This is a genomic window from Micromonospora sp. NPDC050200 (assembly GCF_040656135.1).
In the GTDB taxonomy this organism is placed as follows: Bacteria; Actinomycetota; Actinomycetes; order Mycobacteriales; family Micromonosporaceae; genus Micromonospora.
In genome coordinates this window covers 1-51,540 of the sequence record NZ_JBFALG010000003.1, presented here as the reverse complement: position 1 = coordinate 51,540, position 51,540 = coordinate 1, and the positions used below count along the sequence as shown (strand labels likewise).

42 protein-coding genes are annotated in these 51,540 nt (G+C 73.6%); 23 read left to right on the top strand and 19 right to left on the bottom strand.

Annotation, left to right across the window (positions count from 1 at the left end; translation table 11 throughout):
• On the bottom strand, nucleotides 1–742 hold a 742-nt coding region (locus tag AB0I41_RS03270; RefSeq protein ID WP_357101300.1), incomplete at its 3' end, for an ice-binding family protein.
• A 976-nt stretch (nucleotides 743–1,718) separates the two neighbouring features.
• Between AB0I41_RS03270 and AB0I41_RS03265 the strand changes: the two genes are divergently transcribed.
• A complete protein-coding gene (locus AB0I41_RS03265; protein ID WP_357101627.1) occupies nucleotides 1,719–2,681 on the top strand; it encodes an L-threonylcarbamoyladenylate synthase in 963 nt (320 codons plus the stop codon).
• A gap of 169 nt (nucleotides 2,682–2,850) precedes the next feature.
• On the opposite strand, the gene AB0I41_RS03260 is transcribed toward AB0I41_RS03265, so the two are convergent.
• Entirely contained in the window at nucleotides 2,851–7,380 is a 4,530-nt protein-coding gene (locus AB0I41_RS03260) for an HAD-IC family P-type ATPase (RefSeq protein ID WP_357101298.1), read from the bottom strand.
• Nucleotides 7,381–7,596: 216 nt separating this feature from the next.
• Between AB0I41_RS03260 and AB0I41_RS03255 the strand changes: the two genes are divergently transcribed.
• From AB0I41_RS03255 to AB0I41_RS03235, 5 genes are all read left to right on the top strand, one after another.
• Nucleotides 7,597–7,857, top strand: coding sequence for a hypothetical protein (locus tag AB0I41_RS03255; RefSeq protein ID WP_357101296.1), 261 nt, complete (start codon nucleotides 7,597–7,599; stop codon nucleotides 7,855–7,857).
• Between the two features lie 89 nt (nucleotides 7,858–7,946).
• Nucleotides 7,947–9,326, top strand: a complete 1,380-nt coding sequence (locus AB0I41_RS03250) for an MFS transporter (protein WP_357101294.1) — start codon at nucleotides 7,947–7,949, stop codon at nucleotides 9,324–9,326.
• A 231-nt stretch (nucleotides 9,327–9,557) separates the two neighbouring features.
• A complete protein-coding gene (locus AB0I41_RS03245) occupies nucleotides 9,558–10,340 on the top strand; it encodes an NAD(P)H-binding protein (protein WP_357101292.1) in 783 nt (260 codons plus the stop codon).
• A 37-nt stretch (nucleotides 10,341–10,377) separates the two neighbouring features.
• Nucleotides 10,378–10,572 carry a hypothetical protein gene (locus AB0I41_RS03240; RefSeq protein ID WP_357101290.1) on the top strand — a complete coding sequence of 65 codons (195 nt, stop codon included), beginning with the start codon at nucleotides 10,378–10,380 and terminating at the stop codon, nucleotides 10,570–10,572.
• 189 nt (nucleotides 10,573–10,761) lie between these two features.
• Nucleotides 10,762–11,310 carry a YbaK/EbsC family protein gene (locus AB0I41_RS03235; protein WP_357101625.1) on the top strand — a complete coding sequence of 183 codons (549 nt, stop codon included), beginning with the start codon at nucleotides 10,762–10,764 and terminating at the stop codon, nucleotides 11,308–11,310.
• Between the two features lie 56 nt (nucleotides 11,311–11,366).
• Here AB0I41_RS03235 and AB0I41_RS03230 read toward each other — a convergent pair whose 3' ends face one another.
• The 4 genes from AB0I41_RS03230 to AB0I41_RS03215 all read right to left on the bottom strand — a co-directional run bounded on the left by AB0I41_RS03230 (nucleotide 11,367) and on the right by AB0I41_RS03215 (nucleotide 14,792).
• Nucleotides 11,367–11,999, bottom strand: coding sequence for a DsbA family oxidoreductase (locus AB0I41_RS03230; protein WP_357101623.1), 633 nt, complete (start codon nucleotides 11,997–11,999; stop codon nucleotides 11,367–11,369).
• A gap of 20 nt (nucleotides 12,000–12,019) precedes the next feature.
• Complete coding sequence (locus AB0I41_RS03225) at nucleotides 12,020–12,445, bottom strand: SufE family protein (RefSeq protein ID WP_357101288.1); 426 nt, start codon at nucleotides 12,443–12,445, stop codon at nucleotides 12,020–12,022.
• A gap of 101 nt (nucleotides 12,446–12,546) precedes the next feature.
• On the bottom strand, nucleotides 12,547–12,966 hold the full coding sequence (locus tag AB0I41_RS03220; protein ID WP_357101286.1) for a CBS domain-containing protein: 420 nt from the start codon (nucleotides 12,964–12,966) through the stop codon (nucleotides 12,547–12,549).
• A 56-nt stretch (nucleotides 12,967–13,022) separates the two neighbouring features.
• Nucleotides 13,023–14,792, bottom strand: coding sequence for a proline--tRNA ligase (locus tag AB0I41_RS03215; RefSeq protein WP_357101284.1), 1,770 nt, complete (start codon nucleotides 14,790–14,792; stop codon nucleotides 13,023–13,025).
• Nucleotides 14,793–14,949: 157 nt separating this feature from the next.
• On the opposite strand from AB0I41_RS03215, the gene AB0I41_RS03210 reads away from it, so the two are divergent.
• Entirely contained in the window at nucleotides 14,950–15,945 is a 996-nt protein-coding gene (locus AB0I41_RS03210) for a hypothetical protein (RefSeq protein WP_357101282.1), read from the top strand.
• Between the two features lie 15 nt (nucleotides 15,946–15,960).
• Here the strand turns inward: AB0I41_RS03210 and AB0I41_RS03205 are convergent, their stop codons facing one another.
• Nucleotides 15,961–16,506, bottom strand: a complete 546-nt coding sequence (locus AB0I41_RS03205; RefSeq protein ID WP_357101280.1) for an HIT family protein — start codon at nucleotides 16,504–16,506, stop codon at nucleotides 15,961–15,963.
• A gap of 46 nt (nucleotides 16,507–16,552) precedes the next feature.
• The gene (locus AB0I41_RS03200) at nucleotides 16,553–17,032 is read right to left on the bottom strand and encodes a GNAT family N-acetyltransferase (protein ID WP_357101278.1); all 480 of its coding nucleotides are present in this window, start codon (nucleotides 17,030–17,032) and stop codon (nucleotides 16,553–16,555) included.
• Between the two features lie 417 nt (nucleotides 17,033–17,449).
• Between AB0I41_RS03200 and AB0I41_RS03195 the strand changes: the two genes are divergently transcribed.
• Nucleotides 17,450–18,742 carry a hypothetical protein gene (locus tag AB0I41_RS03195; RefSeq protein ID WP_357101276.1) on the top strand — a complete coding sequence of 431 codons (1,293 nt, stop codon included), beginning with the start codon at nucleotides 17,450–17,452 and terminating at the stop codon, nucleotides 18,740–18,742.
• Between the two features lie 759 nt (nucleotides 18,743–19,501).
• Here the strand turns inward: AB0I41_RS03195 and AB0I41_RS03190 are convergent.
• From AB0I41_RS03190 to AB0I41_RS03180, 3 genes are read right to left on the bottom strand one after another with little or no spacing between them, the layout of a single operon-like run.
• The gene (locus AB0I41_RS03190) at nucleotides 19,502–21,262 is read right to left on the bottom strand and encodes an FtsX-like permease family protein (protein WP_357101274.1); all 1,761 of its coding nucleotides are present in this window, start codon (nucleotides 21,260–21,262) and stop codon (nucleotides 19,502–19,504) included.
• A 1-nt stretch (nucleotide 21,263) separates the two neighbouring features.
• Complete coding sequence (locus AB0I41_RS03185) at nucleotides 21,264–21,998, bottom strand: ABC transporter ATP-binding protein (protein WP_357101272.1); 735 nt, start codon at nucleotides 21,996–21,998, stop codon at nucleotides 21,264–21,266.
• Nucleotides 21,995–22,534 carry a PadR family transcriptional regulator gene (locus AB0I41_RS03180; protein ID WP_357101270.1) on the bottom strand — a complete coding sequence of 180 codons (540 nt, stop codon included), beginning with the start codon at nucleotides 22,532–22,534 and terminating at the stop codon, nucleotides 21,995–21,997. Before AB0I41_RS03180 ends, AB0I41_RS03185 begins: the two co-directional genes overlap by 4 nt.
• 327 nt (nucleotides 22,535–22,861) lie before the next feature.
• Here AB0I41_RS03180 and AB0I41_RS03175 point away from each other — a divergent pair, with 327 nt between their 5' ends.
• From AB0I41_RS03175 to AB0I41_RS03155, 5 genes are all read left to right on the top strand, one after another.
• Entirely contained in the window at nucleotides 22,862–23,137 is a 276-nt protein-coding gene (locus AB0I41_RS03175) for a hypothetical protein (RefSeq protein WP_357101620.1), read from the top strand.
• 94 nt (nucleotides 23,138–23,231) lie between these two features.
• Nucleotides 23,232–23,999 carry an SGNH/GDSL hydrolase family protein gene (locus tag AB0I41_RS03170; protein WP_357101268.1) on the top strand — a complete coding sequence of 256 codons (768 nt, stop codon included), beginning with the start codon at nucleotides 23,232–23,234 and terminating at the stop codon, nucleotides 23,997–23,999.
• A 2-nt stretch (nucleotides 24,000–24,001) separates the two neighbouring features.
• Nucleotides 24,002–24,448 (top strand): hypothetical protein, encoded by a 447-nt coding sequence (locus AB0I41_RS03165; protein ID WP_357101266.1) that lies wholly within the window; start codon nucleotides 24,002–24,004, stop codon nucleotides 24,446–24,448.
• A gap of 135 nt (nucleotides 24,449–24,583) precedes the next feature.
• Nucleotides 24,584–25,486 carry a sulfurtransferase gene (locus tag AB0I41_RS03160; RefSeq protein WP_357101264.1) on the top strand — a complete coding sequence of 301 codons (903 nt, stop codon included), beginning with the start codon at nucleotides 24,584–24,586 and terminating at the stop codon, nucleotides 25,484–25,486.
• Nucleotides 25,487–25,662: 176 nt separating this feature from the next.
• Entirely contained in the window at nucleotides 25,663–27,300 is a 1,638-nt protein-coding gene (locus AB0I41_RS03155) for a hypothetical protein (RefSeq protein WP_357101262.1), read from the top strand.
• A 52-nt stretch (nucleotides 27,301–27,352) separates the two neighbouring features.
• On the opposite strand, the gene AB0I41_RS03150 is transcribed toward AB0I41_RS03155, so the two are convergent.
• On the bottom strand, nucleotides 27,353–28,648 hold the full coding sequence (locus AB0I41_RS03150) for an MFS transporter (RefSeq protein WP_357101260.1): 1,296 nt from the start codon (nucleotides 28,646–28,648) through the stop codon (nucleotides 27,353–27,355).
• A gap of 115 nt (nucleotides 28,649–28,763) precedes the next feature.
• On the opposite strand from AB0I41_RS03150, the gene AB0I41_RS03145 reads away from it, so the two are divergent.
• The 4 genes from AB0I41_RS03145 to AB0I41_RS03130 all read left to right on the top strand — a co-directional run bounded on the left by AB0I41_RS03145 (nucleotide 28,764) and on the right by AB0I41_RS03130 (nucleotide 35,689).
• A complete protein-coding gene (locus tag AB0I41_RS03145) occupies nucleotides 28,764–30,551 on the top strand; it encodes an HSP90 family protein (RefSeq protein ID WP_357101258.1) in 1,788 nt (595 codons plus the stop codon).
• A gap of 7 nt (nucleotides 30,552–30,558) precedes the next feature.
• Entirely contained in the window at nucleotides 30,559–33,396 is a 2,838-nt protein-coding gene (locus AB0I41_RS03140) for a hypothetical protein (protein WP_357101256.1), read from the top strand.
• A gap of 113 nt (nucleotides 33,397–33,509) precedes the next feature.
• A complete protein-coding gene (locus tag AB0I41_RS03135) occupies nucleotides 33,510–34,136 on the top strand; it encodes a TetR/AcrR family transcriptional regulator (RefSeq protein WP_357101254.1) in 627 nt (208 codons plus the stop codon).
• Nucleotides 34,137–34,321: 185 nt separating this feature from the next.
• The gene (locus AB0I41_RS03130) at nucleotides 34,322–35,689 is read left to right on the top strand and encodes a biotin carboxylase N-terminal domain-containing protein (protein ID WP_357101252.1); all 1,368 of its coding nucleotides are present in this window, start codon (nucleotides 34,322–34,324) and stop codon (nucleotides 35,687–35,689) included.
• A 96-nt stretch (nucleotides 35,690–35,785) separates the two neighbouring features.
• Here the strand turns inward: AB0I41_RS03130 and AB0I41_RS03125 are convergent, their stop codons facing one another.
• From AB0I41_RS03125 to AB0I41_RS03100, 6 genes are all read right to left on the bottom strand, one after another.
• Nucleotides 35,786–36,967 carry an ABC transporter permease gene (locus AB0I41_RS03125; protein WP_357101618.1) on the bottom strand — a complete coding sequence of 394 codons (1,182 nt, stop codon included), beginning with the start codon at nucleotides 36,965–36,967 and terminating at the stop codon, nucleotides 35,786–35,788.
• Nucleotides 36,968–37,035: 68 nt separating this feature from the next.
• The gene (locus AB0I41_RS03120) at nucleotides 37,036–37,731 is read right to left on the bottom strand and encodes an ABC transporter ATP-binding protein (protein ID WP_357101250.1); all 696 of its coding nucleotides are present in this window, start codon (nucleotides 37,729–37,731) and stop codon (nucleotides 37,036–37,038) included.
• Complete coding sequence (locus tag AB0I41_RS03115; RefSeq protein ID WP_357101248.1) at nucleotides 37,728–38,846, bottom strand: peptidoglycan-binding domain-containing protein; 1,119 nt, start codon at nucleotides 38,844–38,846, stop codon at nucleotides 37,728–37,730. Before AB0I41_RS03115 ends, AB0I41_RS03120 begins: the two co-directional genes overlap by 4 nt.
• Nucleotides 38,843–39,466 carry a hypothetical protein gene (locus AB0I41_RS03110; protein ID WP_357101246.1) on the bottom strand — a complete coding sequence of 208 codons (624 nt, stop codon included), beginning with the start codon at nucleotides 39,464–39,466 and terminating at the stop codon, nucleotides 38,843–38,845. Before AB0I41_RS03110 ends, AB0I41_RS03115 begins: the two co-directional genes overlap by 4 nt.
• Nucleotides 39,467–39,533: 67 nt before the next feature.
• Nucleotides 39,534–40,775: a hypothetical protein gene (locus AB0I41_RS03105; protein WP_357101244.1), complete on the bottom strand. Its 1,242-nt coding sequence runs from the start codon at nucleotides 40,773–40,775 to the stop codon at nucleotides 39,534–39,536.
• The gene (locus AB0I41_RS03100; protein WP_357101242.1) at nucleotides 40,772–41,311 is read right to left on the bottom strand and encodes a SigE family RNA polymerase sigma factor; all 540 of its coding nucleotides are present in this window, start codon (nucleotides 41,309–41,311) and stop codon (nucleotides 40,772–40,774) included. The genes AB0I41_RS03105 and AB0I41_RS03100 overlap by 4 nt, the downstream gene beginning before the upstream one ends.
• A gap of 189 nt (nucleotides 41,312–41,500) precedes the next feature.
• Between AB0I41_RS03100 and AB0I41_RS03095 the strand changes: the two genes are divergently transcribed.
• From AB0I41_RS03095 to AB0I41_RS03080, 4 genes are all read left to right on the top strand, one after another.
• Nucleotides 41,501–42,418, top strand: coding sequence for a hydroxymethylglutaryl-CoA lyase (locus AB0I41_RS03095; RefSeq protein WP_357101240.1), 918 nt, complete (start codon nucleotides 41,501–41,503; stop codon nucleotides 42,416–42,418).
• 306 nt (nucleotides 42,419–42,724) lie between these two features.
• Nucleotides 42,725–44,257 carry an acyl-CoA carboxylase subunit beta gene (locus AB0I41_RS03090; protein ID WP_357101238.1) on the top strand — a complete coding sequence of 511 codons (1,533 nt, stop codon included), beginning with the start codon at nucleotides 42,725–42,727 and terminating at the stop codon, nucleotides 44,255–44,257.
• An 87-nt stretch (nucleotides 44,258–44,344) separates the two neighbouring features.
• Nucleotides 44,345–45,499, top strand: a complete 1,155-nt coding sequence (locus AB0I41_RS03085) for an acyl-CoA dehydrogenase family protein (RefSeq protein ID WP_357101236.1) — start codon at nucleotides 44,345–44,347, stop codon at nucleotides 45,497–45,499.
• Nucleotides 45,500–45,614: 115 nt separating this feature from the next.
• Nucleotides 45,615–48,281: a helix-turn-helix domain-containing protein gene (locus tag AB0I41_RS03080; RefSeq protein ID WP_357101234.1), complete on the top strand. Its 2,667-nt coding sequence runs from the start codon at nucleotides 45,615–45,617 to the stop codon at nucleotides 48,279–48,281.
• A gap of 254 nt (nucleotides 48,282–48,535) precedes the next feature.
• Here AB0I41_RS03080 and AB0I41_RS03075 read toward each other — a convergent pair whose 3' ends face one another.
• Entirely contained in the window at nucleotides 48,536–49,045 is a 510-nt protein-coding gene (locus AB0I41_RS03075) for a MarR family transcriptional regulator (RefSeq protein WP_357101232.1), read from the bottom strand.
• Nucleotides 49,046–49,147: 102 nt separating this feature from the next.
• Here AB0I41_RS03075 and AB0I41_RS03070 point away from each other — a divergent pair, with 102 nt between their 5' ends.
• Both AB0I41_RS03070 and AB0I41_RS03065 read left to right on the top strand, forming a co-directional pair.
• Complete coding sequence (locus tag AB0I41_RS03070; protein WP_357101230.1) at nucleotides 49,148–49,726, top strand: YceI family protein; 579 nt, start codon at nucleotides 49,148–49,150, stop codon at nucleotides 49,724–49,726.
• 250 nt (nucleotides 49,727–49,976) lie between these two features.
• Nucleotides 49,977–51,455 carry a glutamate--cysteine ligase gene (locus AB0I41_RS03065; RefSeq protein ID WP_357101228.1) on the top strand — a complete coding sequence of 493 codons (1,479 nt, stop codon included), beginning with the start codon at nucleotides 49,977–49,979 and terminating at the stop codon, nucleotides 51,453–51,455.
• The last annotated feature ends 85 nt before the right edge of the window (nucleotides 51,456–51,540 follow it).

Here is a 51,540-nt window from a genome sequence, read left to right as displayed (position 1 = left end):
CGGGACTGCCGGGCGCACCGGGACTACCTGGGGCACCGGGACTACCGGGCGGGCCAGACGGCCCAGGCGGACCAGACGGGCCAGCGCACACAGGTGCGGTGATGACGTTGGTGTCGAGGGTGACGGCGGCGGTTCGAGCCAGCGCGCGGCCCTGGAGAGTCGCGCCCGTGGCCATCGTGATCGACGCCTGAGCCATGATGGTGCCCACGAAGGTGGTACCCGTGCCGATCGTCGCTGAGCTGCCGATCTTCCAGAACACGTTGCAGGGCGAAGCGCCGTTGATGAGGACGACGCTGCTGTTCGACGCCGTCGTCAGCGCGGAGTCAATCTGGAAGATGAACACGGCCTGGGGGTTGCCCTGGGCGTTGAGCGTCAGCGGCCCGGTCAGCTGCGCTGCCCCGATCCGGTAGACCCCGGGGTTGAGGGTGTTGCCGCCGAGTTCTGCGGGGAGGTTGGTGAACGGGGTCCGGCCGGCGGCGTCATTGAAGGCCGTGGTCAGGTCGCTCTGGGCCTGTAGGGCGACCGCGTCGCCGAGGTGGATCTCACCGCCGATGGTTGCCGTCTCGAAGCCCGCCGCAGTGTTCCCTGGGTACCTCCCGAGGCTCTGGCCCAAGAAGCTTGGGCCGGTGTTGGTGGGCTCGGCCCCGGCCAGTACGGAGAAGTTGCCGGCCGTCCCGAGGCCCACCGGCGCCTCCTGCGCGTTGGCCGCGGTCGAGTTGAAGACCAGTAAGGCGGCGGCCACGGCGGCAGCCGCGGAAGCCGCGAGCGCCGGCGGGACTGCCCGCCTAAGGCGATGAACGGGTTTGACTGTCACAGAACACCCTCCGTGGGTACTACTCGCAGGAGGCGTCTCGCGAGTCGCGTCCTGCCCAAACTGGCATAGATAGCGCATCTTGGCGCGCTAGCTACCAAATCACGCTAGCTTCGCCTAAGCATCGAAAACGGGACAATCCGCCGGGTTTCACAATTGGGGCTGGACTGCGGCAGCACCGCGCGAGCCGTCCAGTAGTGGGCCCTCGGTCTGCCGCCAGCAGCGGTCAACGCCTGCGCTGCTACCAGGGGCAACAGCCCTATCCACATCAGACGGTCATTAGGCATTCGACGAAGACCGGACCCCAGGCCGTCGACAGACCGTCGAAGGTGGACCAACAGTGAGTAACAGCCGCCATCGATGCCATGGGTCTTCCCAGGCCAGAGGATGAGTCGACACCCTTTGCTCCGACTGGAGTCAAGATCAACGCGCACAGATCCGGCACAACTGAGGGCCAAAAGACATGCGAAACGTGAAGAGACGCCGAGAATCGCGGCCCAGGTCAGAGGGCCGATCCGTCTACTTTCGGCGGATCTCTCGCCGTCTCGCGGCTTAGGGGTTCAAGTCCCCTGGGCTCCACCAGCACTTCCATCGGTTGATCTCGGTCGCGAGTACAGCCATTCGTACAGCCAAGCCTCGACGGTCGCGGAGCTGCGCGCCGACCTGACCGGGGCGCTCGGGTCCGTCGCGGAGATCAGCCGGATCTTCGACGGCGTGCCGGGGGTGGAGTTCCGGGGTGGGGCGTGCCGCGCTGAGGCCGGCCCGCCCGGGTGAGCCGCCCAGCCCAGCCCAGCCCGGTGGGCAGTCGTCCGGCCCTGCGGACTGGGCGGCGTTCCGCGCGGCCGGCCAGAAGACCGGTACGCCGGCAGGCTAGCGTCGGGGCGTGAGCACCGGATCCCCACGCGTCCTGCCCGCCGACAGCGGTATCGCCGAGGCCGCCGCCGTCCTGCGCGACGGAGGGCTGGTGGCCTTCCCGACCGAGACCGTCTACGGCCTCGGCGCGAACGCCCTGGACGCCCGGGCCGCCGCCCGGATCTTCGAGGCCAAGGCCCGGCCCAGCTTTGACCCGCTGATCACCCACCTGGCCGACGCCGCCGACCTGGAGAAGCTGGTCGGGCCGGTGCCCCCGGCGGTGGCCGCGCTGGCCGACCGGTTCTGGCCGGGGCCGCTCACCCTGATCGTGGACCGGCCCGCCGAGATCCCGCCGATCGTCACCTCGGGGCTGGACACCATGGCCGTCCGGGTGCCGGACGAGCCGTCCGCCCGGGCGCTGATCCGGGCCGCCGGGGTGCCGGTGGCGGCCCCGAGCGCGAACCGGTTCGGGCAGCTCAGCCCGACCCGGGCCGAGCACGTGGTCAAGGGGCTCGGCGCGGCGGTGGACGTGGTGCTCGACGGCGGGCCGACCCGGTGCGGGATCGAGTCGACGATCGTCGACGCGCGCGGCGCGCGGCCGGTGGTGCTGCGGCTCGGCGCGCTCGCCCTGGAGGAGCTGGTCGAGGCGGTCGGGCCGGTGAGCGTACGGGCGGGCAGTTCCGGGCAGCCGGTGGCGCCGGGGACGCTGGCCGCGCACTACGCGCCGCGTACTCCGTTGCGGTTGGTGGCGGGGGCGCAGCCGGCGCCCGGCGACGGCGGCCGGCGCGGTTTCCTGGCCTTCCGGGAGCGGCCGGCCGACGGGTACGCGGCGGTCGAGGTGCTCTCGCCCGCCGGGGACGTGACGGAGGCCGCCGCCCGGCTCTTCGACGCCCTGCACCGTCTCGACGCGGCCGGGGTGACCGAGATTCTGGCCGAGTCGGCGCCCGACGCCGGGGTGGGTCGCGCGATCAACGACCGGCTGCGCCGCGCCGCCGCCACCTGGGACGCGGCCGGCTGAGGGCCGGATGCGCGGCCCGGCGGACCGGGGGTACCGATTCAGTCATCAACCCCCGGAAAGCGAGGGCGCGGTTGCCGATGAACGTCACGTCCGGCGGTTCCGTATCCAACGCGTCCCACGTCAACCCCGGGCCGTACCCGGGAGGGGCGCGGCCATGCGCCCCGTCGTCCTAGCGACCGGACGTCTCCTCCGCCACGGACCCGTCCCCGTCGCCCGTCGGCCCGGCGCCGGGCGAGCCCTCCCCGGTCGAGGCGTCCCCGGCAGGCCCCCCGTCGCCGACAGAGCTGTCGCCGACCGGGGGGAACCGCTCGACCAGGCGGGTCAGGGCGCCGTTGGCGAAGGTGGCGCCGAGCGCGGAGCCGGCCGCGATGCCCCACCCGACCGGCCCGAGCGGGGTGCAGCCGAAGAACTGGCTCACCCCGGGCGTCTGCACCACCGCGCCGAGCACACCGAGGGAGACCGCGGTGGAGGCGAGCACCATCGGGCTGGTGCCGCCGGCCAGCACCGTCTGCCCGAGCTGGGTGCCGACCAGCGACACCAGCGCCACGGTGCCGGCCCGCCTGGGCTGGGCGCCGGTGTACCGGGCCAGCGTCCAACCGGCGGTCGCGCCGAGGGTGGTGGCCGCGGCGCGCAGGCTGATCTCCCGGGTCATCGTCTCGCCGAGCGAGGTGTCCGGCCCCTCCCGCAGCAGCCCGTCGGCGTGGTCGTGGCCGGGCGGCCGGACCGCGATGGCCAGCGCCGGCGCCAGGTCGGTGAGCAGGTTGACCAGGAGCAGCTGCCGCCCGGTGAGCGCGGACCGGCCGGTCGCCGCGGCGGTCAGCACGCTGAACGCGATCTCCCCGAGGTTGCCGCCGACCAGGATGCTCAGCGCGTGGCGTACCGACGACCACATCGCCCGCCCCTCGACCAGGGTGGCGATGATGGTCTCCAGTCGGTCGTCGGTGACCACCAGATCGGCGGCGGCCCGCGCGGCCGGGGTGCCCCGCTGGCCGAGGGCGATGCCCACGTCGGCCAGCCGGATCGCCGGCGCGTCGTTGGCCCCGTCGCCGGTCATCGCCACGGTACGCCCGCACTTCTGTAACGCCTGGATGATCCGCACCTTGTGCGTCGGGGTGCAGCGGGCGACCACGTCGGTGCGGGCCAGCCGCTCGCCGAGCGCGTCGTCGTCGAGCTGGTCGAGCTCGGCGGCGGTCACCACCCGCTGCGCGTCATGGTCGGCGCTGATGATCGAGGCGATCGCCTCGGCGGTGGCCGGGTGGTCGCCGGTGATCATGATGGTGTGCACGCCGGCCTGCCGGATCCGGCGTACGGCCGGGGCGGCGCTCTCGCGTACCCCGTCGGCGAGGGCGAGGAAGCCGACGAAGACCAGCCCCCGCACCTCGTCGTCGGTGACGGTCGCGGCGCCGACCTGGCACTCGGCGACGGCGAGGATGCGGTGTCCCGCCCTGGCCCGGTCGGCGAGCATGGCGTGCAGCCGGGCCCGCCCCTCGTCGTCCAGCGGCTCGTCGCGTCCACCGGTACGCCGGGCGCTGCACCGGGGCAGCACCGTCTCCGGCGCACCCTTCACGCTGAGCAGCAGCCGGCCACCGGCCCGCCCGACGGTGGCGTGGTAGCCGCGGGACGGCTCGAAGGGCAGACCGCCGACCGCCTGCCAGCCGTCCGCGCCGGTCCGCTCGACCACCCCGGCGTCCCGGGCGCCGTACCGGACCGCCCGGTCGGTGTGCTGCGGCAGCTCGCCCGGGTTCTCGGCGGCGGGGGTGGCGCGCAGCGCGGCGGCGAGGGTCAGCCGCAGCCCCTCGTCGAGCCGGTCCACCGGGGCGTACCGGCCGTCGTCGCCGACCCCGGCCAGCTGCAGGCTCCCCTCGGTGAGGGTGCCGGTCTTGTCGAAGCAGAGCACGTCGACCCGGCCCAGCGCCTCGATGGTGCGCGGGTTGCGCACCAGCGCCCCGTGTTCGGCCAGCCGCCGGGCCGCGGCCAGCTGCGCGGCGCTGACCAGGAACGGCAGCCCCTCCGGCACGGACGCCACGGCCAGGTTCGCGGCGGTCGCCGCCGTCTCCACCAGCGGTACGCCCCGCAGCAGCCCCGCCCCGGCCACCGCGATCGCCGAACCCGCCGCCAGCGGGACCGCGGCGCTGGTCAGCTTGCCGAGCCGGGCCTCCACCCCGCTGACCGGCGGGGCCTGCCGGGCCAGTGCGAGGCTGCGGCCGGACTCGGTGTCGGCGCCGGTCGCCACCACCACGGCGGTGCCGTGCCCCGCGGCGACGGTGGTGCCCTCGTAGAGCATCGAGTGGCGGTCCGCCACGGCGGCGGCCACCAACGGCTCGGCGGTCTTGCCCACCGGCAGCGACTCCCCGGTCAGCGACGACTCGTCCGCCTCCAGCCCGTCAGCGGTGAGCACCCGGCAGTCGGCCGGCACCGCGTCGCCCGGCCCGAGCGTGACCACGTCGCCGGGCACCAGTTCCTCGGCGGCGAGCACCCGCGCGGCCCCGTCCCGCAGGACCCGGGCGGTGACCTCCGCGCGGGACAGCAGCTCGGCCAGGGACCGTTCGGTGTTGTGCTGGTGGACCGCCCCGATCAGCGCGGAACCGCCCACCACGCCGCCGACCAGGGCGGCGTCCACCAGCGACCCGAACGCGGCGGAGAGCACCGCGCCGGCGGCCAGCACCGGGGTGAGCGGGTTGGACAGCTCGTCGACGAAGGCGCGCAGCAGGCCACCGCCCGCCCCGGGTGCCGGGCCCGTGCCGTCGACGTGTCGGCGGCGCGCCTCGGCCTCGCCGAGCCCGCCCGGGCTGCTGTCGAGCTGCCGCAGCACGGTGTCCACCGGCATCAGGTGCCAGGCGGTGGTGGTCGCTGCGGGCGTTCCGTCCGGGTGGGGCAGCCGGTGCGCCCGCCACACCCCGTGGGCGAAGGCCACGGCCGCGGCCCCGTTCACGGCCGACAAGGTGCGGCCGGGGAGCTGTCGGGGGGCGGCGGTGAAGGCGCCCAGCGCGCCGAGGCCGGTGCCGGCCATGGCGAGCCGGATGCTCTGCCGGGTCATCCGGCGGGCCACTCCGACCGCCTCGATCATCAGCGCCGGGATCCGCAGGTCGGTGCCGACCAGCAGGTGGGCACCCCAGGGCGGCAGCGCCTCCGGGTCGGCGATGCCGAGGCCGCAGTCGGACGCGGCGAGCGCCGCCCGGTCCCCGGAGACCAGCATCACCACCGCGCCCTCGCGTTGCAGGGTGCGTACCGACTCGGCGAGGCGGTCCCCGCCGGGCAGGAGGGTGTCGGCGAAGCCGTACCGCTCCGGGTCGTCGCCGGCCACGACCAGCCGCAGACCGGCCTGCCGGGCGGCGGTGGGCAGCGCGTCGACGCCGGGCGCCGGCTCCGGCTCGACCCGGAGCACGGCGGCGAGGGTGTCGTGGTGGGCGAGGCCGAGGAGCAGGCCGCCGCCGTCGCGCAGGCGGCGGCTGTCCGGCGTGTCGCCGGGGTCGGCGACGTCGAGTCCGTCGAGCGGCCCGAGCCGCCACCCGTCCGCCTCCCGCGAGGCGTCCGGATCGGCCGGGTCGAAGAGTGCGAACGCCTGGCCGGCCACCTCGCCGGTCGCCGCGCCGGCCAGCGGGGCCAGGTCGGCGAGCACGCCCCGCGACGAGCCGAGCACGGTCGAGTCCAGCACCACCGTGTCGATCCGGTCGAGTTCCCGCAGCACGCTGCGGTCCATCGCGATCACGCCGCGCCGGGCGAGCATCCGGCCGAGCTGGGCGGCGTACCCCTCGCGGCCGCTGCCCGGGGCCTTCGGCAGCGAGGCCAGGGCGAGCGCGGCGGCGCGCTTGTGACCGACCACGGGCAGGGCGGCGGCGCCGGTCGCCACCCCGGCGGCCAGCGCCTTGGTGATGTACCGCTCGACGGGGCCGTCGGGCCTGGGCCGGGGCCGCTCGGTGGTGGGCGAGCGGGCGGCGGCCCGCTCCGGGTCGCCGGTCAGCCGTGGTTCGGCCTCGTTCCAGGTGGAGAGCTGCGCCCGCGCCTCGCCCCACTGCACGATCCGCTGCACGCTGTCCAGCACTATGCCGGTCCAACCGCCGGTGAGTCCCTGGACCACCGCCTCGGCCAGCGGGAAGAGCACCTCGGCGCGCGGGTCGGCGCGCAGCCCCCGGTCGGCCAGCGCGTGCAGTTTCGGGTGCAGGTCGATCGCACCCAGCAGGCCGGCCACCTCGGCGGGGACCGGGGTGTACGGCAGGATCCGGGTGGCCGCCGAGATGGTCAGGCCGAGCGCGTCGGAGGCGAGCGCGCCGAGCGTCCAGGGCGTCCGCGGCCCCTCCTCCGGCGGGTGCGGGGGCGCGATGTCCGGGTCCGGCTCGTACGGGCAGACCCGTTCGGTACGGGCCACCGTGGCGATCAGGTCGGGCAGCCGGGGCTTCGGCTCCTCGACGGCCACCACCACCCGGCCCGACGGCGCGTTGACCCGGGCCCAGGCCACCCCGGGCATCCGCTCCAGCGCCCTCTCGACCTGCCGGGCCAGCCGGTCACCGCCGTCCTGGCAGACGCCGTGCACCTCGATGTGGTGCCGTCCGTCGCGGGACCAGACCCGCCGCCGGGTCAGGCCGGCCGCGCGGGCCAGCCGCGCCGCGGCCGAGCCGACGGTACGGGACGCGCCGGCGACCAGCGGTGGCACCGGGACCGGCGGGAGCACGCGGCCGGCGAGCCGGCCCAGCGTCGTCATCGAGCGGTACGGCCGAGCCGCCGGCCCCGCTCCCCACCGTGCCCGCCGCTGCCGTACGCCATCTCGCCTCCCGCGCTCGTCGGCGGCCTGGCTTCCCGGCGAGCCGCCCGTTATGCCCTCGGGAAGCGGGAAGTTTCCGCCGGTGCGGGCGCATGGAGGCCGGTGACGGTGGAATCCGGGTGGACGTCGGAGGAGCCGGAATACGGGGAGGTCGGGATGAGCACGATCACGCGACACCTCAGCGGTGGTCAGGAGATGGTCCGCGCGTACGGCCGCCGGGTGCAGGTCCCGATGCTCGGCGAGGTGGCGGTCCCGCCGCCGGACAAGGTCGCCTACTACGCGGGGCTGGGGGTGCTGGCCGCCCTCCAGGTCATCGAGTGGCCGCTGGCCCTGGTGATCACCGCCGGTCACCTGCTGGCCGACCAGCACCTGTCCGGCCTGGCCAAGGGGCTCGGTGAGGCGCTGCAGTCGGCCTGACGAGACCGGGCTCACGGTTGACCTCAACCCGGGTTGAGGTCGCAGGCTGAGTCCATGTCGATCACATCGCCCCGGGACGGGGCGGGCCGGTGACGGCCACCGTCACGACGCCGGTCACTCCGGCCGCCCGCCTGTACGACCCGCGCCTGCGGGCGATGACGGTGGGCAGCGTTGCCCTGGTGTCCCTGCTCGCGTTCGAGGCGTTGGCGGTCGGCACCGCGATGCCCACGGTCGCCCGGGCCCTGGACGGCCTCGCCCTGTACGCGCTCGCCTTCGGCGGCACGTTCGCCGCCGGGGTGCTCGCGATGGTCCTCTCCGGCATCTGGTGCGATGCCCGGGGCCCCCGGGTGCCGATGTGGAGCGGGGTCGGGCTCTTCGTGGTCGGGCTGCTGCTGGCCGGCACCGCCACCGCGATGGGGCAGCTCGTCGTCGGCCGGGCGGTGCAGGGCTTCGGCTCCGGGCTGCTCTCGGTCGCGCTGTACGTGGTGGTCGGGCAGGCGTACCCGGAGGAGCTGCGGCGGCGGGTGTTCGCCGCGTTCGCCGCCGCGTGGGTCGTACCGTCGCTGGTCGGGCCGGCGGTGGCCGGGCTGATCGTGGAGCACCTGGGGTGGCGCTGGGTCTTCCTCATCGTGCCGGCGGTGGCGGTGCCGGCGGCGCTGCTGGTCCATTCCGGTCTGCGCACCCTGCCCGCGCCGGCCGCCGCCCGCCCGCCCGCCGGAGCGTTGGCGAGGATCGGTTGGGCAGCCGGGGCGGGGGTGAGCGCCGCACTGCTGCACCACGGGGGGCAGCAGCGCGGCCCGCTCGCCGTACCGCTGGTGGTGCTGGCGCTGGCCGGTCTGGCCTGCTGCGCGCCCCGGCTGCTGCCGGCGGGGTTCCTGCGCGCGGCGCGCGGGCTGCCGACGGTGATCGGCCTGCGCGGCCTGGCCTCGGCGGCGTTCACCGGCGCCGAGGTGGTGATCCCGCTGATGCTCTCCCGCGAGCGTGGTTTCACGCCCACCGCCGCGGGCCTGGTGCTCACCGTCGGCGCGGTCTCCTGGTCGGCCGGCTCCTGGTTGCAGGGGCGGCTGCCGGCGCCCCGCTCCTCGGCGACGTTGCCCCGGGCCGGGCTGGCCTGCATCACGGTGGGGACGGCCACGGTCGCGCTGGCGGTCGCGCCGGCCGTGCCGGTGGCGGTCGGGGTGGTGGGCTGGGCGGTCGCCGGCACCGGGATGGGCCTGCTCTTCCCGTCGCTGTCGGTGCTCACCCTGGAGCTGTCCGCCCCCGGCGAGCAGGGGCGCAACACCTCGTCGCTGCAACTGGGCGACTCGCTCTTCGCCGCCACGGTGCTGGCGCTCACCGGCACCGTGCTGGCGGCCGGCGCGGCACCGGGTTGGGCCGCCTACGCGGGGATGCTGGCGGTCGCGGCGGGCTGCGGTCTGCTCGGGTTGCTGCTCGCCGGGCGGGTGGTGCCCGCCGCCGTACCCCGCTGACCTGCCGCCGATCGCGCGGCCCGGGTGACCGGTCCGCGCTGGGGACGGTGGTCCCCCGGGGTGCGGTCCGCGCTCGTCGGGCGGCGGTCCGGCGATGCCGCGAATCGGCCCTGGCCGGTGGGTGGGGCCGGGAGGATGGGGAGGCGATGAACTTTCCGCGCCGGTATCTGCTCACCTGACGTCACGATCCGCCCGGCCGTCCCGTCGAGCCGTCGACCGGAGGGAGTCGAGATGAGGGTGCTGGTCACCGGTGCGGGTGGCATGCTCGGGCGGGCGGTGTTGCCCCGGCTGCGGGCGGACGGGTTCGCCGTGCGGGCGATGAGCCGGCGGCCCCGGCACGACCCGGCGGCGGAGTGGGTGGTCGCCGACGTGGGTACCGGGGCGGGGCTGGCCGAGGCGGTGGCCGGCGTGGACGCGGTGCTGCACCTGGCGTCGTTGCCGAACCGCCGGCGTACGTACCAGGTGGATGTGCTGGGGACCCGGCGGCTGGCCGTGGCCGCCGGTGAGGCCGGCGTCGCCCACCTGGTGTACGTCTCGATCGTCGGCGTCGACCGGGTGCCCTTCGCCTACTACCGGCACAAACTGGCGGCCGAGCAGGTGGTGAGTGGCGGTCCGGTGCCCTGGACCGTGCTGCGGGCCACCCAGTTCCCGCCGTTCCTCGACGCGCTGCTGCGTACGGCGAGCCGGCTCGGCCCGGTGATCGGCGACCCGGCGGTGCTCGCCCAGCCGGTCGACGAGCACGAGGTCGCCGGCCGGCTCAGCGAACGGCTCACCGCCGGCCCGCTGCGCGGCATCGAGGAGTACGGCGGCCCGCAGGTGCTCCGCTTCGACGAGGCGGTACGCGCCTGGCGGGCGGCCCGTCGGTCGCACCGTCCGTTGCTGCCGGTGCGGATCCCCGGCCGCCTCGGCAGGGCGTTGCGCGAGGGCGGGCTGACCACCACCGCCACCCCGACGGGCCGGCGGACCTGGGCGGACTACCTCGCTGACACGTACGGGGGAACCGGCCGGAGATGAAACCTCTCCCCATTCACGTTCGTCCTACCGTGACGCCATGTTCACGTTCATCGCCACCGTCATCCTCTACGTCTTCGGTTTCGTCTTCCTCTACGGCGTGATCCGGCTCGCCGTCCGGCACGGCATGGAGGACCTGGAGGCCCGCCGCCCGCAGGTGCAGCGGATCGCCCAGTCGGCCTCCGCCGACGACCGCGCCTTCCTGCGGGAGAACGCCTTCCTCGGCGGCAGTTGAGCCGCCTGCCGGAATCGGTCCCGTCCGGGCGGGCCCGGCCCCCGCACTCGATGAGGCGGGCGGGTCCGGGGCCCGCCGCGCCCGATCAGACGGACGGCTCCGGGCGTGGCGGGTCCGCTGGCTGGCGGATGTCGGCTGGCGGGTGCCGACGGGCGGATCAGGGCGGCGGGTGCGAGGATCGCAACCGTGATGGGGACGCTGAAGACCGAAACCGCCCGCACCCGACTCGACCTGCTGGCGCCGCCGGTTGCCGCCGCGCTGGAGCAGTGGCCCGTCGGGGCCCCGGTGGACGCCGACGACGTGCTGGTCGCGCCGATCGACGCGACGCTCGCCGACACCGCCGCCTTCTGCGAGGCGTACGAGGTGGGGCTGGACGTGTCGGCGAACTGCGTGGTGGTCGCCGGCAAGAGGGAGGGGGAGATCCGCTACGCCGCCTGCGTCGTGCTGGCCACCACCCGTGCGGACGTCAACGGGGTGGCCCGGCGGGCGCTCGACGTCCGCAAGGCGAGCTTCGCCCCGATGGCCGACGCGGTCGAGTTGACCGGCATGGAGTACGGCGGGATCACCCCGATCGGCCTGCCGGAGAGTTGGCCGATCCTGGTCGACTTCCGGGTGGTCGCGGCCGCGCACGTGATCATCGGATCCGGCGTACGGCACAGCAAGATCACGATCCCGGGCCCGGCGCTCGGCGTGCTGCCCGGCGCCCGGGTGGTCGAAGGGCTGGCCAGGCCGGCGTAGGTCGTCACGTCCGTCGATGTGGTTGCACGTGAAACATCACAACCGTCGATGGCCGGTCAGGCTCCCGACTCGCGGCGCTCCACCTCGGACAGCGCGGCCAGCAGCGTCTCCGGCTCCTGCGCGCCGGTGACCGCGTACCTGCCGGCCAGCACGAAGGTGGGCACACTGCTCACCCCGAGCTGCTGGGCGGCGGTCAGGTCGTCGGCGACCTCGCGGCGACCGAGTGGGGAGTCGAGGTGCTCGCGTACCTCGGTCTCGTCGAGGCCGACCCTGGTGGCCAGCTCGACCAGCGCGTCCCGCGAGCCGAGGTCGACCCCGTCGGTGAAGTGCGCCGCGTAGAGGGCCTCGACCGTCTCCCCGGCCAGGCCCCGCTCGGTGGCGAACCGGATCAGGCGGTGCGCCTCGAAGGTGTTTGCCTGCACCGCGCGGTCGAAGCGCAGGTCCAGCCCCACCCCGGCGGCGACCTGCGTCACCTGGGCGAACATCGCCTGAGCCCGCTCCCGGCCGCCGAACTTCGCGGCCATCGCCTCGACCAGGGGCTTCGGCTCGGTCACCGGGGTGGGGTCGAGCTGGAAGGGACGGTAGCGGACGGTCACGTCACCGCCGTACGACGCCAACGCCTGCTCCAGCCGGCGCTTGCCGATCCAGCACCAGGGGCAGACCACGTCGGCGTAGATCTCGATCTCCATAACGGGGGAGAACACCCAGCTCAGCCGGCTTGTTCCCGGACCTGGCGCTTGAGTCGGGCCAGGATGGCGGTGCCGCCGCGCACCCGCAGCGGGCTGATCGCCTGGGCCAGCCCCATCCGCTGGTAGAGGTCGTCCGGCACGGCCAGCACCTGCTCGGCGCTCGCCCCGTCCAGCCCTTCGGCGAGGATGCCGGCGAAGGCTCGGGTGGTCGGCGCCTCCGGTGGGCAGTCGAAGACGGTCTGCACCGTGCGGTCCGGGTTGACCTCGGCGCGGAGGAAGAAAGAGGTCTGGCACTCGGGCACCTGCTCCATGCCCTCCCGGTCCACCCCTGGCGGCAGGGGCGGGATGACGTCGGCGTATTCGAGCAGCATCTCCAGCACCACGTCGCGGGGCGCGGCGGCGAACTCCTCGACGATCTCGGCCAGCTTCGTCGGCATCTCGGGCATCCCGCCAGGCTACCGCCGCCGGCCCGGCGCCCTCCGCGGGCGAACGTCCTGTCGACCCGGTGCCGCCACCTGGGTGGGCGAGGGGCACCGGGTCGATCGGGTCAGGCGTTCGGCGACGCCTCGCTGATGTCGGCCAGCGCCGAGGTCGGGTCGAGCTGCATGGCCAGGTCGCCCAGGGAGACGATGCCCACCAGCTTGCGCTCGTTGTCGCAGACCAGCACCCGCCGGATGTTGCGCTCGCGCATCAGCGCGGCCGCCTCCGAGGCGGTGGAGTGCTGCTCGATCATCACCACCTCGCGGGTGATGATCGCCCCGATGGTGGTGGTCGACGGCTCGCTGCGGTCGGCCACCGCCCGCACCACGATGTCCCGGTCGGTCAGCACGCCGGCGAGGGTGGCGCCGTCGGTGACCACCACATCGCCGATGTCCGCCTCCCTCATCACCCTGGCCGCCTCGTCCAGGGTGGTCTCCGCCGGCAGGTAGACCACCCGCCTCGTCATCACGTCACTGACCCGGTACATGAGAGCCTCCGAAAACACCTTGGCTGATCCCGCAGCGGTACCCCGTGGCGCGTTCGCTACACCCGGTTGCCGAGTGCGCGACCCACCTCGTCGGCGAGTCGCTCCACCAGCCCGTCCACCGGCAGTTCCACCCGCTCGCCGGTGGCCCGGTCGCGCAGCTCGACGTACCCGTCGGCGAGACGGCGGCCGACCACGACGGAGCGCGGGATGCCGATCAGCTCCGCGTCGGTGAACTTCACCCCGGCGGAGACGTTCACCCGGTCGTCGACCAGCACCCGCAGGCCGGCGGCGGCCAGCCGCCCGCCGAGGTCGAGCGCCGCGTCGAGCTGCGGCCCCTTGCCGGCGGCGATCAGGTGTACGTCGCACGGCGCGATCGCCGCCGGCCAGACCAGTCCCCGCTCGTCGTGGTGTTGTTCGGCGATCGCGGCCACCGCCCGGGACACCCCGATGCCGTAGCAGCCCATGGTGGGCCGGACCGGCTTGCCGGCCGCGCCCAGCACGTCGAGGGCGAACGCGTCGGTGAACCGGCGCCCGAGCTGGAAGATGTGCCCGATCTCGATGCCCCGGCGCATGGTCAGCTCACCCGTGCCGCAGGCCGGGCAGGGGTCGCCGGGGCGCACCTCGGCCGCCTCGATGGTGCCGTCCGGGGTGAAGTCCCGGCCGCAGACCACGTCGGTGGCGTGCCGGCCCGGCTCGTTCGCGCCGGTCAGCCAGGCGGTGCCGGGGACCACCCGGGGGTCGACCAGGTAGCGGATGCCGAGCTTCGCCATGACCTGCGGTCCGAGGTAGCCGCGGACCAGCTCGGGGTGTTCCGCCCAGCCGTCGAAGACGGTCACGGTGGCCGGGTGCAGGGCCGCCCCGACCCGCTTCAGGTCCACCTCCCGGTCGCCGGGCAGCCCGATGACCAGCAGCTCGGCCGCCTTTGCGCCCGGCCGGCGTACGGCCAGCACGACGTTCTTCAGCGTGTCGGCGGCGGTCCAGTCGTCCCGTTCGGCGAGGCGACGGGTGTTCGCCAGGTCGACCAGCGAGGCGATGGTGGGCGTCTCCGGGGTGTCGTGCACCTCGCTCGCCCGGTGCGCGTCGGGATCGCCGGCGGCCGGGGCGCGGGTGGTCACCGCCTCGGTGTTCGCCGCGTGGTCGCAGGCCGTGCAGCCGACGAAGGTGTCCTCGCCGACCGGCGTCGCGGCCAGGAACTCCTCCGACGCCGAGCCGCCCATCGCCCCGGACATGGCCCGCACCACCGTGTAGTCCAGCCCCAGCCGGTCGAAGACCCGCCGGTACGCCGCCCGGTGCCGGTCGTACGACTCCTGGAGGCCGGATTCGTCCAGGTCGAACGAGTAGGCGTCCTTCATCAGGAACTCGCGCCCGCGCAGCAGGCCGGCCCGGGGCCGGGCCTCGTCCCGGAACTTCGTCTGGATCTGGAACAGCGTCACCGGGAAGTCCCGGTACGAGGTGAAGAGGTCCTTCACCAGCAGGGCGGCCATCTCCTCGTGGGTGGGGGCGAGCAGGTGCTCGGCGCCCTTACGGTCGGCGAGGGTGAAGATGTCGTCGCCGTACTCCGTCCACCGGCCGCTGGTCCGGTAGGGCTCCGCCGGCAGCAGCGCCGGGAAGTGCACCTCCTGGTCGCCGATGGCGGCCATCTCCGACCGGACCACCTCGGTGACCCGGTCCAGCACGAGCTTGCCCAGCGGCAGCCAGGTGTAGCCCCCCGGCGCGGCGCGTCGGACGTAGCCGGCGCGCAGCAGGAGCCGGTGGCTCGGCACCTCCGCGTCCGCCGGGTCCTCGCGTAGGGTCCGCAACAGCAGGGTCGACGTACGTAGCAGCATCCGCGCAGCGTACGACCGGTGCGGCGGGACCGGCGATCCAATTAGCCCGGACCAGTCGCGGGGACTGTCGGAAATCGCCGCCCCTCGTTTCCAGCCGCAGCGACCCCGAGACCCCCTGTGCGGGGGAGCACCTCCACTCTCGGCGGGGAGCCGGTCGGTGGCGGACCGGACCAGGCTGAACCGTATGAAGATCAGTTCCGATCGACTCCCACTCGTGGTCGGTTACACCACGGTTGCGGCGATGCTGCCGTATCTCGCCATCAAGACTGCCTGGCTCCTCGGAAGCGACGTCGGCGTCAACGATCCCGGCCTGATGCAAACGACGCCCTTTGTCGTCGCCAACCTGATCACCGCAGGGATGGAGGTCACCGGGGCCGCACTGGCGTTGACACTCGTCCACCGCTGGGGGCGCCGGGTCCCGGCGTGGTTGGTGCTGTTCCCGATGTGGGTCGCCAGCGGGCTGCTCGCGCCGGTGATGATTGCCGCGCCGCTCGGCTTCCTGGCCGAGTCCCTGGCCGGGGGCGCCGCAGCCGGCGGCACGGAGAGCGGCGACGCACCGATTGCCGGCCTGCAGGGATGGGTGTACGCCGTCGTCTACGGCGGATTCATCCTGCAGGGCGCCGGCCTGGCCGTCGCGTTCGGGCTGCATCTTCGAGCGCGGTGGGGCGGCATCGTGCGCGGCCCTGTCGGCTCCCATCCGCAGGGCGCCACGCACGGCGTACAGGTCATGTCGACCGTCGCCGTCGGTGGGCTCACCGCGCTCGTCGTGGCGGTACGCCTGTACTGGGCCGGTGGCGGTGAGGCAGGCCTGCCCGCTGCCTCAGATGCCGGTCGGAGCCTCACCCAACAGGTTGTGGACGCCTCATCGGCCGCCCTTGCGCTGGCTGGCCTGCTCGGATTGGTCGTCCTGGTGTCCCGCCGGCCGCGGGAGTTGCCTGCCTGGGCGCCTGTTACGGCGGTCTGGGTCGGTGCCGGGTCGATGTGCTGCTCCGGCGCCTATCAACTTGTCGTCCTGCTGGCCCCGGGCAGCCCGTTCGACGCGTCCGGCGGCGGCGGGTTCGGCCTGCTACTTGCGGCCCAGACGATCGCCGGCCTGCTGGCCGCGGTGACCGGCGCGTTCCACCTCGCTGAGGCATACCCGGAACGGCGGTAGCTTTTCCTCGAAGATTCACTCGAGCTGAGCCAGGGCGGCTCGAATACGTGCGCCGAGTTCCTCGAGTTCCTGCGGCGTGTACCGCAGAATGCCATTTTCGGCCATGAGCGCATGATACTGCTGCTGGTCGTAGGGCACGCCGGGTGGCAGCGGTGCGACGTGCCAGTGCACGTGTGCGTTGCCCTGAATGCTGCCCAGCGAGAGCAGATAGGTGCGTTCGGGCCGGGTCACCTCCGCGACGGCTCGCGCGACCTTGTGCACCGTGGCCTGCATGGCCAGGTACTCGACTGGCGTCAGGTCGCCGACCACGTCCTCGACATGCCGGCGCGGAGCTACAAGCGCATAGCCGGGCAGGGTGGGATAGCGGCTGAGGAATGCCACGTGCGGGCCGTCGTCGTACAACAACACGTGCTCGTAACCTGGTTCGCCGGTCAGAAACGCGCAGACAAAGCACTGCCCAGCGCGCACCCGCCGCTCATAGCTGACGAGGTCCATCGACACCCTGTTGAGATTCCCCATCCAGTGACCGTAGCCGCGGACCGATGGCGCGCCGGCCAGCATGCGCCCTTCGTGGCGGGTCCATCGCGGACATTGCCCGCGTGATCCATCACAGGCGTTTCGCCATCTGTTGCGTCGTGACCTCGTAACCACATGTCCGGTACAGCGAGATCGCGGGCTCGTTGTGGCCGAACACGTTGAGTCCAAGCCGGGTCGCACCCGCTTCCCGTGCCACCGCCTCCACGGCCGCGAGGACCGCTTTCCCATAGCCGGATCGCCGGTAGGGCTCTTCCACGCTGATGTCGTAGAGCCACGCCGTGTCGGTCGTCCTGGTTCGGGGCTCCTCCAGCCCGACCCACGCGTAGCCGACGACCCGGCCCGTGGTGTCCTCGGCCACCAGCAGGCGGTGGCGTTCCGTCGTCAGTCCACGAGGCAGAAACTGGGCGCGATCCTGCCGCGCCTTCTCCATCGCGGCCTCGACCGGCATCGTGGCGGCGAGTGACTGGACGTACTCCATGTCCCGTCGCGCCGTGTAGTTCTCGTACTCGTCTTGACGCATCGCGCGCAGGGTGACTACGGGTGCACTCATCCGGACATGCTGCCAGGCACCGTTCCGGGGAAGCCAGTGGCTTTCCCACCTGATCTCACCGGGTCCGTTCTGCGACCCGGAGAAGCGTCGCGGCGGTTCGCCAAATGTCATCCATATTGAGCTGTCAGCGACTGTGGCGACCGGCATGAATTGGTGGTTGTCGGCGCACCTCGAGGCGCCTGGTGTCCAGCTCGGTAATGGAAAATTTTGGGCGAGCAACCTAGGGGCCCTCGCTTCTCGCCAACATCTACTATGCTCCGACGGGTCGCGCCGGCGGTGGCGGCGAATTGACCGCGAGATTCGTTGCCGGCCCGGCCAATCAAGTTACCGAAAGTCACCGCGCAACCTCGGGAACGTTCGGAGGCCTCAACGATGACCCGCCCAGGGCTGCGACCACTTGTCGCAGCCATCGCGACCGTGCTCTCACTGGCCAGCGTCGTCTCGCTACCGACCCCTGCCTCGGCCGCGTTCAGCCAACCTCTTTCCGTATCACAAACGGGGTACGACTCCTACGATCAGCAACAGGCCTTCGACCGGCAGGGGGACGCGCTCTTCGTCTGGGTGCGTGAATCCCACACTTACCCGTACCCGCGGTACGTCCAGATCAGGTCCCGCAGCTACAAAGGCACCTGGGGCACCACGACCAACCTGTCACCGTCCGGCCAGGCCCCGCGCTCACCGAAGGTCGCGCTCGATGACGACGGCGACGCGATCGTGGTGTGGCATGCGTACAACGGCGTCGACTACCACGTCTACGCGCGGAGAGTTTCCAAGGCCGGCGCGCTGGGACCGCTCATGGTCCTGTCGGCGGCCGGAGTGAAGGTCCACGGCACCAACGTGGCCATAGACTCCGATGGCGACGCTGTGGTGACCTGGGCCGAGTGGCACGAGGACGGCGGTGTCTTCCCGATGATGCGCCGGTACAGCATGAGCGGGTCACTGTCGTCGCCGGTGGTGCTCGCGTCGACTCCGGCGTCCGCGGAAACCCCGGCGGTGGCGTACGACCGCGAAGGCGACGCTGTCCTCGCCTGGGCCAACGACAACGTCGTGCAGGCCCGAACCCTCAGCGCCGCCGGGACGATCAGTGAGCTCAAGACCGTGTCGGCACCCCTCTCGCCGATCGACCGCCACTTCACTGCCGCCGTGGCAGTGGACCGGGACGGCGACGCACTCGTGACCTGGCGCCATTGGTCCGACCAGGACCAGAGCACGCAGGTCTGGGGTCGCTGGGTGTCTCGCGACGGGACCGTCGGCAATGTCCGTCAGCTCACCCCCGCATCGCATACGGACGTGGTGAACCACTCGGTTGCAAGCGACCTCGACGGCGATGTGCTGCTGACGTGGGATCTGTTCTCCACCGGACACCTCTACGCCCTACCCATCAGTCGCGCGCAGACGGTCGGGCAGCCGGTCCTCCTGTCGACCTTCGGCCGTCTGCACACTGTCCGCGTCGACGACGACGGTGACGGCATCGTGGTCTGGCAGGGGAAGGGTGTCGACAACTCTGTCGGCAGCGTGGAGGCCCGTCGCGTAACCCAGTCGGGCACGTTCGGCCCGACGCAGGTGATTGTGGCGATCGGTGTGAATCCGACAGCCGCAGTGACCCCTGCGGGACGCGCCGTCGCCGCTTGGGAACGGCGGTTCCAGGTCGATCTGCAGATCCAGGTGAGCTCCGAGTCTTACATCACCGGTCAGACAAGTCGGTCCTAGGCGCTGAACGTCGCACGCGGGCCAGAAGAGCGACGCAAAGCGCCCTTGACGCTGAGGCTGCACGGCACGCTTCGCGCCGCATTCCACCACGGCCGGCGGTGACCCGCGCTGCGGCGCCCCGGCCGGCTGCCGGCGGTAGCAACGAATGAGGCCCCAGCCAGGAATCCTGTCCTGGCTGGGGCCTCAGGCTGTGACCTTCGCCGATAACTGGCTCGCTGGTCGGCGGCCTGCTTGAGTGCTCGGCGCAGCAGGGCCAGCGGGGGAACCCCGGAGATTGCGGTGTCATCGCGGTACAACCGGCAGGCCAACGCAGGGCGTTGGCCGGGCTCGACGAACGGATCCCGGCCTTCGATGAACAAGCTGGGTGAGCCGGTGAAGCCGGTCCGCTCGGCTTCGGCCTGGTCGTTGATGACCCGGATGGTGAACCGCACTGCTGACAGACCCACGTCATCAAGTGCCCGGCGCGCCCCGCACCCGCTCCGGCGAGAACCGCGGCCATCCGTGCTGAGCTGACCGCCACCGGCTGCGCCGGGGAAGGGTGCCGGCGCAGCCGGCAGGACGGCGGCGGCCAGGGCGAGCCGGTCGGGCGTCCGCGTCGTCCGGCTAGGTTCTGTCAACCTAGGACAGACGGATGCGCGCAGATCGCGGCAGATCCATGCGCAAGCTCTTGCAATTGACGTGTTAGATGCAACTGGCGTCTTGCTCTGCGGTTCCGCTCGGCTGTAGGGCCGCGAGCGGCACTACAGCCGTTGACGGCTGTCAGGTCGGTGCGGACTGGAGTGTGTCCACGACCGGGCGCCGTGTGGCAACCATCGCGGGGATGGCGGTGAGTGCGGCGATGGCGAGCAGGACTCCGAGTGCGGTGGCGAGCAGCCAGGAATCGGGTGGGTACTGGACCTCGCCGGTGCTGACGGACGCAAGAAGCCCGATGCCGGCCGGGATCCCCGCGGCGACGCCGGGTATGGCGGGAAGCAGTTGCGCTAGCGCCAGGCCCACGCCGGCCTGCGCGGGCGTGGCGCCGAGCGTCCGCGCGACGGCCAGCGGCTGCCGGGCGTCGAGGACCGCGGTCCAGGTGCTCACGACGGCGTTGATGAGCGCAAGGATGCACAGCACGACGGTGAGCACGAGCGTGGCCTGCTCGCTCCGTTCCACCCGGGGATTGGCGAGCTCCGTGTAGCCGAGGTCGAAGTGCACCACTTGGGTGTTGACCATGAGTATGGCGACGAGCGCGGTCGTGGTGATCAGGGTGTTCACGGTGACCAGCCGGGCGCGGCGTGGCCGGCGCGCGTTGATGCGCACCCCGATCAGCAGGGCGGTGGGCAGCCGCCGGGACAGCCAGATACGCCACCGCCGGCGCCGCGGTGGCGTTGCAGCGTCGGCCAGCGCGTGGACGGTGCTGGTGGCGGCGCGCACCACCGGCACCAGAGTCGCTGCCACAGCGATCGTGAGGGCGAGGGCCGTGACGGCGATCACCGTGCGCAGTGCGGGTGGCTGGGCGTTGACGGAGCCGATGAGTCCGGCGCTGGGGCGGATCAGCACGGGTGCGGCGAACCAGCCCGCGGCCAGGCCCGTGGCGGCGGCGGCAAGCCCGATCACGAGGTACTCGGCGAGGTGGACGGCGGCGATCATGGCCGGTCCGGCGCCGACGGCCTTGAGCAGCCCCACCCGGCGGCGCTGGCCGATGATCCGGCCCGCGACGATGCCGGCGACGCCGGCCAGTGCAAGGCCGCTGAGCAGCCAGCTGCCGACGAGCAGCGCGATCTGCGCGTCGCTGTACAGCCGACCGTTGAGGTGGTCGATTGCTTGCCAGGTGGTGAGTTGGTCGCCGACGGCGTACGTGGTGCTGGCCGCCGGGTCGGCGAGTTTGAGGTTGAGGGTGTACGACAGTGGCTGGCTGCCCGCGAGCGTGGCGATGTCGCTGCGGTCGACCCAGACCAGGCCGCCGCGCTCGACCAAGATGCTGCCCGGGTAGTGCCATCCGGCGTACGGATATGTCGCTCTCGCGGCGGTGACCGCGGTCCCGATCACGCGCAGCGGATGGCCGTCGATGTTGACCGTGTCGCCGGTGCGGATGCCGAGGGCGTCGGCGAAGGCGCGCTCGACGACCACGCCGCCGGGGCGTACCCAGGTGCCGTCGGTCACGGCGGGCCGGTCGATCGATACGGGTGTGGTGTCCCGGCCCTCGACGACGGCGTGCGCGGACTTGCCGCGGGCCGTCATCGTCAGGTAGGCGACCGGGAAGGGGCCGCTGTGATCGGTGACGCCGGCTGCGGTGGTCAGCGATGCGAGCTCGTCCAACGCGGCCTGGCCGGTGGCCCCGGGTGTCACGATCACGTCCGGGCCGGCGGTGGCGGTCCGGGTCTGCCGGTACGGCCGGTCGGCGATTTCGTTGAGGGTGAGGCCGAGGGTCAGCGTCGCGGTGGCGGCGGTGATGGCGACCAGCAGCAGCACGGTCTCGGTTCGGCGGCGGCGCAGGTCCCGCATCAGCAGCCGGCAGACGAGCAGGAGGCGGCCGGACATGTCAGCGCCGCCCGTCGTAGACGGTGCCGGTGGCGGTGGCGGTGCTGGCGAGTCGGGTGTCGTCGGCGAACGCGCCGTCGCGCATGGCGATCACCCGGTCGGCGACCGCGGCGATGCGGGCGTCGTGGGTGACCACCACGAGGGTCTGTCCCGCGGCGCGCAGCTCCTCGAACAGCCGCAGCACCTCCAGGGTGGCCGCGCTGTCCAGGTTGCCGGTGGGTTCGTCGGCCAGCACGACCAGCGGCTCGTTGCTCAACGCTCGGGCGATGGCAACCCGCTGGCGCTGCCCACCGGACAGCGCCGAGGGCAGGTGCGCGGCGCGGTCGGCCAGCCCGACCCGGTCCAGCAGGTACATCGCCCGCTTGCGGGCCCGCCCCGGTGACTGGCCGGCCAGCAGCGCGGCCAGCTCGATGTTCTCCACCGCGGTCAGCTCGTCCATGAGGTGGAATGCCTGGAAGACGAACCCGACGCTGTCGCGCCGCAGCCGGGCCAGGGCCCGTTCGCTCATCGTGTCGAGGCGGTGGTCGGCCAGCCATACCTGCCCCGCGGTTGGGCGTTGCAGGCCGCCGAGCAGATGCAGCAGGGTGGACTTGCCGCAGCCGCTAGGCCCCATGACCGCCAGGGCCTGCCCGGCCGGCACGTCCAGATCGACCTCATCGACCGCGCGGACCAGCGCGTGCCCGTCGCCGTACAGCATGCTCAGCCCACGCGCCTGCAACACCGTCGATCCGGTCACGCCCCCGCCTTCCGTCCGGTCCGATCACGCCCAGTCCACATGCGCTCACACGCCTCCAGCCATTCCAGGTCGGCCCGCAGCCGCAGCACGACACCCTCCAGCAGCAGCCCGGCAACCGGATCCACCGACCGGTCCAACGCGGCCCGCTGGGCATCCCGCAGCCGGCGCAGCACCTCACGCCGCTGCGCGTCGACCAAGGCCACCGGATCGGCCAGCCGGGCGGCCGCGGCAGCCACCAGCTTGAGATGAAACTCCGCGAGGTCCGGCTTCGGCCAGCTCACCTCGGTCAGCCAGCCCGCGACCCGCTGCTGCCCCTCCGGGGTCAACGCGTACACCCGCCGGTCGGGCCGGTCCGGCAGTCCCTCGGCCCGCTGCGAGGTCACCAGCCCTGCCTTGCCCAGCCGGGCCAGCGTCACGTAGATCTGCCCGGCATTCATCGCCTCGCCCAGCGGGCCCAGCGCGGCACGCATCCGGCTGCGCAGCTCATACCCGTGCGCCGGCTCCTTCGCCAGCATGGCCAGCACCACGTCCTGCACCCAGGCACACCCTTCGTGTAGATCGTTACTAGATAACGGCTAGCTATAGCGCTGTCAAATCGACGGCGGGGTGCAGCAGACGGAGCCGGCCGCCTACCTGAGCGGCGCACCGCGCGATTGCGCCCAGAGGCGGCCGTCCGGTCCGGCACTGCTCGTTGGGCGTGGGCTTGGCCGAGCTCCCTGCCCTGGTGGCAACCCGCACCACCACACCACCACCGCCGATCACATCTCGCCGCCGATCAACGACGCAACGTGCGCGCACATCGGCAGAAGCGGATGCGGAGCGTTTTGCCCCGCTGAGTGGTTGCTCGTTACGCAGGGTTACCGATCAAGCCGGGCGGCCGATCCCATGGCCGTCAAGGCAGCCGATCACCGGAGGCGCCGTGGCCGTGCGCCGAGGCCCGGCTGCTGCTCAAGACCGAGTACGACGACAAGCCGATCGACCTGGCCATCTACCTGTCCGGGCTCTACCACGAGGCAACTCACGACCTGTTCTGGCTGAACCCGCACGACGGGCCCACCCCGCGCGAGCTGTTCGTGCGGTTCGTCGCCTGGGGGCCGTACCGGAGGCCGATGGTCGAGCCGGCCGACCCTGATCGATGACCTCCGCCACGTTCCCCGGGCAGATGGCAGCGCGCGGAACAGGCCCGGTGACAGACTGATCGCCGCAGGCAACGAAGAGCGTGAGGGAGAGGGCGTGCGCTGGCGCAGCTTCGTCGCGGTGGGGGACAGCTTCACCGAGGGCATGGACGACGCGTACCCGGACGGCACCTACCGCGGGTGGGCCGACCTGGTGGCGACCCGGCTGGCCGCCGAGGGCGGCCCGGACTTCGGGTACGCCAACCTGGCGATCCGGGGCCGCCTCTTCCCCAGCGTGGTGGCCGAGCAGGTGCCCGCCGCCCTGGCGATGAAGCCGGATCTGATCAGCTTCGCGGCCGGCGGCAACGATGTGCTGCGCCGCACCTTCGACCCGGACGCCCTGGTCACCCGCTTCGACGACGTGGTCCGGCAGCTCCGCTCCGGTGGCGCCGACGTGATTCTCTTCCGGTTCGCCGACGTGATGGCGCGGCTGCCCGGCCAGCGCCTGGTCGCTCCCCGGGTCGAGCTGCTCAACCGGGCGGTCGGCGAGACCGCCGAGCGGTACGGCGCGATCATGGTCGACCTGTACGCCGACGACACCTTCCTCAACCCGATGCTGTGGAGCACCGACCGGCTGCATCTCTCGGCCGCCGGGCACCGCCGGGTCGCCGCCCAGGTGCTCACCGCGCTCGGGGTGGGCTGCGACGAGGAGTGGCTGTTGGTGCCGGAGCGGCCCGCCCGCACGCCGTGGCTGGCCGCCCGCGCCGCCGACCTGCGCTGGGCCGGCCAGCACCTGGCCCCGTGGATCAAGCGCCGGCTGACCGGGCGGTCTTCCGGCGACACGGTCACCGCCAAGCGCCCGCTGCTCGGGCCGATCGCCGACTGATCGTGCGGACCATCCACGCCGCCGCGCTGCTCCGGGTGACACCGGACGACGAGCCGGTCCCCGGCCGGGCGGTGCTCGTCACCGGGAACCGGATCGAGGCGGTCGCGCCGCTGGACGAGCTGACGGAGGCGTACCCGCAGGTGCGGGTGCGGCGGTGGGCCGGCACTCTCGGGCCGGCGCTGGTGCACGACGGGCCCCTGCCGCCCGCACCGAGTCCCCGCGAGCGGGTGCACGCGCTGTTCCGGCTCGGCGTCGCCGCGGTGCTCGCCGCGCACGTGACCGAGCCGGACCTGCGGGCCGCCGCCGCCCGCAACGACGTCGCGGTGCTCGACCGGGTACGGCCGCCGGCGCTGGTCCCGGCCGGCCGGGCCGACCTGGCCGTCTTCGCCGACGACGGCACCTGCCTCGCCACCGTGGTCGCCGGCCGCCTGGTGCACCGCCGCGCCTGACACCGCGGTCGGCCCGGTGCGCGTCGATCCTCTGTGGTCGGCGGACTCGTCACGGCACGTGCCGGCGGTCACCTCCGCCGCACCCGATTTCCGATGGCCGGCCGCCGTGCCCGGATCGGGCGTAACTTGGGGCTCATGCCTGTGTCGAGCGATCCGAATCCCCGCCTCCAGTCGTACGCCGACCCGCAGCGCCTGGTCACCACCCAGTGGCTGGCCGAGCACCTGGGCGACGAGGGTCTCGTCGTGGTGGAGTCCGACGAGGACGTGCTGCTCTACGACACCGGCCACCTCCCGGGCGCCGTCAAGGTCGACTGGCACACCGAGCTGAACGACCAGGTCACCCGGGACTACCTCGGCGCCAAGAGCTTCGCCGAGCTGTGCGCCGCCAAGGGCATCGGCCGCGACGACACGGTGGTCTTCTACGGCGACAACTTCAACTGGTGGGCCGCGTACGCCCTCTGGGTCTTCTCGCTCTTCGGCCACGCCGACGTGCGGCTGCTCGACGGCGGCCGGCAGAAGTGGATCGCCGAGGGGCGGGAGCTGACCCGGGAGAAGGTTTCCCGGCCGCGCGCCGAGTACCCGGTGCCGCAGCGCGACGACACGCCGATCCGGGCGTACCGGGAGCAGGTGATGGCGCACGTGGCCGCCGGTCGGCCGCTGGTGGACGTCCGCTCGCCCGGCGAGTACACCGGCGAGATGCTGCACATGCCGGACTACCCGCAGGAGGGCGCGCTGCGCGGCGGGCACATCCCGGGCGCGGTCAGCAAGCCGTGGAAGTCCGCCGCCAACGACGACGGCACCTTCAAGTCCGCCGACGAACTGCGCGCCATCTACGCCGACCAGCTCGGGCTGAGTCCGGCGGACGACGTGGTGGCGTACTGCCGGATCGGTGAGCGGTCCAGCCACACCTGGTTCGTGCTGCACCACCTGCTCGGCTACCCGCAGGTGCGCAACTACGACGGCTCGTGGACCGAGTGGGGCAACCTGGTCCGGGCCCCCGTCGTGAAGGGCGACCAGCCGGGCGGCCTCGCCGGCTGAGCCACGCGTTGTGCCGGACGGCCGCGCCCCACGTCGGGGTCCTGCCGCTTTCCGGCCTCAGCCACCGCTGAGCCCAAAGGACCGCTTCCGGGCGGCAATCCGGCGTTTGCCTGTCGCGTCGCCCCGCCACGGGGAAGGCTGCGGTAGAGCTGTCGCCGGACCGGCAAGGAGGGACCGTGGGTCGCCTGGACACCCGGTTCGTCGCTCTGCTCGTGCTGGCCGCCCTGCCGCCGGCCGTCGAGGGCGCCATCCTGGCCGGGCTGGGCTTCCGCGCCGCCGAGGGGCTGGCCCCGCAGGTCTCCGCGGTCTGGCCCTACGACACGTACCATGACCTGCGGTGGCTGCTGGTCTACCACGACTCCTGGCTGGCCTTCGGCGTCGGTCTGGTGGTGGTGGTCGTGTTCCGGGCGCTGTTCACCACCGGGCTGGTCGCGCTGGCCTGGCCCCGGCACGTGCCCCGGCCGAGCGTGCGCTGGCTGGCCAGGCGGAACCTCGTACTGACCGCGGTGCTCAGCGTGGTGATCTCACCCTGGGCCGCCCTCTCGATGGCCGCGTCGGTGGTCGCCCTCTCCTGGCTGCTGTTCGCCTCGCTGCTGCCGATGTTCCTGCTCGCGCCGTTCCTGCAACGCGCCGCCGTGCTGGGGGACTGGTGGCGGGGGCTGCCCTCGATCGAGCTGGTCGGCTGGTCCCTGCTCAACTTCGTGGTGCTCACCATCGGCGGCGCGCTGGTCTGGACCGTGTCCGTCTGGTGGACCGCGCCGGTGGCCGCGCTCGCCGGGCTGGTCAACGGCCTGCTCTGGCAACGGACGGTGGCGGCCGCCCTGCTGCCCCGCCGGCCGGTGCGGTGGGCGCGGGTGCCGGTCGCGCCGCTGGCCGTCCTGCTCGCCTTCGCCGTGCCGCTGCTGGTTCAGCCGCTGCTCGATCTCCTGCCCGGGACGTCGCCGAGGGGTCGGACCCTGGTGCTCGAGCGGCCCCTGCCGGCCGAGGTCAGGCACTCGGTGATCTACCTCGACGGGCACGGGAGCGCGTACGGCGGGGAACCCACCGCCGACCCGAACGTGCAGCAGTTCTCCTACCGCGGGCTCGCCCCGGACGGCCGACCGCTGCCGTACTCGGCCCGGGACACCTACCGGTCGATCGGGTCCAGCGTCTCCCTGCTCGAGACCCAGGTGGACGCGGTGCATCGGCGTACCGGCCGGCCGGTGGCGCTGATCGGGCAGAGCGAGGGTGCCATGGTGGCCCGGACCTATCTGGCGGTCCGGCCGCACCCGTCGGTGGACACGCTGGCCATGTTCAGCCCGCTGATCAACGCGGGCCGGTCCTACTACCCGCCGCCCGGCGCGTCCAGCGGGTGGGGCGTGGCCGCGGGCTGGGAGCTGCGCGTGCTCTTCGGCCTCGTCGACGTCTTCGCCGGCAGCGGCAGCGGCCCCGACGAGCCGTTCATCCGGTCACTGATGGACAATTCGCCGTTCTACCGGAACGACCTGATGTGCCCGGTGCCCGGCGTACGGATCGTGGCGTTCATGCCGACCACCACGGCGACCGAGGCCCCGCCCGGCGAGTACAGCGGCATCCCGGTATTCCAGATGCCGGCCGTGCACGGCGGCCTGCTCACCGAGCCACTGGTCCAGGCCCGCCTGGTCAACTTCCTCGCCGGCGAGCCGGTCAGCCGCCCGCTGCGCGGCTACGCCCTGCTCCAGGAGACGGCCGCCGCCTGGCAGGCCCCGCCACTGCCGCTGTCCGTCAACCCGGCCTGGCGGGGCGACGGGTTGCCGGACCCGGCCTTCACCGCACGGGTGTGCCAGCCTCGATGACCTCGCCGTTCCCTCCGTCCGTCGCCGTCCGCCGTCCACCGTCCGCTCCGGCCTAGGGACGTGACACCAGGTCCGTCCGGCGCTCGGCGACGGAACCCGCGCCGCGTAGCGTGCGCCATGCCCCGGCCGTGACCAGGGCGAAGATCCCGGCCGCCGCCCAGCCGATCGGGCCCATCCCGTACGCCTGACCGGCGAACCCGGCGACCGCCGCCCCGACCGGGGCGCTGACCAGGCCGACCACCCGCTGCGCCGCACCGACCCGGCCGAGCAGGTGGGCGGGCACGTGCCGCTGCCCGTAGGAGGACCAGAGGCTGTTCCAGATCGTGGTGCCGGCGGCGAAGCAGGCCAGCGCGACCCCACCGGGCACCGGGTGCCGGGCCAGCGCGAGCCCGGTCAACGCCACGGTCTGCGCCAGCAGCACCCCGCGCAGCGCGGGCAGCGTGCCGAGCCGGACCGCCAGCCGCCCGGCGGCGAGCGCGCCGACCAGCCCGCCGACCACCACCCCGGCGGCGAACAACCCGTACGCCGCGGCCGGCACCCGCAGCACCTCCAGTGCGTAGAGCACCAGCACCGCGAGCACCCCGCCGATCGCGAGGTTCGAGCCGGCCGTCGCCAGGGTCACGCCCCACAACACCCGGTCCCCCCGAACCCACCGCACTCCCGCCCACGCCTCCCGCCACACCCCTGCCCGCCTCCCGCTCGCGGTGACCCCGCACCGGTGCCCCTCGCCTCGCTTCGCCTCGTGCGCGTCGTCCCGGCCGCAGGCGCAAGATCGCCGGGTGGGGCGGAGGGCGAGGACGAGGAGGGCGGCCACGGCGAAGGTGAGCGCGTCGACGGTGAGGGGAAGGGCCGCCGAGACCGCGAAGAGGACGCCGGCCAGCGGGGCGCCGAGGAAGCCGCCGGCCACCGCCGTACCGGCCTGGAGGCGGCCGTTGGCGGTGGGCAGGGCGGCCGGGGCCACCAGCGTGGGGAGCACGGCGAAGGAGGCCGCGTCGAAGAGGGCGCCGAGCGCGGCGAGCAGGAACGCCGTCACCACCAGCGCCGGGACACCGGCCCGGTCGGTGGCGACGAGCACCGCGAGGGCGGCCACCACGACGGCCCGCAGGGCGTCCACCAGCGCCATCGTCCGGCGGCGGTCCCAGCGGTCCGCGTACACCCCGCCGAGCAGGCCGAACAGCAGCGGCGGGAGCTGCGCCGCGACGGTCACCAGGGCCACCGCCCGGGGGTCGCGGGTGAGCGTCGCGGCCAGCAGGGCCAACGCCGGCGTACGCAGGGCGTCGCCGAAGCGGGAGGAGACGGCGGCGGACCAGAGCAGCCGGTAGTCGCGGCCGAGACGGGTGGCGGTCATGCCGACGGACCCTGCCGCCTCGACCGGGTCGAGGGTCAAGCCGGCCGGAAAGGGGGTCGGACAGCGTCGGTGATCACCGGTACGGTGAGCGCCGAAATCCGACCGGGGAGAGCGTGTGGACCGCACCTTCCAGGTCGACCTCCGTGGCGTGGTCGACCTGCTCAGTCATCACCTCTACGGCAGCCCACGGGTGTACGTCCGGGAACTGCTCCAGAACGCCGTGGACGCGATCACCGCCCGGCGCGCGACCGAACCGGACGCCCCCGCGCGGGTACGGATCGAGCCGCCGGAGCTGACCGGCGACGGCACCCTGCGGGTGCACGACACCGGCGTCGGCCTCACCGAGGCGCAGGTGCACGAGCTGCTGGCCACCATCGGACGCAGCTCCAAGCGCGACGAGCTGGGCTTCTCCCGGCACGAGTTCCTCGGCCAGTTCGGCATCGGCCTGCTCTCCTGCTTTCTGGTCGCCGACGAGATCCGGGTGGTCACCCGGCACGCCGACCAGCCGACCGTGCTCTGGACGGGCTGGTCCGACGGCCGGTACGCCGTCCGGCTCGCCCCGGCCGAGCAGGCCCGGCCGGAGCCCGGCACCACCGTGACGCTGGTGCCCCGCCGCGACGCCGACCAGTGGTTCGGCGTACCGACGGTGACCGAGCTGGCCCGCCTCTACGGCAGCCTGCTGCCGGTCGACGTCCGGGTCGGCGACACCCCGACCACCGCCGGGCCGCCGCCCTGGCCGACCGGCCCCGGCGTGCCGCTGGACCGGGCGGCCCTGGTCCGCTACGCCCAGGAGACCCTCGGCTTCGTCCCGTTCGACGTGGTGCCGCTGGCGGTGCCGGAGGCCGGGCTGACCGGGGTCGCCTTCATCCTGCCCACCCCGGTGAACCCGGCGGCGCGGGTCGGGCACCGGGTCCACCTCAAGCGGATGCTGCTCACCGAGCACGCCGACGGGCTGCTGCCGGACTGGGCCTTCTTCGCGCACTGCGTGGTGGACGCCAGCGAGCTGCGCCCCACCGCCAGCCGCGAGGCGCTCTACGAGGACACCCTGCTCACCAACACCCGGGACGCCCTCGGCGACCAGGTGCGCAGCTGGCTGGTCCGGCTGGCCAGGCACGACCCGCGCCGGCTCGCCGAGTTCCTCCAGGTGCACCACCTGGGGGTCAAGGCGCTCGCCCTGCACGACGACGAGATGCTCCGCCTGGTCGACCAGTGGTGGCCGATGGACACCAACGTCGGCACGCTCACCCTCGCCGAGTTCCGGCAGCGCCACGGCCTGATCCGGTACGCCGCCGGCCTCGACGAGTTCCGCCAGCTCGCGGCGGTCGCGGCGGCGCAGGACCTGGCCGTGGTCAACGGCGGCTACACGTACGACACCGAGCTGATCGAGCGGCTGCCCGCGGTGGACCGGTCGGTGCTCATCGAACGGCTGGAGCCGAGCGACCTGACCACCCGCTTCGACGCCCTCGAACCGCACGTCGAGCTGGCCCTGCGGCCGTTCCTGACCGGCGCGCAGCGGGCCCTGGAACGGCTCGGCTGCGAGGTGGTGGTCCGGGCGTACGACCCGGTCTCGCTGCCGGCGCTCTACCTGGTCAGCCGCTCGGCGGCGTTCAACGACCAGCTCGCCGCCAGCCGGGAGAAGGCCGACGAGCTGTGGGGCGGCGTGCTGGACGCGCTGGCCGCCTCCGCCCCGCCGGACCGCCCGCAACTCGTGCTCAACCACCGCAACCCGCTGGTCCGCCGGGTCACCACGTTGACCGACCCGGAACTGGTCGGGCTCGCCGTCGAGGCGCTCTACGGGCAGGCACTGCTGCTCGGGCACCACCCCATCCGCGCGGCCGACGCCGCGCTGCTGAACAGTTCCTTCCTCGGCCTGCTCGGCCGGGCCGTACCAGGACGGGAGTGAACCGGCCGTGAGCGACGACGACCTGTGGCGGGTGCTGCACGAGGCCCACAACATGCCGTACGGGGCGGGGCAGACCGCCGCGCTGGAGCAGCTGATCCGGCGGGCCGACGCCGGCGACGACCGCCACCTCGCCTTCGCCGCCCGGATGCAGGCCACCACCTCGTACGTCTACGGCGGCGAGCCGGCGAAGTCCTTCGTGACCTTCTCCTGGTGCCTCGCCGAGTTCGACCGCGACCCGCAGCCCTACCACCAGCGCTTCGCCCACCAGCTGCTCTGGCACTTCAAGTACATGGTCAGCGCGATGCTGAAGTTCCCCGAGCTGCCGCTGGACCGCACGTACGCCGTGCTGGACGACATGGAGCGGCGCTACCGGGACGGCGGGCACTCGCTCCAGGCCGTGCACAAGCACCGCTACCTGGTGGCGTCGCACCTCGGGGCGCACGACGAGGCGGCCGAGTGGTACCGCCAGTGGATGACCACCCCCCGGGACGCCCTCTCCGACTGCGCCGGCTGCGACCCGACCACACAGGTGCACCACCTGTGCGAGGTGGGCCGGCACGACGAGGCGGTGGCCCTGGCCGAGCCGGTGCTCGCCGGCCGGCTCAGCTGCACCGAGCAGCCGCAGGCGATCCTCACCGCGCTGCTGCCCGCGTACCTGGGCAGCGGTCGGGGGGAGGCCGCGCGGGACGCGCACCGGGAGGCGTACCGGCGGCTGCGGTCGAACCTCTCCGACCTGTGGGAGATCGCCGACCACGTCGAATTCTGCACGGTGACCGGGAACGACGCCCGCGCCCTGGAACTGGTCGAGCGACACCTGGACTGGCTGGACCGGGCGCCCACCCCGGCCGCCGCCATGCACTTCGCAGCCGCCGCCGCGGCAGCGCTCGGAAAGGTGCCGGGCGAGCTGACCGTGCACCGCCGGACGTTCGGCGACCGGCCGGCCGGGGAGGTGCCGGTGGGCGCGCTCGCCGCCGAGCTGACCGACACGGCGACCGCGCTGGCCGCCCGGTTCGACGCGCGCAACGGAACGGCGTACCAGTCGGAGGTGGTCGCGCGGCGGCTCGCCGCGCAGCCCGTCGGGGAGCACCTGCCGCTCTCGGCCAGCCTGCGCCGCCGTCCGGCCCGCACCCGGGAGCCCGCCCCGGCCGGCGGGGTCGCGGCGGAGCCGGTGCAGGTGCCGGCCGGGGCGAGCGCCGACGAGCTGCTCGCCGTCGCCGAGGAGTGCTGGCGCACCCACCGCACCGACGACTGCGCCACCGTCCTGAAGGCGTACGACGAGCGCTTCGGTGCCGGGGAGCTGCCGGCGGCCACCGTGGCGCACCGGCTGGAGCTGCGCGCGGGCGAACTGAACGACAACGGCGACCCGGCGGCCTCCATCGAGGCCAACCGGGTCGCGCTGGCCGCCTGGCGGGAGGTGCCCGACCCGCTGCGCGCCCAGGTGGTGGCGGGGCGGCTCGGCGCGCTGCTCTGCATGACCGACGAGGGCGCCGAGGAGGGACTGGCCCTGGCCCGCGAGTCGGCGGAACATCTCGACCGGCACGGCGACCAGCGGGAGCGGGCCGGCGCCCACGACCGGTTGGCCCTGGCGTACGTGCACCGGCAGCGCTGGGCCGACGCGCTCGAGGAGGTCGAGCGGGCCGCCGCCGAGGCGGACGTCGACCCGTGGCTGGCGGCCCGGGTGGCGCTGCACCGCGCCCACATCCTGGAGGAGCTGGAACGCGGCGCGGCGGTGGGCGAGGCGGCCGACCGGGCCCGCCGGCTCAGCCGCGAGGTGGGCGCGGCCGGCATGCTGGTCGCCGCCTCCCTGGCGTACGCCCGCTGGGCGGACGACCCGGCCGAGGCCGTCGCCGCCTGCGACGAGGCGCTGCGGGTGGCCCCGGCGGACGCCCGGCTGGCGGTCCGGGTGGCCCGCGGTCGGGCCCTGCTCGTCGCCGACCGGCTGGGGGAGGCGGTGGACGACCTGGCCGAGGCGGTGACCCTCTGCGTGGAGCGGGGCGCCCAGGGTGACGCCCTCCTGCGGTGGGAGCTGGCCAACGCCTACCGGGTGGCCGGACGGTTGAGCGAGGCGGCCGAGGTGGCGGAGGAGGCGGTGCTCGGGCTGGACCGGCTCGGCGCCCAGGCCGAGGCGGACCGGTGCCGGCACCTGCTGGCCGGCATCTACGAGGGCCTCGGCGAGATCGACCCCGCGCTCGCGCTGCTGGAACAGCTCGCGGAGAACCTGGACAGCCCGGACAACCTCCCGCACCGGGCGCAGGTGCTGGAGGAGGCCGGCGGGATCCTCTACGACGCCGACCGGGACGCGATCGCCGCGCAGCGGTTCGCCGCGGCGGCCTCGGCGTACCGGCTGGCCGAGCTTCCGGTGGACGAGCTGCGCGCCCGGCGACGGCAGTTGCTGGCGCTCTTCTGGGCCGGTGACCTGCTGGCCGCCTCCGCGCTGGTCGACGTGGTTGACGAGGCCGCAGCGGTGCTCACCGGGCTGCCGGAGGAGCCGCCGGTGGTGACGTACGAGCGGGCCCTGGCCGCCGAGGCGGTGGCCCGGGTGCTGACCGGCGAGGGCCGTGAGGTCGCGGCGCTGGACCGGCTGGACGGGGTGGCCGGCCGGCTGCGGTCGATCGAGGCGTTCGGCGAGGCGGCACAGGTCGAACTCCTCACCGGTGACGTGCTGCTGCGCGGTGACCGGCCGGCCGAGGCGGAGCGCCTGCTCCGCGAGGTGCTGGGCGGGCTGCCGCCCGGCTCGCGGCCGGCGAGCCAGGCGGCCTGGCTGCTGGCCCGGGCCCTGGACGAACTGGGCCGGTCGGCGGAGGCGGCCAAGCTGCGCGCCGACCACGGGATCGAGGAGGGCTGACGGCCCGTGGCGGGCCGGGCGGGGAGCGTGCTGTGGGCCGGCGGCGGGGCGGCGAAGCGACCGACGGGTAACCGAGCCTCCACCACGGCCGGCGGGCGGTCTAGGCTTGCCCGGTGGCGGTGGAACAGCAGGCGCGGGGCGGGGCGAACGGCGCGACGGGCGCGGGCCGACGCCGGTCCCGTCGGGACGAGATCCTGGAGATCGCGGTCGGCCTCTTCGCCGCCCGCGGCTACCACGGCGTGTCGATGGACGACATCGGCGCCGCCGCGGGCGTGACCGGGCCGGCGCTCTACCACCACTTCGCCGGCAAGGAGGCGATGCTGGTCGCCGCGCTGATCCCGGTCAGCGAGGGGCTGCTCGCCGGCGGCCGGGACCGGGCCGCCGGCGACCCGGACGACCCGCGCGGCGCGCTGGAGTCGCTGATCGACTTCCACGTCGACTTCGCCCTGGCCAACCCGGCGGTGATCGCGCTGCACCTGCACGAGCTGGACCGGCTCCCCGACGAGCCGCGCCGCAAGATCCGCCGGCTCCAGCGGCTCTACGTCGAGGAGTGGGTGACCGTGCTGACCGCGCTGCACCCGGGGCTGCCCGACGGCGAGGCGCGGGTGCTGGCCCACGCCGCCTTCGGCCTGATGAACTCCACGCCGTTCCTCGGCGGGGAGGTGGACCGCCGCCGCCGCGCCGAACTGCTCCGCGGCGCAACCCTCGCCGCCCTCCTGGCCCCCACCGACCCGGCCTGACCCCGGGCCGGCCTCCCGGCCGGCCCGCCCCCTTCCGGTGATCAAGAAGTTCGCGTCAGGAATCGGGGTCAGGCAGAAGCAGACCTCTTGGTCACCGCGTCGGCGGGTGCCGGGGCGACTCGTGAGTAACCGGCCACTCGTGGTTACCTGGCACCCGTCCCCACCCCTGGACGTCGGGAGGAAACATGATCGAGTCGCTGCTGGTCGCCAACCGGGGCGAGATCGCCCGCCGGATCATCCGTACCGCCAAGCGGCTCGGCATCCGTGCGATCGCGGTGCACTCGGAGGTCGACGCCGGCCTGCCGTTCGTCACCGAGGCCGACGAGGCGGTCTGCGTCGGCCCGGCCAACCCGGCGCAGAGCTACCGGAACGTCGAGGCGATCCTCGCCGCCGCCAAGTCGACCGGCGCGCAGGCGATCCACCCCGGCTACGGCTTCCTCTCGGAGAACGCCGACTTCGCCCGTACCGTCGAGGCCAGCGGCCTGATCTGGGTCGGGCCCGGCGCGGACGCGATCACCGCGATGGGCGACAAGATCAACGCCCGGAACCTGATGGCGGCGGCCGGTGTCCCGGTCGCGCCCGGCACCACCGACCCGGCGGCCGACCTGGACGCGGCGGTCGCCGCCGCCGGGGAGATCGGCTACCCGGTGATGGTCAAGGCCGCGGCCGGTGGCGGCGGCATGGGCATGGGCGTGGCCACCGACGAGGCCGCGCTGCGCACCGAGTACGACAAGGTGCGCGCCTTCGCCGAGCGGATGTTCGGCGACGGCTCGGTGCTGATCGAGCGGTACTTCCCCCGGGTGCGCCACGTCGAGGTGCAGATCCTCGGCCTGGCCGACGGCCGGGTGGTGGCGCTGGGCGAGCGGGAGTGCTCGGTGCAGCGGCGCAACCAGAAGCTGGTCGAGGAGTCGCCCTCCCCGGCGGTGTCGCCGGAGCTGCGCGAGCGCTTCCTGGCGGCGGCGGTGCGGGCCGGCGAGGCGGTCGGCTACCGCAATGCCGGCACGGTGGAGTGCCTGTTGGTCCCGCGCCAGCGGGACCTCGCAGGTGACGGGGCCGGCTCCGAGGAATTTTTCTTCCTGGAGATGAACACCCGCCTCCAGGTCGAGCACCCGGTGACCGAGCTGGTCTACGGCGTGGACCTGGTCGAGGAGCAGCTGCGGGTGGCGGCCGGCCTGGCGCCGACCTTCGACCCGGACGTGCTCGCCCCGCGTGGGCACGCCATCGAGCTGCGGATCAACGCGGAGGACCCGAAGCGCTTCCTGCCCGGTCCGGGCGCGATCACCGCCTGGGTCGAGCCCACCGGTGAGGGCGTCCGGGTCGACTCCGGCTACGCCGCCGGCAACACCGTCACCCCGTTCTACGACAGCCTGATGGCCAAGCTCATCGTCAGCGGCGCCACCCGCGCCGAGGCCATCGAGCGCGCGAAGGCGGCTGTCGCCGGCTTCGACCTGACCGGCCCCAAGTGCAACCTCCCCTTCTTCGCCGAACTCCTGGAGAACGAGGAGTTCCTCTCCGGCGACTACGACACCGGCATCGTCTCCCGCATGCGCTGACCCCCCTTCCCCGTTACGCCTTGATCATGAGGTCGGCGGAGCGCCTCGCGTGATTCGCCACCGCCAACTTCATGATCAACACGGGTGGACGCTCGATCAGGGACCGGCCAGGGCCGTGGTGGGTGGGAGCCGACTGGCGCGGATCGCCGGGTAGAGTCCGGCGGCCGTGCCGACCAACACCGTCGCGCCCATGCCGCCGGCCATCGCCCAGGCCGGCACCACCGTGGGCCACTGCTGGCTGTACGCGTACAGCCCGGTGATCGCCACCCCCAGCAGGGTGCCACCGGTCCCGCCGAGGGCGGAGAGCAGCAGTGCCTCGGCGAGGAACTGCATTCGGATCTGTCCCCGGGTCGCCCCCAGCGCCCGCCGTAGGCCCACCTCCGCCCGGCGTTGCAGGACGGAGATCACCATTGTGTTGGCGATGCCGACGCCGCCGACCAGGAGCGCGACGGCGCCGAGACCGAGCAGCAGGCCGTTGAGCGCGGTGTCGGTGGCCTGCCGGGCGGCCAGCGCGTCCGAGGGACGGGACACGACCACCTCCTCCGGTGCCGGTGGGTTGGCGGTTCGCCCCAGCACCGCCCGCACCGCCGCGACCTGACTCTCCGTGGTGCGCACGTAGACCCGGGTCGGACGGCCGTCGAACTCGAGGTAGGACCTGGCCGCCGGCCAGCCCACCAACGCGGCCGAGTCCAGTTCCTCAGCCAGCGGCACGGGCGCGAGGACGCCGACCACGGTGAACCACTCGCCGCCCAGCCACACCCGGAACCCGACCCCCGGTACGTCGAGCCGCCGCGCCGCGGTGGCACCGAGGACGACCGCCGGGTAGTCCGCGGTCGCGGCGGTGAACCAGGAACCGGAGCTGACGGTCGCACCGACCGTGCCGAGCAGCTCCGGTTGCGCGGCGAGCACCGCGATGCTGCCCGTCTGGCCAGCCAGCACCAGGTCGGTGCGGTAGACGGCCCGGTCGACGGCGCCGGTCGCGCTGACCGACTCGACCGGCCCGATCCGAGCGATCATGCGCACGGACTGCTCGAGCAGGACGGCCTTCTCCCCGGACCGGGTCTTCCCGGGCGCCACGGTGAGCAGATTGGTGCCGAGCTGGTCCAGGGTCCGGTCCAGCTCCGCCCGGCTGGAGGTGGAGATGCCCACCACGGCCAGCATCGCCGCGATGCCGATGGCGATGCCCAGGGCGGTGAGCACGACCCGCAGCGGGTGGGTCCGTAGCCCGGCCGACCCCACCCGCGCGACGTCGGCCGGGGTGAGGCGACCCGGTCTCAGCTTTCCGGCCCCGCCCGCACCGGCCGTCGGCTGGCTGGTTCCGCGCGCCTCGGCGCCGGGGCGGCCGGTCACGCCCGCACCGCCGGTGATCGGCCCGAGTCGTGTACGACGCGACCGTCCCGCAGCACGATCCGGCGCGGCAGGCCGGCCGCGACCTGCTGGTCATGGGTGATGACCACGACGGTGGTGCCCTGCTCGTGCAGGCCGCGCAGCAGCGCCAGCACGGACGCGCCGGAGGCGGAGTCGAGGTTGCCGGTGGGCTCGTCGGCGAGCAGCACCGCCGGTTCGCCGACCACCGCCCGGGCGATGGCCACCCGCTGCCGCTCACCCCCGGACAGCTCGTGCGGCCGGTGGTCGAGCCGGTGGCCGAGACCGACCCGGCGCAGCGCGGCCTCGGCGCGCCGCCGTCGCTGTCTCAGCGGTACGCCCGCGTAGAGCAACCCGTCGGCCACGTTGTCCAGCACCGGCGTACCGGCGGCCAGGTGGAACTGCTGGAACACGAAACCGATCCGGCGACCGCGCAGGGCGGACAGCTCCCGATCGGTGAGGGTCGAGACGTCGTGCCGGTCGATCCGTACCGACCCGGACGACGGCCGGTCGAGCGTGCCGATCAGGTGCAGCATGGTCGACTTGCCGGAGCCGGACGGACCGAGGACGGCGACCAGTTCGCCGTACCCGATGCGCAGGTCGACCTCGCGCAGCGCGGTCACCCCGCCCGGATAGGTCCGGGACACGCCCACCAGCTCGATGACGTGTCCGCTCATCCCGGCACCCCCACCAGGAGTCCTTCAGCCAGGCCCTCGCCCTGCACCTCGACCCGTCCGTCGGCGAAGAGTCCCGCCCGCACCGGCAGGATCCGGGTGTCACCGGGCCCGGTGACCTCCACGCCGTAGCCACCTTCCGCCAGGGCGAGCAGCGCGTCGACCGGCACGGTGAGCACCTTCTCGCGCTGCTGCGCGACGTACCGTACGTCGACCGGCGTGTCGGTCAGCCCGCCCAGCGCCCGCTGATCGGCGACGGCGATGGTGACCTGGACGCTGGCCGCGCCGGTGCCGGGCCGCTCCGGATCGGCCGGCCCCGGACCGCCGGCCGGCGCTGTCGGTGGGCCCACCGTCGTGACCTTCCCGGTGACCGAGACGCCGGTCGGCAGGGTCACGGTGACCCTGGTGTCCTTCTTCGCCCAGGCCGCCTCACCGGTGCCCGCCGACACCGTCACGACCCGGGTGCTGCCGGTGTACGCCAGCACGGTGGCGGTCGCGCTCGCGCCGACGGGCACCAGTCGCTGCGAGACGCGGACCGGGCCGGCGGCGTAGATCACCCGCTCCCGGTCGACCGTGCCCGTCTCCGGTATCCCCAGGTCCTCCTGCCAGCGCTTCACCGCGGCGGTGGTGCTCGCGGAGAAGGTGTCGTCGACGTTGAACCCGCGGTAGCCGAGGGCCGCGAGGTTGCGTTCGAACTGCCGTACGTCCGAGCCCCGCACGTCGGCGGTCAACGGCCGGTACATCGGCAGGATGCCGTACATCAGCACCACCGGTTGCTCGTCGGCGCGCAGCAGGGCCTCGCCACGCCGGACGGTGGCCCCCACTTCGGGCAGCCAGGTCACCGTGCCGGTGGCGAGCGAGGCGAGCGGCGTGGACGTGCCGTACCCGAGTTCGCCGGCCAGCGCCACGGCCCGGACGAGGGTCTGCCGGGTGACCGGGGCGGTCGCGGCGGGTGTGGTGCGGGCCGGCGGCTGCGTACCGTCGCGGCCACCCAGGCCGAGGGTCGCCCCGCCGGCCAGCGTGAGGGTCACCAGCGCCAGGCCGGCACCGGCGGCGGCCCGGAGCTGCCGCCGTGGTCGGCGACGGGCCGCCTTTGTCGGGTCCATCGGGTCGCTCATCCGCGGCCGGTGGCGTTGGGGTCGGGGGTGGTCGATGGTTCGCCACGATTCACCGGCTCGCAGATCTGGCCGGCGCGGTACTGGGCAGTCGCCTGCTGCTCGCTGACCGGGGGGCCGCCGTCGTTGTCGTTGTCCTGTGGCCAGTGGCCGTCGGGGCCCGGATCGGGGAAGTCCGCGACGCCGTTCTCGCGCATGCACCTGGCGTACGCCCGCCGATACCCGACCTCCTCCGCGGTCAGCGCCGGCGGCTTCTCCTCCAGCTCGTCCGGCACCGGCACGTTGTACTTCGCGCAGGCCTTCTGGGCCTCCATCCACTTCGGGTCACCCTTCTTCGGGACACCGGGGGCCCGCAGGTCGACCCCGCCCCGGGGGTCCGGGTCCGGCACCTGGAAGCCCCGCTCGCGCAGGCAGGCGACCCACTGGCGCTGCGCCTCCACGTACTCGGCGACGACTCCGGTGACGGCCGCCGACGTCGACGGCTGGGCACCCGGGCCGCCCGCGGTGGCGATCGCCGGTGGTTGGTCCTCCGCGCCGCAGGCGGCGAGCGCGACGACCAACGCGGTGGCCCCGAGGCCGACGAACCACGACCGTCGGCGGTGAGGCGTCCCGGAACGAATCATTGTTTTTCCTATCTTTTCGGAGATGGAGAGGGCGCACGGATCGGCGGTCGCCCCGGGGGTGTGAGTGCTAGCGGTGGGTCACCGGCGACCAGCGCCAGCCGTCGGTGGAGCCGTACAGGGTGCCGTCGGCGTCGGGTGCGTGGAACCAGCCGTCCGGCGTACGGCGGACCGGGCCGGCGGTGGTCGGCAGGCCGTCGAGTTCGACCGCCTGATACGCGCCGCCGTCCCGGGCCACCCAGTAGCGGCGGGCGTCGGCGGCCCGGCCGTTCACGAGCTGGGAGAGCACGTGGGTGCCGTCGGCGGTCACGAACGACCCCTTCGTGCCCTGCTCGTCCGGCAGGTCGGCGTCGGTCAGCCGCTGCCACCGTCCGTCGGTGCCGTCGGCGCGGTAGACGGCCCGGACACCGCCGCCGGTGGTCGCGGCGTACGTCGTCGCCGTCCCCGTCACCGCCAGCAACGGCGCCTCGCACCCCTCCTTCGGGCAGGCCGGCGCGTCGGCGAAGACGTGGGTGGACCAGCTGCGGCCCGCGTCCGCGCTCGTCGAGACGGCGGGTCGGCCCGTCGCCGGGTCGGTGCCCGCGACCCGGAGGCGACCGGCCGACTCCTCGATCCGCAGCTCGTCCGTCCGCATGGTCAGCGGCGGCTGCGCGGTCAGTGGTGCCACCCCGCGGGTCGCCGGGTCCACGGCGTGCAGGGTGCACGGCGTCCCGGCCCGCGGTGACCAGCAGATGGCCGTGCCACCGTCCGGCACCGCCTCGGCCGTCCCGGCGGGCTGGGCGGCTGCCCAGGTGCGACCGCCGTCGAGGCTGGCCAGCAGGGCCCGGTCGGCGTCCGGCCGGCTGCCGGGCGCGGCCGCGATCAGCGCGTCGGGACCGAGGACCGCCAGTGCGCTGACGGTGATCGGGGTACCTCGGTCGCTCCAGGTCCGGCCGCCGTCCGTGGAACCCACCAGGGCGACCCTCTGCTTCTGGCACGGTCCGCCGGTGCAATTCGACAGGGAGAGGTAGAGGTGTTCCCGGTCGGCGGCACCAGCCCACCGGATCCGCCTTCCGGACGCCGGATCGGGATCCCCGGTCATGGTGGTCCGGCTGGCAATCGGCGGCCCGTCGACCGGCGGTGGTACCGGGGACAGCAGGTTGACGGCGACGACGGCCACCGTGGCGAGGGCGCTGGCCCCGGCGGCGGTCGCTGCCGTGAGCCGCCGACGGTGCCGGCGACGGCCGGCGTCGTACACCTCCTCCGCCGTCAGCCGGCTCGGCCGCGCCGACGAGTCCGCGGCATCCTCGAAGAGCTCACGCAGCCCGGTCATGCCCTTCCCTCCGTAACGCCGGCAAGGCTCGGAACGGTGTCGCCGAGAACCTGGCGGAGCGCCGCGAGACCGCGCGCCGTCTGGCTCTTGACCGTGCCTTCGGAACACCTCAGCGCGGCGGCCGTCTCGGCCACGTCGAGTCCCTGGTAGAACCGGCAGATCAGGGTCAGCCGCTGGCGGGGTGGGACCTGACGCAGCGCCTGGGTGAAGGCCACCCGGCGGGCCGTCACCTCGGCGTCGTCCTCGGGGCCGGCCAGATCGGGAGGCTCGGCGACGATCCGCTCCCGGCGGCGCCACACCCGCCGGGTCTCCGAGAGGTACGCCCGGATCAGGCAGGTGCGCAGGTAGGCGTCCACCGCCTGCGGATCGCGGATCCGGTGCCAGTTCGCGGCGAGCCGGATGAAGGCGGTCTGCGCCAGATCGTCGGCCCAGTGCCAGTCCCCGCACATCAGGTAGGCGGTACGCCGCACCACCTCACGCCGCGCCGCGAAGTACTCGCTGAACTGGCGTCGCCCCTCGTCCTCGTCCCGTCGCATCCCGCTCCCTTCACCGATAGGTGTTCAGCGGGAGGCCGATCGGTTGCACGGGCCGACGACGTTTTTTCGTCGGCCTCCAGCCAGCGACGGTAGACCGACGGTCGGCAAGGTCGGTGATCCACCTCGCGGACGGCGGCGGGTGGGTGGGAGGCTGGTCAGGGACCAGCATCACGTCACAGTGAGGTGACCATGACAGAACTGCCAGGTTCGGTGTCGATCCGCGAGGTCGGGCCGCGCGACGGGCTGCAGAACGAGGACCCGATTCCGACCGACGCCAAGGTTCGGCTGCTCGACGCGCTCTCGCGTACCGGCGTGCGGCGGATCGAGGCGGTGTCGTTCGTCCACCCGAAGGCGATCCCGCAGATGGCCGACGCCGACGAGGTGTGGCAGCGGGCCAGCCGGGCCGACGGGGTGCGCTACTCGGCGCTGGTGCCCAACACCCGGGGCGCGCAGCGGGCCCTCGCGGCCGGGTTCACCGAGATCGAGGTGGTGGTCTCGGCCAGCGACACGCACAACCGGCGCAACGTGAACCGCTCCACCGAGGAGTCGCTGGACGACATCGCCGAGCTGATCGACCTGCTGCACGGGGCCGGCGCCCGGGCCGAGGTGATCGTGGCGACCAGTTTCGGCTGCCCCTACGAGGGGGACGTCGACCCGCAGCGGGTCGCCGGCATCGTCGACCGCGTCGTCCGCGACGGCGCCGACCGGGTCGCGTTCGGCGACACCACCGGCATGGGTACGCCCCGGCGGGTCCGCGAGCTGGTCACCGCCGTACGGGACCGCAACGCGCACGTGCCGGTGCTGCTGCACTTCCACAACACCCGGGGTACCGCCCTGGCGAACCTGCTGACCGCGCTGGAGTTGGGCGTCACCGAGTTCGACGCCAGCGTCGGCGGCCTCGGCGGCTGCCCGTACGCCCCGGGGGCCAGCGGCAACCTGGCCACCGAGGAGGCGGTGCACATGCTGCACGACATGGGCATCGACACCGGCATCGACCTGGACGCGCTGATCGGGGCGGCCGAGCTGGCCGAGGAACTGGTCGGCAAGAAGCTTCCCTCCGGCGTCCTGCGTGCCGGCCCCCGCACCCGCCTCACCCCCCGCCCCTAATGGCCCACGCCCGACCCGCGCCACCCTCAACCAGCCCGGCCCCACCGGGCCGGGCGCACCCACCCGGCCGGACCATCTCGCGGTGATCAAGAGGTTTGCGTCAGCTCCAGGCGGAATGCTGACGCAAACCTCTTGATCATCCGACCGAGAGACGCCCGCCGGGCGCCCGCCGGGCACGGTGGGCAGGCGTGGGCACCGGGGTGCGGCGGTGGGTCGCCGGAAGGTCACCCGATGCGCTAGCCTAACGATCGTTCAGGTCAGTCGGTCGCCCACGAGGTGGCCGGCTCAGGTGGCGAGGGAGTCGGCGTGACGCTCGACGGTGAGGCACTGGAGCAGCTGCGCAAGCGCGCCCGGGCCGGCGGTGCGGACAAGTACCACGCGGCGAACGCCGCCAAGGGCAAGCTCTTCGCCCGCGAGCGGGTCGCGCTCCTGGTCGACGAGGGCTCCTTCGTCGAGGACGGCCTCTACGCGAACGCGATGGCCGACGGGTTGCCCGCCGACGGCGTGGTCACCGGCACCGCCACCATCGACGGCCGCCAGGTCTGCCTGATGGCCAACGACTCCACGGTCAAGGCCGGCAGTTGGGGCGCCCGCACGGTCGAGAAGATCATCCGGATCATCGAGCGGGCCTACTCGACCGGCGTGCCGATGGTCTACCTGGTCGACTCGGCCGGCGCCCGGATCACCGACCAGGTCGACCTCTTCCCCGGCCGGCGGGGTGCCGGCAAGATCTTCTGGAACCAGGTCCGCGCCTCGGGTTCCATCCCGCAGGTCTGCGCGCTGTTCGGGCCGAGCGCGGCCGGCGGGGCGTACATCCCGGCGTTCTGCGACGTGGTGGCCATGGTGGACGGCAACGCCAGCATGTACCTCGGCTCGGACCGGATGGTCGAGATGGTCACCGGCGAGAAGACGACGCTGGAGGCGATGGGCGGCGCCAAGGTGCACTGCGCCGAGTCCGGGGTCGGCCACTTCCTCTGCCAGACCGAGGCCGAGGCGCTGGACGTGGTGAAGCGCTACCTGTCGTACCTGCCGGCGAACTGGACGCAAGCGCCGCCGGCCGCCGACGCGGTCGCCGCGCCGGAGAAGGCCGACCTGGCCGCGCTGGTCCCGGCCAGCGAGCGGCAGGCCTTCGACATGCGCCGCTACGTCAAGGGCCTGCTCGACGACGGCTCCTTCTTCGAGATCCAGGCGCTCTGGGCCAAGGAGCTGACCATCGGCTTCGGGCGGCTCAACGGTGAGGTGGTCGGCGTGGTCGGCAACAACTCGATGTTCAAGGGCGGCGTGCTCTTCGTCGACTCGGCCGACAAGGCGACCCGGTTCGTGCAGCTCTGCGACGCGTTCAACGTGCCGCTGCTCTTCCTGAGCGACGTGCCCGGCTTCATGGTCGGCAGCGCGGTGGAGAAGCAGGGCATCATCCGGCACGGCGCCAAGATGATCACCGCGATCTCCGAGGCGACCGTACCGAAGATCTGTGTGGTGGTCCGCAAGGCGTACGGTGCGGGCCTCTACGCGATGGCCGGCCCGGGCTTCGAGCCGGACGCGACGATCGCGCTGCCCACCGCGAAGATCGCGGTGATGGGCGCGGAGGCCGCGGTGAACGCGGTCTACGCCAACAAGATCGCCGCGATCGCCGACGAGACCGAGCGGGCCGCCTTCGTCGCCGCGAAGCGCGAGGAGTACGAGCGGGACATCGACGTCGTCCGGCTCGCCAGCGAGCTGGTGGTCGACGCGATCGTCGAGCCGCACGAGCTGCGCGTCGAACTGGTCCGCCGGTTTGCCGCCGCCCGCACCAAGGACCGGCACTTCTCCCGGCGCCGGCACGGCGTCACCCCGGTCTGACCGGGGCCCGCGCGTCATCCGCAGCACCCGTCCCGAGGGATCCGTCCCGGCGTCACGAGCGCCCGGCGGACCACACAGGAGGATCAGATGGACTTCCGGCTCACCGAGGAACAAGAGGCGCTGCGATCCAGCGTGCGGGACTTCGCGCGCGAGGTGGTCGCCCCGGTCATCGCCGAGCACTACGAGAAGCACACCTTCCCGTACGAGGTCATCCGGCAGATGGGCAAGATGGGGCTGTTCGGCCTGCCCTTCGGCGAGGAGCACGGCGGCATGGGCGGCGACTACTTCGCCCTCTGCCTGGCTCTGGAGGAGCTGGCCCGGGTCGACTCCAGCGTGGCGATCACCCTGGAGGCGGCGGTCTCCCTCGGCGCGATGCCGATCTACCGGTTCGGTACTCCGGAGCAGCGGGCGACCTGGCTGCCGAAGCTGCTCAGCGGCGAGGCGCTGGCCGGGTTCGGGCTGACCGAGCCGGGCACCGGTTCGGACGCCGGCGGCACCCAGACCCGGGCCGTGCTGGACGAGGCGACCGACGAGTGGGTGATCAACGGCTCCAAGGCGTTCATCACCAACTCGGGGACGGACATCACCGCGCTGGTCACCGTCACCGCGGTCACCGGCACGAAGCCGGACGGCTCGAAGGAGCTGTCGACCATCATCGTGCCCACCGGGACGCCGGGCTTCAGCGTCGCGCCGGGCTACTCCAAGGTCGGCTGGACCGCCTCGGACACCCACGAGCTGACCTTCGACGACTGCCGGGTGCCGGCGGCGAACCTGCTCGGCGAGCGGGGACGGGGCTTCGCCCAGTTCCTGCAGATCCTCGACGAGGGCCGGATCGCCATCGCCGCGCTCGCCGTCGGCCTCGCCCAGGGCTGCGTCGACGAGTCGATCAAGTACGCGAAGGAGCGGCACGCCTTCGGCCAGCCCATCGGCAACTACCAGGCGATCCAGTTCAAGATCGCCGACATGGAGCTGAAGGCGCACACCGCCCGGCTGGCGTACTACGACGCCGCCGCGCGGATGCTGGCCGGCGAGCCGTTCAAGCGGCAGGCGGCGATCGCCAAGCTGCACGCCAGCACGATCGCGGTGGACAACGCCCGCGAGGCCACCCAGATCCACGGCGGCTACGGCTTCATGAACGAGTATCCGGTGGCCCGGTTCTGGCGGGACTCCAAGATCCTGGAGATCGGCGAGGGCACCTCCGAGGTGCAGCGCATGATCATCGCCCGCGATCTGGGCGTCTGACCCGGCTGACAGGCCCCTGCCGCGCCATCGCCGGCGGGGCCTGTCGGATTTCGGCGCGTCGGCTGGACGACGTACCGGTATCGGCCGTCGTATCCCGTCCGTACCCTTCCTGCCCATGACACCGGCTGATGATCATCCGTTGGCGCCGGGTGGTCGTACCTCGCTCCCGGGGCTGTTGCGGGGGCACCGGCTCGCCGCCGGCCTCACCCAGGCCGAGCTGGCGGAGCGGGCCCGGGTCGGCGTGCGGACCGTCCGTGACCTGGAGCGCGGCCGGTCCAGCCGGCCGCAGCGCACCACCGTGGAACTGCTCGCCGACGCGCTCGGCCTGACCGGCGGGCCCCGCGTCGCCTTCCTCGCCGCCGCCCGTGGGCGGACCACCGCCCCGGCCGTCGCCGAGGTCCCGCGCCGCTCGCCGGCCGCCGGATCCGCGCCCCACGACCCCGACCCCTCCGGTACGCCGATCGCGCTCCCGCCCCCGGTCGAGCTGATCGGGCGGGAGCGGGAACTGGCCGACCTCGCCGTCCTGCTCACCGCGGACCGCTGGCCGCCGGTGGTGACCCTGGTCGGACTGGCCGGCGTGGGCAAGACGGCGCTGGCCCTGGCGGTGGCGCACGAGGTGGTCGCCGCCTATCCCGGCGGGGTGGCCGGGGTGCTGGTCGGCGAGGGCTCGGACGCCGCCGACGTGCTGGCCGCGGTGACCGCCGTGCTCGGCGCGGCCCGCCTGCCCGACCTGGCGGTACGGCTGCGCAACCGGCCGGCGCTGCTGCTGGTAGACGCGGCGGAGCGCGCCCCGGACCCGCTGGCCGAGGCGTTGGGGCAGCTCACCGATGCGGTGCCGACCCTGCGGGTGCTGGTGACCGGGCGGCACCCGGTGGGCGTACCCGGGGAACTGGTCCGCCCGGTGGCGCCGTTGGACGTGCCGCCGGCCGATGTGGTGGACGCCGCCGACCTGGCCCGCTACCCGGCGGCGGCGCTCTTCGCCGCGCGACTCGCCCGGGTACGCCCGGAGCCGCCCGACCCGAGGGAGCTGCCCGCCCTGGCCGCGCTGGTCCGCCGGCTCGGCGGCCTGCCGCTCGCGATCGAGCTGATGGCGGCCCGGGGCCGCATCCTCGACCTCGACGAACTGCTCGACCGGTACGGCGACCGGGTTCTCGACCTGGCCACCGCCGACCTGGGCCGGCGTGGCTGGGAGGCCGCCGAGCCGGCCGGGTCGGGCAGCGCGCGGGCCGCGGTGGCGGTGACCCTGCGGGAGGCGGTGGCCACCAGCTACCGCCTGCTCGCCGACACCGAGCGCGCGGCCGTGCGCCGGCTCTCCGCGTTCGCCAACCGCTGGTCGGTGGAGCTGGCCGAGGAGTTGCTCGCCGACGAGGCGGACAGGGACGGCCCGGTCGCCGTCGACCCGGTTCCGCTGCTGGACCGGCTGGTGGAGCTGGGCCTGCTCAGCGTCCGCGGGGCCGGCCCGTTCCGGTTCCGGCTGCTCGACGCGGTCCGGGACTTCGCCGTCGAGCGGGCCGCCGGCCTGGGCGAGCTGACCGCGATCCGCCGCCGGCACGCCGTCGTGCTGGCCCGGCTGGTGACCCGGACCGCGCCGGACCTGGTCGGGGCGAAGCTGCCCGCCGCGGTACGCCAGCTGGACGAGGCGACCAGCGACATCAGCGCCGCCCTGGCGCACGCCGCCACCGACGACCCGCTCACCGCGCTGCGCCTGGCGGCGGCGCTGACCCGCTGGTGGCGGCTGCGGGGGCGGGACGTCTCCGGTCGGCAGTGGCTGCGCCGGCTGCTGGCGGACCCGCGTACCGCCGACGCCGACCCGGTGCTGCGGGCCTGGGCGTTGCTCGGGGTGGCCCGGCTCGCCGCCGAGCACGGGGCGGGGGCGCAGGAGCTGCCGGCCGCCCGTGCGGCGCTCGACGTCTTCACCGCGCACGCCGAGATCACCGGCGAGTTGGAGGCCCGGACGGTGCTCTGCGCGCTGCTCGTCGCCACCGGCGGACACGACGAGGCGCGCGAACAGGCGCAGGCGGTGCTGGCGCTGGCCACCCGGCACGGCCGGGTACGCGACATGGCGGTCGCCCAGAACAACCTCACCTGGCACGACGTCCGCCTCGGCGACCTGGCCGGCGCCCGACGGCGGCTGGCCACGGTCGACCGGCTGGCCGCCCAGTGCGACGAGCCGCGGCTGCGCCTGCTGGCCCGGGCCGACCTGGCCGAGGTGGCCCGCCTCCAGGGCCGGTACGCCGAGTCGGTGGAGCAGGGTCGCCGGGTCGCCGGGGCGCTGGCTGACCTGGGCGACCCGGGACACCGCCGCCGGGTGCTCGGCACGGTCGGCTTGGCGCTGGCCCGGGACGGCCGGGCGGACGAGGCCGCCGACGTGCTGGCCGAGCTGAGGGCGGACGCGCGTCCGATGCCGCCCGTACCGCGACCGGCGGTACCGGTCGACCGGCTGGTGCCGGCCCGGTCCTGGTCCCCGCCGCTCGGCCGGGTACGGCCGGGCGCGGCGGTGTCGGCGTCGCGGCCGGAGGAAGGGATCATCGCGCTGATCGAGGGGACGGTGGCGCTGCACCGGGGCGACCGCGAGTTGGCCGCAGAGTGGTTCGGGTTGGCGACGGAGACCGGCGTCGACGGACCGGACCGGCGGGACGTGGTCGAGGCGCTGGTCGGGTTGGCGGCGAGCACCGGTGACCCGGCCGTGCTGGATCGTCTCGACCGGGCCTGCCGGGAGAGCGGCATCCGGCTGCTGCCGTACGAGGAGCACCTGATCCGCGGGCTCCGGTCGGCCGGCTGAGATCCGGGCGGTGTCTGCCCGGACCGTTGCGGCACCGCCTGCGAGGGCGGGGAGGCGCGAGCGAAGAAGCCCCCTGGTGACACCCCTCGCTCAATCGCTCGCGCCGGCACCCCCCAGGTGCTCCCCCCGCGCTCGACGAAGGCTAGTCACCCCTGCCGTCCGCTTTGCGCGGCTTCGCGGGCTTGTTCCACCGGCACGCCCAGTTCTGCCGGTGGTTCTGCCGGTGCGGCGTCAAGCCGGTCGGTGCTGCGGGGTCAGGCCGCCGGCTCGTCGGCCGGGGCCGGTTCGGCCGGTTCGGTGCTGCCGGCGGTCGCCCCCGGGTGGACGGCGTCCCGCACCTGGCGCAGGCCGTCGAGCATGGCCGCCAGCGTCGGGGGTTCGAGTTGGCCGGTGAACCACTGCTCGATGATCCGCAGGTGACCGGGGAGGGTCTCGTCGAGGCGCTTGAGCCCCGACGGGGTGACCACCGCGTACGAGCTGCGCCGGTCGGACGGGCAGGCCCGCCGGCAGAGCAGGCCGTCACGTTCCATCCGGTCCACCACGCGGGTGACTCCGCTGGTGGAGAGGGAGGTCTGCGCGGCCAGGTCGGTCATCCGCAGTTGGTTGCCGGGGGACCGGGCGAGCCGCATCAGCACTTCGAACTCGACCGCGGAGAGGCCGTGCTCCTCGTACTGGTCGGCGAACCGGGCCGACAGTCCGGCGTACGCCTCGACGAGGAGGCCGACGGCGGTGATCCGGGGGTCGTCGAACACGTTCTGGTCCACCTGGCCATCCTAACAGTGCTTGACACGGGGAATATCGCTGTGGCTATAGTTGCTCAGTCAGTCGTTGGGCTACTAAACAATCTCTTCCCTGGAGGACGCACCATGACCAGCACCGAGTCGGTTACCCGCGACTGGGAGGGCCTCACCATCCCGACCGCCGGCACCTACCTGCTGGACGCGGCTCACAAGCGGGTCGGGTTCGTCGCCCGGCACATGATGGTCAGCAAGGTACGCGGTGAGTTCGCCGACGCCTCGGCCACCATCACCATCGCCGAGGACCCGACGCAGTCCTCGGTCAGCGCCACCATTCAGGCCGCCAGCATCAGCACCGCTCAGGCCGACCGGGACGCCCACCTGCGCAGCCCGGAGTTCCTCGACGTCGAGACCTTCCCGACGCTCGAGTACCGCAGCACCGGGGTGAAGTCCCGCGACGGCAACGAGTTCGTCCTCCTCGGTGAGCTCACCATCAAGGGCGTCACCCGGGCGGTGGAGCTGGAGGTCGAGTTCGAGGGCGTCGGCCGCAGCCCGTTCGGCCAGGACATCTTCGGCTTCTCCGCGAGCACCGAGATCGACCGGGAGGACTTCGGTCTGACCTGGAACGTGGCGCTGGAGACCGGCGGTGTGCTGGTCGGCAGGAGGATCAAGATCGAGATCGAGGGCGAGGCCGTCCGCCAGGCCTGATCCGGCGGACCCTTCCCGGTGAGCGAGGCCCCTGCTTCCCTGAGCAGGGGCCTCGCCCCGTCTTCAGGTGCGAATTGTCACGGATTATTCGTCGCCCGCCCCGGTGGCGGCGGTGGCGGCTGGGTAGAGATGGCCGCAGCGCGTACCGGTCGGGCCACTGGCCCTGGCGAGGTGGGCGCTCTTACCGTGGTTGTTCACAACGCGCGGCGGGACGCCACACCGTCCCGTGCGCCTCACGCCGGGAGGGCACATGGGTAGAGACGTCGAGCAGGGCGCCTTCTCCCGGGAGGACCGGGTCCGCTACCGGCAGAAGGTTCGGCGCTGTCTGGACGTCTTCGCGTTGATGCTGGACGACTTCGGCTTCGACGCGGACCGCCCGATGACCGGCCTGGAGATCGAGCTCAACCTGATGGACCCGGCGGGCGAGCCGGCGATGCGCAACGAGGAGATCCTGGCCGCCATCGCCGACCCGCTGTTCCAGACCGAGCTCGGCCAGTTCAACCTCGAACTGAACGCCGCGCCCCGGCTGATCGAGGGCAGTGGGTTCGCCGACTACGAGCGTGACCTGCGCAACAGCCTGACCCGGGCCGACGAGCGGGCGGCGAAGTCCGACGCCCGGATCGTCCTGGTCGGCATCCTGCCCACGCTCACCGAGCGGCACCTGGTGGTCGACAACCTCTCCACCAACGAGCGCTACCGGGTGCTCAACGACCAGATCGTCGGCGCCCGGGGCGAGGACATCGAGCTGGACATCCGGGGCGTCGAACGGCTCCAGAGGCACACCGACTCGATCGCGCCCGAGGCGGCCTGCACCAGTCTCCAGTTCCACCTCCAGGTGGCGCCGGACAGCTTCGCCGACTACTGGAACGCCTCCCAGGCGATCGCCGGGGTCCAGGTCGCGATCGGTGCGAACTCCCCCTTCCTGTACGGGCGGCAGCTCTGGGCGGAGACCCGGATCGCCCTCTTCGAGCAGGCCACCGACACCCGCCCCGACGAGCTCAAGGCCCAGGGCGTACGCCCCCGGGTCTGGTTCGGCGAGCACTGGATCACCTCGATCTTCGACCTGTTCGAGGAGAACGTCCGGTACTTCCCGCCGCTGCTGCCCATCTGCGAGGACGAGGACCCGGTCGAGGTGCTGCACGCCGGCGGGGTGCCCCAGCTGGCGGAGCTGCGGCTGCACAACGGCACGGTCTACCGCTGGAACCGGCCGGTCTACGACATCATGGACGGCCGCCCCCACCTGCGGGTGGAGAACCGGGTGCTGCCGGCCGGCCCGACCGTGGTGGACATGCTGGCCAACGCGGCCTTCTACTTCGGGCTGGCGCGCGGGCTGGCCGAGTCGGACCGGCCGATCTGGAGCCAGCTCACCTTCAGCTCCGCCGAGGAGAACTTCCATGCCGCCGCCCGGCGCGGCATGGACGCCGTCCTGCACTGGCCCCGCCTCGGGGACGTGCCGGTGGCCAAGCTGGTCCTGGACACGCTGCTGCCGAAGGCGGCCACCGGGCTGGACCGGTTCGGTGTCGACCCGGCCGAGCGGGACCGGCTGCTCGGCATCATCGAGCAGCGATGCCGTACCGGCCGCAACGGCGCGGTCTGGCAGACCGAGACGGTCTGGGCGGCCGAGCGGCACCGCGGCATGGACCGCGAGGCGGCACTGCACCACATGGCCCGCCGCTACGCCGAACTCCAGCGCAGCAACGAACCCGTCCACACCTGGCCCGTCGACTGACCCACCCCCACCCCCCCACCCCCCCCAACCCCCCACCCCCCCCGCCCGACGCCGGCGCGGCCTCGCAGTTTCACGGAAAGAGTGG

What these genes read in the sequence shown, in the direction of transcription:
- AB0I41_RS03105 (WP_357101244.1), bottom strand. Translation starts at nt 40,775, where the DNA reads ATGACCGGGCTGCGTGAGCTCTTCGAGGATGCCGCGGACTCGTCGGCG.
- AB0I41_RS03130 (WP_357101252.1), top strand. Translation starts at nt 34,322, where the DNA reads ATGATCGAGTCGCTGCTGGTCGCCAACCGGGGCGAGATCGCCCGCCGG.
- AB0I41_RS03160 (WP_357101264.1), top strand. Translation starts at nt 24,584, where the DNA reads ATGCCTGTGTCGAGCGATCCGAATCCCCGCCTCCAGTCGTACGCCGAC.
- AB0I41_RS03215 (WP_357101284.1), bottom strand. Translation starts at nt 14,792, where the DNA reads ATGCTGCTACGTACGTCGACCCTGCTGTTGCGGACCCTACGCGAGGAC.
- AB0I41_RS03115 (WP_357101248.1), bottom strand. Translation starts at nt 38,846, where the DNA reads ATGAGCGACCCGATGGACCCGACAAAGGCGGCCCGTCGCCGACCACGG.
- AB0I41_RS03255 (WP_357101296.1), top strand. Translation starts at nt 7,597, where the DNA reads ATGAGCACGATCACGCGACACCTCAGCGGTGGTCAGGAGATGGTCCGC.
- AB0I41_RS03065 (WP_357101228.1), top strand. Translation starts at nt 49,977, where the DNA reads ATGGGTAGAGACGTCGAGCAGGGCGCCTTCTCCCGGGAGGACCGGGTC.
- AB0I41_RS03110 (WP_357101246.1), bottom strand. Translation starts at nt 39,466, where the DNA reads ATGATTCGTTCCGGGACGCCTCACCGCCGACGGTCGTGGTTCGTCGGC.
- AB0I41_RS03150 (WP_357101260.1), bottom strand. Translation starts at nt 28,648, where the DNA reads ATGACCGCCACCCGTCTCGGCCGCGACTACCGGCTGCTCTGGTCCGCC.
- AB0I41_RS03080 (WP_357101234.1), top strand. Translation starts at nt 45,615, where the DNA reads ATGACACCGGCTGATGATCATCCGTTGGCGCCGGGTGGTCGTACCTCG.
- AB0I41_RS03200 (WP_357101278.1), bottom strand. Translation starts at nt 17,032, where the DNA reads ATGAGTGCACCCGTAGTCACCCTGCGCGCGATGCGTCAAGACGAGTAC.
- AB0I41_RS03070 (WP_357101230.1), top strand. Translation starts at nt 49,148, where the DNA reads ATGACCAGCACCGAGTCGGTTACCCGCGACTGGGAGGGCCTCACCATC.
- AB0I41_RS03235 (WP_357101625.1), top strand. Translation starts at nt 10,762, where the DNA reads ATGGGGACGCTGAAGACCGAAACCGCCCGCACCCGACTCGACCTGCTG.
- AB0I41_RS03220 (WP_357101286.1), bottom strand. Translation starts at nt 12,966, where the DNA reads ATGTACCGGGTCAGTGACGTGATGACGAGGCGGGTGGTCTACCTGCCG.
- AB0I41_RS03095 (WP_357101240.1), top strand. Translation starts at nt 41,501, where the DNA reads ATGACAGAACTGCCAGGTTCGGTGTCGATCCGCGAGGTCGGGCCGCGC.
- AB0I41_RS03085 (WP_357101236.1), top strand. Translation starts at nt 44,345, where the DNA reads ATGGACTTCCGGCTCACCGAGGAACAAGAGGCGCTGCGATCCAGCGTG.
- AB0I41_RS03190 (WP_357101274.1), bottom strand. Translation starts at nt 21,262, where the DNA reads ATGTCCGGCCGCCTCCTGCTCGTCTGCCGGCTGCTGATGCGGGACCTG.
- AB0I41_RS03230 (WP_357101623.1), bottom strand. Translation starts at nt 11,999, where the DNA reads ATGGAGATCGAGATCTACGCCGACGTGGTCTGCCCCTGGTGCTGGATC.
- AB0I41_RS03240 (WP_357101290.1), top strand. Translation starts at nt 10,378, where the DNA reads ATGTTCACGTTCATCGCCACCGTCATCCTCTACGTCTTCGGTTTCGTC.
- AB0I41_RS03245 (WP_357101292.1), top strand. Translation starts at nt 9,558, where the DNA reads ATGAGGGTGCTGGTCACCGGTGCGGGTGGCATGCTCGGGCGGGCGGTG.
- AB0I41_RS03205 (WP_357101280.1), bottom strand. Translation starts at nt 16,506, where the DNA reads ATGCTGGCCGGCGCGCCATCGGTCCGCGGCTACGGTCACTGGATGGGG.
- AB0I41_RS03225 (WP_357101288.1), bottom strand. Translation starts at nt 12,445, where the DNA reads ATGCCCGAGATGCCGACGAAGCTGGCCGAGATCGTCGAGGAGTTCGCC.
- AB0I41_RS03120 (WP_357101250.1), bottom strand. Translation starts at nt 37,731, where the DNA reads ATGAGCGGACACGTCATCGAGCTGGTGGGCGTGTCCCGGACCTATCCG.
- AB0I41_RS03260 (WP_357101298.1), bottom strand. Translation starts at nt 7,380, where the DNA reads ATGACGACGCTGGGCCGGCTCGCCGGCCGCGTGCTCCCGCCGGTCCCG.
- AB0I41_RS03100 (WP_357101242.1), bottom strand. Translation starts at nt 41,311, where the DNA reads ATGCGACGGGACGAGGACGAGGGGCGACGCCAGTTCAGCGAGTACTTC.